The 57,671-nt window shown below is 53.0% G+C and carries 58 protein-coding genes and 2 other annotated features (1 of these 60 running past the window's edge); of the genes, 55 read left to right on the top strand and 3 right to left on the bottom strand.

Going from position 1 to position 57,671, the window contains the following annotated elements:
• The 18 genes from DEP07_RS07080 to DEP07_RS06995 all read left to right on the top strand — a co-directional run.
• Nucleotides 1-239, top strand: the 3' end of a protein-coding gene (locus DEP07_RS07080) for a cytochrome C assembly family protein (protein WP_063230139.1). It extends 580 nt beyond the left edge of the window; 239 of the gene's 819 nt are visible here — the last part of the coding sequence; its start codon lies off the left edge, out of view; its stop codon occupies nt 237-239.
• Between the two features lie 24 nt (nt 240-263).
• Complete coding sequence (gene hemC, locus DEP07_RS07075) at nt 264-1,193, top strand: hydroxymethylbilane synthase (protein WP_122964259.1); 930 nt, start codon at nt 264-266, stop codon at nt 1,191-1,193.
• Complete coding sequence (locus DEP07_RS07070; RefSeq protein WP_122964258.1) at nt 1,190-1,984, top strand: uroporphyrinogen-III synthase; 795 nt, start codon at nt 1,190-1,192, stop codon at nt 1,982-1,984. Before hemC ends, DEP07_RS07070 begins: the two co-directional genes overlap by 4 nt.
• Nucleotide 1,985: 1 nt before the next feature.
• The gene (hemB, locus tag DEP07_RS07065) at nt 1,986-2,960 is read left to right on the top strand and encodes a porphobilinogen synthase (protein ID WP_063230142.1); all 975 of its coding nucleotides are present in this window, start codon (nt 1,986-1,988) and stop codon (nt 2,958-2,960) included.
• A gap of 7 nt (nt 2,961-2,967) precedes the next feature.
• Nucleotides 2,968-4,263 (top strand): glutamate-1-semialdehyde 2,1-aminomutase, encoded by a 1,296-nt coding sequence (gene hemL, locus DEP07_RS07060; protein ID WP_217022412.1) that lies wholly within the window; start codon nt 2,968-2,970, stop codon nt 4,261-4,263.
• 134 nt (nt 4,264-4,397) lie between these two features.
• Nucleotides 4,398-4,874: a GyrI-like domain-containing protein gene (locus DEP07_RS07055; protein ID WP_122964256.1), complete on the top strand. Its 477-nt coding sequence runs from the start codon at nt 4,398-4,400 to the stop codon at nt 4,872-4,874.
• A 116-nt stretch (nt 4,875-4,990) separates the two neighbouring features.
• Complete coding sequence (locus DEP07_RS07050) at nt 4,991-5,800, top strand: HipA family kinase (RefSeq protein ID WP_229049887.1); 810 nt, start codon at nt 4,991-4,993, stop codon at nt 5,798-5,800.
• 134 nt (nt 5,801-5,934) lie between these two features.
• Nucleotides 5,935-6,747 carry an alpha/beta fold hydrolase gene (locus DEP07_RS07045; RefSeq protein ID WP_287102305.1) on the top strand — a complete coding sequence of 271 codons (813 nt, stop codon included), beginning with the start codon at nt 5,935-5,937 and terminating at the stop codon, nt 6,745-6,747.
• A 66-nt stretch (nt 6,748-6,813) separates the two neighbouring features.
• Nucleotides 6,814-8,688: a bifunctional metallophosphatase/5'-nucleotidase gene (locus DEP07_RS07040; protein WP_287102304.1), complete on the top strand. Its 1,875-nt coding sequence runs from the start codon at nt 6,814-6,816 to the stop codon at nt 8,686-8,688.
• A 111-nt stretch (nt 8,689-8,799) separates the two neighbouring features.
• On the top strand, nt 8,800-9,129 hold the full coding sequence (locus tag DEP07_RS07035; RefSeq protein WP_122964252.1) for a PadR family transcriptional regulator: 330 nt from the start codon (nt 8,800-8,802) through the stop codon (nt 9,127-9,129).
• Nucleotides 9,116-9,667 (top strand): HAAS signaling domain-containing protein, encoded by a 552-nt coding sequence (locus DEP07_RS07030; RefSeq protein WP_122964251.1) that lies wholly within the window; start codon nt 9,116-9,118, stop codon nt 9,665-9,667. Before DEP07_RS07035 ends, DEP07_RS07030 begins: the two co-directional genes overlap by 14 nt.
• 1 nt (nt 9,668) lies before the next feature.
• A complete protein-coding gene (locus tag DEP07_RS07025; RefSeq protein WP_122964250.1) occupies nt 9,669-10,517 on the top strand; it encodes a DUF4097 family beta strand repeat-containing protein in 849 nt (282 codons plus the stop codon).
• Between the two features lie 138 nt (nt 10,518-10,655).
• The gene (gene hemE / locus DEP07_RS07020) at nt 10,656-11,693 is read left to right on the top strand and encodes a uroporphyrinogen decarboxylase (RefSeq protein ID WP_122964249.1); all 1,038 of its coding nucleotides are present in this window, start codon (nt 10,656-10,658) and stop codon (nt 11,691-11,693) included.
• Nucleotides 11,694-11,709: 16 nt separating this feature from the next.
• Nucleotides 11,710-12,642: a ferrochelatase gene (hemH, locus tag DEP07_RS07015; RefSeq protein ID WP_287102303.1), complete on the top strand. Its 933-nt coding sequence runs from the start codon at nt 11,710-11,712 to the stop codon at nt 12,640-12,642.
• A 12-nt stretch (nt 12,643-12,654) separates the two neighbouring features.
• Nucleotides 12,655-14,064, top strand: coding sequence for a protoporphyrinogen oxidase (gene hemY / locus DEP07_RS07010; protein ID WP_287102302.1), 1,410 nt, complete (start codon nt 12,655-12,657; stop codon nt 14,062-14,064).
• Nucleotides 14,065-14,239: 175 nt separating this feature from the next.
• Nucleotides 14,240-15,706, top strand: coding sequence for a LysM peptidoglycan-binding domain-containing protein (locus DEP07_RS07005; protein WP_173597478.1), 1,467 nt, complete (start codon nt 14,240-14,242; stop codon nt 15,704-15,706).
• Between the two features lie 14 nt (nt 15,707-15,720).
• The gene (locus DEP07_RS07000; protein WP_122964245.1) at nt 15,721-16,719 is read left to right on the top strand and encodes a phosphotransferase; all 999 of its coding nucleotides are present in this window, start codon (nt 15,721-15,723) and stop codon (nt 16,717-16,719) included.
• Nucleotides 16,706-17,701: a hypothetical protein gene (locus DEP07_RS06995; RefSeq protein ID WP_122964244.1), complete on the top strand. Its 996-nt coding sequence runs from the start codon at nt 16,706-16,708 to the stop codon at nt 17,699-17,701. The genes DEP07_RS07000 and DEP07_RS06995 overlap by 14 nt, the downstream gene beginning before the upstream one ends.
• A 40-nt stretch (nt 17,702-17,741) precedes the next feature.
• Here DEP07_RS06995 and DEP07_RS06990 read toward each other — a convergent pair whose 3' ends face one another.
• Nucleotides 17,742-17,927 (bottom strand): hypothetical protein, encoded by a 186-nt coding sequence (locus DEP07_RS06990; RefSeq protein WP_063230156.1) that lies wholly within the window; start codon nt 17,925-17,927, stop codon nt 17,742-17,744.
• 176 nt (nt 17,928-18,103) lie between these two features.
• Between DEP07_RS06990 and DEP07_RS06985 the strand changes: the two genes are divergently transcribed.
• The 21 genes from DEP07_RS06985 (at nt 18,104) to DEP07_RS06885 (ending at nt 41,901) form a co-directional block, all read left to right on the top strand.
• The gene (locus tag DEP07_RS06985) at nt 18,104-19,918 is read left to right on the top strand and encodes a PP2C family protein-serine/threonine phosphatase (protein ID WP_242772029.1); all 1,815 of its coding nucleotides are present in this window, start codon (nt 18,104-18,106) and stop codon (nt 19,916-19,918) included.
• Nucleotides 19,919-19,933: 15 nt separating this feature from the next.
• On the top strand, nt 19,934-21,178 hold the full coding sequence (locus tag DEP07_RS06980) for an ATP-binding protein (RefSeq protein WP_122964243.1): 1,245 nt from the start codon (nt 19,934-19,936) through the stop codon (nt 21,176-21,178).
• Between the two features lie 105 nt (nt 21,179-21,283).
• Nucleotides 21,284-21,634 (top strand): STAS domain-containing protein, encoded by a 351-nt coding sequence (locus DEP07_RS06975; protein ID WP_063230159.1) that lies wholly within the window; start codon nt 21,284-21,286, stop codon nt 21,632-21,634.
• 33 nt (nt 21,635-21,667) lie between these two features.
• Nucleotides 21,668-21,914, top strand: a binding site (T-box leader).
• Between the two features lie 40 nt (nt 21,915-21,954).
• Nucleotides 21,955-24,627 (top strand): valine--tRNA ligase, encoded by a 2,673-nt coding sequence (locus tag DEP07_RS06970; protein ID WP_287102301.1) that lies wholly within the window; start codon nt 21,955-21,957, stop codon nt 24,625-24,627.
• 43 nt (nt 24,628-24,670) lie between these two features.
• A complete protein-coding gene (locus tag DEP07_RS06965; RefSeq protein ID WP_122964241.1) occupies nt 24,671-26,044 on the top strand; it encodes a bifunctional folylpolyglutamate synthase/dihydrofolate synthase in 1,374 nt (457 codons plus the stop codon).
• A gap of 1 nt (nt 26,045) precedes the next feature.
• Entirely contained in the window at nt 26,046-27,428 is a 1,383-nt protein-coding gene (gene murC, locus DEP07_RS06960; RefSeq protein WP_122964240.1) for a UDP-N-acetylmuramate--L-alanine ligase, read from the top strand.
• 136 nt (nt 27,429-27,564) lie between these two features.
• Entirely contained in the window at nt 27,565-28,566 is a 1,002-nt protein-coding gene (locus DEP07_RS06955) for a ketoacyl-ACP synthase III (RefSeq protein ID WP_173597475.1), read from the top strand.
• Between the two features lie 144 nt (nt 28,567-28,710).
• Nucleotides 28,711-29,994 (top strand): hypothetical protein, encoded by a 1,284-nt coding sequence (locus tag DEP07_RS06950; RefSeq protein ID WP_122964238.1) that lies wholly within the window; start codon nt 28,711-28,713, stop codon nt 29,992-29,994.
• Between the two features lie 170 nt (nt 29,995-30,164).
• Nucleotides 30,165-30,404 carry a DUF4321 domain-containing protein gene (locus DEP07_RS27745; RefSeq protein WP_122964237.1) on the top strand — a complete coding sequence of 80 codons (240 nt, stop codon included), beginning with the start codon at nt 30,165-30,167 and terminating at the stop codon, nt 30,402-30,404.
• Between the two features lie 8 nt (nt 30,405-30,412).
• The gene (locus DEP07_RS06940; RefSeq protein WP_287102300.1) at nt 30,413-31,003 is read left to right on the top strand and encodes a Maf family protein; all 591 of its coding nucleotides are present in this window, start codon (nt 30,413-30,415) and stop codon (nt 31,001-31,003) included.
• A gap of 101 nt (nt 31,004-31,104) precedes the next feature.
• Nucleotides 31,105-31,803, top strand: coding sequence for a RadC family protein (gene radC / locus DEP07_RS06935; protein WP_122964235.1), 699 nt, complete (start codon nt 31,105-31,107; stop codon nt 31,801-31,803).
• A gap of 47 nt (nt 31,804-31,850) precedes the next feature.
• Complete coding sequence (locus tag DEP07_RS06930) at nt 31,851-32,894, top strand: rod shape-determining protein (protein ID WP_063230168.1); 1,044 nt, start codon at nt 31,851-31,853, stop codon at nt 32,892-32,894.
• Between the two features lie 15 nt (nt 32,895-32,909).
• A complete protein-coding gene (mreC, locus tag DEP07_RS06925; RefSeq protein WP_217022415.1) occupies nt 32,910-33,896 on the top strand; it encodes a rod shape-determining protein MreC in 987 nt (328 codons plus the stop codon).
• Nucleotides 33,897-34,421 (top strand): rod shape-determining protein MreD, encoded by a 525-nt coding sequence (gene mreD, locus DEP07_RS06920; RefSeq protein WP_122964233.1) that lies wholly within the window; start codon nt 33,897-33,899, stop codon nt 34,419-34,421.
• Nucleotides 34,422-34,461: 40 nt separating this feature from the next.
• Entirely contained in the window at nt 34,462-36,903 is a 2,442-nt protein-coding gene (locus tag DEP07_RS06915; protein WP_287102299.1) for a peptidoglycan D,D-transpeptidase FtsI family protein, read from the top strand.
• Nucleotides 36,904-37,016: 113 nt separating this feature from the next.
• Nucleotides 37,017-37,694, top strand: a complete 678-nt coding sequence (gene minC / locus DEP07_RS06910; RefSeq protein WP_122964231.1) for a septum site-determining protein MinC — start codon at nt 37,017-37,019, stop codon at nt 37,692-37,694.
• A gap of 20 nt (nt 37,695-37,714) precedes the next feature.
• Nucleotides 37,715-38,509, top strand: a complete 795-nt coding sequence (gene minD / locus DEP07_RS06905; protein WP_122964230.1) for a septum site-determining protein MinD — start codon at nt 37,715-37,717, stop codon at nt 38,507-38,509.
• 58 nt (nt 38,510-38,567) lie between these two features.
• Nucleotides 38,568-39,698 (top strand): FtsW/RodA/SpoVE family cell cycle protein, encoded by a 1,131-nt coding sequence (locus DEP07_RS06900; protein WP_122964229.1) that lies wholly within the window; start codon nt 38,568-38,570, stop codon nt 39,696-39,698.
• A gap of 234 nt (nt 39,699-39,932) precedes the next feature.
• Complete coding sequence (locus tag DEP07_RS06895) at nt 39,933-40,133, top strand: cold-shock protein (RefSeq protein ID WP_005832370.1); 201 nt, start codon at nt 39,933-39,935, stop codon at nt 40,131-40,133.
• A 159-nt stretch (nt 40,134-40,292) separates the two neighbouring features.
• On the top strand, nt 40,293-41,072 hold the full coding sequence (locus tag DEP07_RS06890) for a M23 family metallopeptidase (RefSeq protein WP_122964228.1): 780 nt from the start codon (nt 40,293-40,295) through the stop codon (nt 41,070-41,072).
• On the top strand, nt 41,065-41,901 hold the full coding sequence (locus tag DEP07_RS06885) for a M50 family metallopeptidase (protein WP_287102298.1): 837 nt from the start codon (nt 41,065-41,067) through the stop codon (nt 41,899-41,901). The genes DEP07_RS06890 and DEP07_RS06885 overlap by 8 nt, the downstream gene beginning before the upstream one ends.
• Before the next feature lie 28 nt (nt 41,902-41,929).
• Here the strand turns inward: DEP07_RS06885 and DEP07_RS06880 are convergent, their stop codons facing one another.
• Nucleotides 41,930-42,388: a GNAT family N-acetyltransferase gene (locus tag DEP07_RS06880; protein ID WP_353772871.1), complete on the bottom strand. Its 459-nt coding sequence runs from the start codon at nt 42,386-42,388 to the stop codon at nt 41,930-41,932.
• Nucleotides 42,389-42,539: 151 nt separating this feature from the next.
• Here DEP07_RS06880 and DEP07_RS06875 point away from each other — a divergent pair, with 151 nt between their 5' ends.
• The 9 genes from DEP07_RS06875 (at nt 42,540) to DEP07_RS06835 (ending at nt 49,839) form a co-directional block, all read left to right on the top strand.
• Entirely contained in the window at nt 42,540-44,030 is a 1,491-nt protein-coding gene (locus tag DEP07_RS06875) for an Rne/Rng family ribonuclease (RefSeq protein WP_287102297.1), read from the top strand.
• 52 nt (nt 44,031-44,082) lie between these two features.
• Nucleotides 44,083-44,161 (top strand) — a sequence feature (ribosomal protein L21 leader region).
• A 10-nt stretch (nt 44,162-44,171) separates the two neighbouring features.
• Entirely contained in the window at nt 44,172-44,483 is a 312-nt protein-coding gene (gene rplU / locus DEP07_RS06870; RefSeq protein ID WP_173597471.1) for a 50S ribosomal protein L21, read from the top strand.
• A gap of 15 nt (nt 44,484-44,498) precedes the next feature.
• Nucleotides 44,499-44,849, top strand: coding sequence for a ribosomal-processing cysteine protease Prp (locus DEP07_RS06865; protein ID WP_122964225.1), 351 nt, complete (start codon nt 44,499-44,501; stop codon nt 44,847-44,849).
• Between the two features lie 7 nt (nt 44,850-44,856).
• Complete coding sequence (gene rpmA, locus DEP07_RS06860) at nt 44,857-45,150, top strand: 50S ribosomal protein L27 (RefSeq protein ID WP_063230242.1); 294 nt, start codon at nt 44,857-44,859, stop codon at nt 45,148-45,150.
• Between the two features lie 181 nt (nt 45,151-45,331).
• Nucleotides 45,332-45,913: a Spo0B C-terminal domain-containing protein gene (locus DEP07_RS06855; protein WP_287102296.1), complete on the top strand. Its 582-nt coding sequence runs from the start codon at nt 45,332-45,334 to the stop codon at nt 45,911-45,913.
• A 16-nt stretch (nt 45,914-45,929) separates the two neighbouring features.
• On the top strand, nt 45,930-47,207 hold the full coding sequence (gene obgE / locus DEP07_RS06850) for a GTPase ObgE (protein WP_122964223.1): 1,278 nt from the start codon (nt 45,930-45,932) through the stop codon (nt 47,205-47,207).
• Between the two features lie 8 nt (nt 47,208-47,215).
• Entirely contained in the window at nt 47,216-47,881 is a 666-nt protein-coding gene (locus DEP07_RS06845; RefSeq protein WP_122964222.1) for a PilZ domain-containing protein, read from the top strand.
• Between the two features lie 290 nt (nt 47,882-48,171).
• Nucleotides 48,172-48,621 (top strand): DUF1641 domain-containing protein, encoded by a 450-nt coding sequence (locus DEP07_RS06840; RefSeq protein ID WP_122964221.1) that lies wholly within the window; start codon nt 48,172-48,174, stop codon nt 48,619-48,621.
• A gap of 39 nt (nt 48,622-48,660) precedes the next feature.
• On the top strand, nt 48,661-49,839 hold the full coding sequence (locus tag DEP07_RS06835) for an NAD(P)/FAD-dependent oxidoreductase (protein ID WP_280648223.1): 1,179 nt from the start codon (nt 48,661-48,663) through the stop codon (nt 49,837-49,839).
• A gap of 163 nt (nt 49,840-50,002) precedes the next feature.
• Here DEP07_RS06835 and DEP07_RS06830 read toward each other — a convergent pair whose 3' ends face one another.
• The gene (locus tag DEP07_RS06830) at nt 50,003-50,155 is read right to left on the bottom strand and encodes a hypothetical protein (protein WP_167470286.1); all 153 of its coding nucleotides are present in this window, start codon (nt 50,153-50,155) and stop codon (nt 50,003-50,005) included.
• A 187-nt stretch (nt 50,156-50,342) separates the two neighbouring features.
• On the opposite strand from DEP07_RS06830, the gene DEP07_RS06825 reads away from it, so the two are divergent.
• The 7 genes from DEP07_RS06825 to DEP07_RS06795 all read left to right on the top strand — a co-directional run bounded on the left by DEP07_RS06825 (nt 50,343) and on the right by DEP07_RS06795 (nt 57,600).
• Nucleotides 50,343-50,786, top strand: coding sequence for an ACT domain-containing protein (locus tag DEP07_RS06825; RefSeq protein WP_122964219.1), 444 nt, complete (start codon nt 50,343-50,345; stop codon nt 50,784-50,786).
• Nucleotides 50,787-50,810: 24 nt separating this feature from the next.
• Nucleotides 50,811-52,112, top strand: coding sequence for a homoserine dehydrogenase (locus tag DEP07_RS06820; protein ID WP_122964218.1), 1,302 nt, complete (start codon nt 50,811-50,813; stop codon nt 52,110-52,112).
• The gene (gene thrC / locus DEP07_RS06815; RefSeq protein WP_122964217.1) at nt 52,112-53,194 is read left to right on the top strand and encodes a threonine synthase; all 1,083 of its coding nucleotides are present in this window, start codon (nt 52,112-52,114) and stop codon (nt 53,192-53,194) included. Before DEP07_RS06820 ends, thrC begins: the two co-directional genes overlap by 1 nt.
• Entirely contained in the window at nt 53,191-54,120 is a 930-nt protein-coding gene (thrB, locus tag DEP07_RS06810; protein WP_122964216.1) for a homoserine kinase, read from the top strand. The genes thrC and thrB overlap by 4 nt, the downstream gene beginning before the upstream one ends.
• A gap of 23 nt (nt 54,121-54,143) precedes the next feature.
• Nucleotides 54,144-55,019: a prephenate dehydratase gene (gene pheA / locus DEP07_RS06805; RefSeq protein ID WP_122964215.1), complete on the top strand. Its 876-nt coding sequence runs from the start codon at nt 54,144-54,146 to the stop codon at nt 55,017-55,019.
• A gap of 116 nt (nt 55,020-55,135) precedes the next feature.
• The gene (gene safA / locus DEP07_RS06800; protein WP_287102295.1) at nt 55,136-56,560 is read left to right on the top strand and encodes a SafA/ExsA family spore coat assembly protein; all 1,425 of its coding nucleotides are present in this window, start codon (nt 55,136-55,138) and stop codon (nt 56,558-56,560) included.
• Nucleotides 56,561-56,571: 11 nt separating this feature from the next.
• Complete coding sequence (locus tag DEP07_RS06795; RefSeq protein WP_122964214.1) at nt 56,572-57,600, top strand: phosphotransferase; 1,029 nt, start codon at nt 56,572-56,574, stop codon at nt 57,598-57,600.
• The last annotated feature ends 71 nt before the right edge of the window (nt 57,601-57,671 follow it).

Genomic DNA, 57,671 nt, shown 5'->3' with positions numbered 1-57,671 from the left:
TGCTCTCGATTGTGCTGGGGATCATTTGGGGAAAAATGGTACTGCCGGAGAAATTTTTGCTGGATTCCAAAGTCGTGCTCTCTTTGCTCGTCTTGGCCAGCTATTCGTTCTGGCTGTACAAGCGATTTCGCGATACGATGCAAATGCGCAGGATGGCGCAATGGAACGTCTTGGCGTTTTTGCTTTTGCTCATCAATTTCTTAGGAATCACGACATCTACATTTCACAGCTGGTGGTAGCGGCTGTTCATCAAGGAGGCTGTCATGGGAAAATGGAAAGTGGGTACGCGGCGCAGCAAGCTGGCGCTCACCCAGACGAAGTGGGTTGTAGCGAAACTGCAGGAAATCGCGCCGGAAGCTGATTTTGAACTGCATGAGATTGTGACAAAAGGCGACCGGATTCTCGATGTTACTCTGTCCAAGGTGGGCGGAAAAGGCTTGTTCGTCAAAGAAATCGAACAGTCTTTGTACGACAAGGAAACGGATTTGGCGGTGCACAGCTTGAAGGACATGCCAGCCGAATTGCCGGAAGGACTCGTGATCGGGGCGATTCCGAAGCGCGTTGACCCGCGGGACGTCCTGCTTTCCCTGGATGGAAAAACGCTTGATGAGCTGCGGGAGGGGGCGCTGGTCGGAACCAGCAGTCTGCGCCGCAGTGCGCAAATTCTCGCGCATCGCCCGGACATTCAGATCGAGTCGCTGCGTGGAAACATTGATACGCGCATCCGTAAGCTGGAAGAAGGCAACTTCGATGCGATCATTTTGGCGGCAGCGGGTCTGGAACGCGTCCAGTATGCGGGAAACATTTCGCAATATTTGCCCGTGGAAATCAGCCTGCCAGCTGTCGGACAGGGTGCGCTCGCCATCGAATGCCGCGCAGATGATGAAGAGACGCTGGCCCTGTTGAAACAGCTTGATGATGAGCCTACGCGTCTGGCTGTTACAGCCGAGCGCAGCTTCCTGCACAAGCTGCAAGGCGGCTGTCAAGTTCCGATCGGGGCGTATGCGACCGTGGATGAGGCGAAGCAGATCACTTTGACAGGCATGGTCGGCTCGCCGGATGGAAAACAGCTGTTCAAAAACACGGCGACAGGCACGGATGCGCTGGCGCTCGGCGTTCAGGTGGCGGAAGCGCTGCTCGCGCAAGGAGCGGGCGAGGTGCTCGCACAAGTTTTGCGGGAGAACCAGGAATGACAGCCGTCGGATCGCGCGGGCCGCTGACAGGCAAGCAGATCATGGTGACGCGCGCCAAAAGCCAGGTTCAGGAACTGGTGGACAAAATCGAACATTTGGGCGGAGAGGCTTATGCCTTTCCGCTTCTGAAAATGATCCCGCCTGCGGACAATGCGAGGCTGGATGAAGCCATCGCCGAGTTGTCCAGCTATGAGTGGGTCATTTTTACGAGTGTCAATGGCGTGCGTTTTTTTCTGGATCGGATGCAGCAGCTGGAAGTCGGTCTTCAAGCATTCGCAGGGAGGATTGCCGCAGTCGGTCCCAAGACGGCTCAGGCTCTGACCAGCCACGGTCTTGAGGTTGCCGTGATCCCTTCCGACTACGTAGCCGAGGGATTGCTCGCCAGTTTGCACGAACAGCTTCGTCCTGGCCAGCGTGTTTTGCTGCCGCGAGCGGACATTGCCCGCAAAGCGCTGCCAGCCGAATTGCAAGAACGAGGGCTTGCGGTGACAGAGGTGGACGTTTATCATACGGTCATCGACGCATCGCTTGCGCCGGAAGCGGCAAAAGAGTTGCAGCAAGGCCGCATTGATGTCATCTTGTTTACCAGCTCGTCTACCGTGACTCACTTCATCCAGGCGATGTCGCCTTATGCGACCCCAGGCTGGCTCGATCAGGTGCGGATCGCCTGCATCGGTCCGATCACAGCTGATACAGCCAGACAGAACGGGCTTGTTGTCGATGTGGTCGCGAGCGAGTACACGGTGGATGGACTGTTAGAAGCTTTACTAGAGAATCTGGGAGGGAATTGACATGGCACTTACATTTGACCGTCATCGCCGTCTGCGCCAAAGCGCGGCTATGCGCAATCTGGTACGAGAAAATCACATTCACCTGGAAGATCTGATTTATCCTTTGTTTGTCGTGGAAGGAACCGGCATCAAAAATGAAATTGCTTCGATGCCAGGCGTGTACCAGTTCTCTCTGGATGTTTTGGCGGAAGAAATGAAAGAGATTGTGGCGCTGGGAATCCAGTCCGTGCTGATGTTCGGGGTGCCGGAGCACAAAGACGCTTGCGGGACAGAGGCGTACAACGACGATGCGGTTACGCAGCAAGCCATCCGTCAGATCAAGGAAGCCCACCCGGAAATGATCGTGATTGCCGATACGTGCCTGTGTGAGTACACGGACCACGGTCATTGCGGCGTCATTCACAATGGCGAAGTCGTCAACGACGAGACGCTTGAGCTTTTGGCAAAAACAGCGGTCTCCCAGGCAAAAGCGGGCGCTGACATCATCGCTCCTTCCAACATGATGGACGGATTTGTCGTTGCGATCCGCGAAGCTTTGGATGAAGCAGGCTTTTCCCATATTCCGATCATGTCCTACGCAGTGAAATACGCTTCCGCCTTCTACGGCCCATTCCGCGATGCCGCTGGTTCGACACCGCAATTCGGCGATCGCAAAAGCTACCAGATGGACGCGGCAAACGCACGGGAAGGACTGCGAGAAGCGGCTTCTGATGTAAAAGAAGGGGCAGACTTTTTGATCGTGAAGCCAGGTCTGGCTTTCATGGACATGGTGCTGCGCCTGCGCGAGAACTTCAACCTGCCGATCGTCGCCTACAACGTGAGTGCCGAATACTCCATGGTCAAAGCGGCAGCCCTCAACGGCTGGATTGATGAAGAGCGCATCGTAATGGAGGCGCTGCTTGGCTTCAAACGGGCTGGCGCAGACTTGATTATTACGTATCATGCCAAAGATGTAGCAAAATGGCTGGCGAGGTGAGCAAAAGATGATGAGAGAAAAATCGACTCAGTTGTTTGCAGAAGCACAGCATTACATACCTGGTGGAGTGAACAGCCCGGTGCGGGCGTTCAAGAGTGTGGGCGGCAATCCTGTCTACATTGAAAAAGGGGAAGGCTCCCGCATTTTTGATGTGGACGGCAACAGCTACATCGACTATATCGGCTCGTGGGGACCGCTGATTCTCGGTCATGCGCATCCGCGCGTGCTGGCGGCGATTACGGAAGTCGCTGCGCTCGGAACCAGCTTCGGTGCTCCGACAGAGCGCGAAACCGAGATGGCGAAGCTCGTATGTGAGCTGGTTCCATCCGTGGAAGTTGTGCGCATGGTCAACTCGGGCACAGAAGCGACGATGAGCGCTCTGCGTCTCGCCCGCGGCTACACGAAGCGCAACAAAATCATGAAGTTCGAAGGCTGTTACCACGGCCATGCCGACAGTCTGCTGATCAAAGCCGGTTCTGGCGTAGCGACGCTCGGTTTGCCGGATAGTCCGGGCGTGCCAGAAGGAACCGCTGTGAATACAATCACAGTGCCATACAACGATTTGGACAGCGTCAAGCTCGCTTTCGAGCATTTTGGCGACGATCTGGCTGCGGTCATTGTCGAGCCAATCGGAGGCAACATGGGCGTAGTGCCGCCACAGCCCGGTTTTTTGGAGGGGCTGCGTGAAATCACCAAGCAATACGGCGCGTTGCTCATTTTCGATGAAGTCATGACAGGCTTCCGTGTAGCGCTTGGCGGCGCTCAACAACTGTACGGCATCACGCCTGACCTGACCACGATGGGCAAAGTCATCGGCGGCGGTCTTCCGGTGGGAGCGTACGGCGGCAAACGGGAAATCATGCAGCAGATTGCCCCGGCAGGACCGATCTATCAGGCGGGAACGCTGTCCGGCAACCCGCTGGCGATGGCGGCAGGCTTGACTACCTTGCAAGAGCTGAGCAAGCCAGGTGCTTACGAGTATTTGGAAAAGCTGTCTGCGCGATTGGGTGAGGGACTGGCAGAAAATGCGCGCAAGCTGGGTATCCCGCACACGCTCAACCGGGTTGGCTCCATGGTATGCCTGTTCTTTACCGATACGCCAGTCATCAACTACGAGACGGCGAAAACAGCTGATTTGGACCGCTTCTCGGCTTACTTCAGCTATTTGCTGGAAGAAGGCGTCATGATCCCGCCGTCCCAGTTTGAAGGGATGTTCGTTTCCTTGGCACATACGGAAGAGGACATTGAACGGACGATTGAAGCGAGCTACCGCGCTATGAAAAAGGCGCTGGAAGCTGAATAAACAAGAGAGAGACACCTTCTGCAACTGCGCAGGAGGTGTTTTTTTAGTTTTTTTGTAAAGATCGGCTGGAAGAAGCAGGATATTGCCACAACGGATGAGAATACGAGGGGAGCAAAAAAGAGCGAGGTGGAGTCATGGAAGGAACAATTGTACAGGTGCCAGAAAAACACGTGGTAGGACTCAGCTTTTCCGGCTCGTTTTCCATGTTGATCGAGCACATGCCCAAGCTGTGGGAAACGTTTTTGCAGCGACAAGGGGAGATTCCGCTTATGGTGCAGCCCGACGTGCGCTATGACATCAGTGACGAGAACCAGACGTACCAAATGTATACCGAGTATATCGTGGTAGAGGTAGAAGGCTTTGAAAAAATTCCTCCTGGCATGGTCGGGTTCACGCTGCCAGCCAGAACGTACGCCCGCTTCACCCATGCAGGACCGATGGAGACGGTGCAGGACACGTACCGTCAGTTGTTTGGCTGGCTTGACGCACACGGCCACCAGGTCGATCCGCAAGCTTTGCGCATGGAACGGTACGACCAGCGCTTCATTCCTTCCGTGCATCCCCGGCAAAGAGCGGAGAACACGTACGAAATTTTCATTCCGCTCCGCTAAGCGACAAGGGAACAACACCTCTTTTTGCTTTTTGGCGAGGAGATGTTCCTTTTGATTTCACCATTCTGCACCCAAATTCGTATACTGTTAAAAAACAGGGACGAGGTGTACAGGTGGTGAGATTGAGATGGCGTTATCGGAAGCGCCTGCGTAAACGGTACGGCCGGCTGATCTGGAAGGTCAAAAGCCGCAAAGGACGCAAGGGATACTTCAAATCGACCGTATATCGGCATCATCGCAAAAATTACCGCATTCTCGTAGCAAACGAGTACATCGCCGCGCATTTGGCGAAAAGCCTCGGGGTGCCTGTCGCAAAAGTGATGCAAGCCCATGTGCGCGGGCCAAACGGCCGGATCAAGCGTGGAATTATTTCCATCAAGGGCAAAGGCAGCAAAGTGATCCACTGGAAAAAGGTCAAAAAGAAATGGCTGAAAAAACCGCACAAGCATATCAAAGGCGCCAAAAAGCTGGCGCGGCTCGTCGCTTTTGACGCCTGGATTCTCAACCCGGATCGCTCCAACCGCAACCTGATTCTGCACAAGAAAAAGTCGTGGAAGAAGTACAAATGGTACGGAATCGATCATGGGATTTCCTTGTTTGGTAATCCTACTAAATGGAATCTGCGCCGCGCCAGGAAAAAGTTTTCCTGCAAAAAAGCCTACAAGTTTTGCCTGCATTCCGGCGAAAAGAAAAAACAGCGCATTCCCAAAGGGCTGAAGCGCTTTACCCGCGACAACCGCAAGCAACTGGAAAAAATGGTCAAGAAAATCCAGTCCTTGCCCAAAGGAAAGCTCAAAAAAGCAATTCGCCGAGTACCCAAGGGCTTGTTGACACGGGCAGAAAAACGGTTTATCGAAAAAGTGCTGCTGTGCCGTCGCAAGCATTTGAAAAAGGCATTGAAGCGGATTTCCAAGCATTTCGGGTAGCGTTGGAGTGCTTGACCCATCTAGTAAATGAAGTGGAACAGATGGCCTGGAGGAGGCTGTTTTTTCAAGCGTTGCAGTCAGCGCTGGCAACTGGCAAGCGGGCAGGCTGAACCAATCACCAAGGAGCGATGCACATGCAAAAAGAAATTCAACTGACAAACGGAGTCAAGCTCGCCTATGTAGAGGAGGGCACAGGGGAAGCGGTCGTTCTCTTGCACGGCTTCTGCGGCAGCTCGCGCTACTGGGACAAGCTGATCCCGTTGTTGTCCCGCACTCACCGTGTATTGGCTGTTGATTTGCGGGGACACGGCCACAGCGCTGCTCCGGACGAGCCTTATTCCATGGAACGGTTTGCCGAGGACATCGCGCTTTGGGCGGAAGCAGCAGGGCTTGCGAAATTCCATCTGTTCGGCCATTCGCTCGGCGGCTATGTGACACTCGCTTTTGCTGAAAAGCACGCGGACAAGCTGGCAAGCTTCGGGCTGATTCACTCCACGCCGTTCCCGGATGACGAAGCGGCCAAGGCGAATCGCAACAAAGGAGCCGACAGCATTCGCGAAAACGGGATGGAGCCGTTTATCAAAGCGCTTGTGCCCAAGCTGTTTGCACCTGATCACGTCGCTTCACTCACGCAAGAGGTCCAAACCGCAAAAGACATCGGGTTCGCCACCAGTCCAGTTGGCGCGATTCAAACGCTTTATGCGATGCGAGATCGCCTGGACCGCAATCGCGTTTTGCAAGAGACAGCGCTGCCTGTGCTTTTGGTTGCAGGGGCAAAAGACCAGATCATTCCGGTAGAAAAAACGTTCACTGTGGAACGAAGTCATGTGGTTCATAGGTTGTTGCCTGATGCCGGACACATGGGGATGCTGGAAGCGCCGGAGCAACTGTCAGAAGCCATAGCCGATTTTGTCGGAAAAAACAGCAAATCTGCACCATCAGCCTAGCAAATTTTGCTATAATGGAAGCGTTATCCTATCTTTTTGCATACATAGATGAGAGGGGAATTTCCTATGAAAAAAGCACGTCGCATTACCATGATGGCGTTTGCATCGGTTGTCTTCGCATCGTTGCTGTCGTCCTCCGCACTCGCAGCGCCACTGCATCCTGTCAAACACGTGGACTGGATGGTGAAAAAAGCGATCGTAACAGCAGGCCAAAACGGCGACCTGGCTCTGGATCGTACCGTAACGCTCGCAGAGGCAACCGTTGTATTCTCCAAACTCAAAGGCGCTCAAATCGGTGCGGCAGCAAAAGGCGCGCACTGGGCAACTCCTTACCTGGACTGGGCAAAAGGCCAAGGGGCAGTATCCCAGGACGACTTCAAAAATCCGACGCAAGTGGTCACTTCTGCAAAACTGACGCAAATGGCTGAAAAGCTGGGCTACAAAGTCACTTTCGGAAACAAGGCGAACGTGACGCGCGGAGAGTTTTTCCAGGCGTTGGGTGACGCTGCGACGACACACGTAACCATCGCTCACACAAACGATACGCACGGACACATTCAGGAAGACAAAAGCCAAAAAGAATTTGGCTTCGCTAAAATCGCCACCTTGCTGAAAGAATGGCGTGCGGAAAACAACAACTTCCTTTTGCTGGATGCAGGTGATACGTTCCAAGGAACCGTATTCGTCAACCAGTTCAAGGGCGAATCCGTCGTTCCAATCCTGAACAGCCTCGACTACAATGTGATGGCAGCGGGCAACCACGAGTTTGACTTCGGCTACGAGCACTTGCTGAAACTGCGCGACATGCTGGAACATCCGGTCATTTCCGCGAACGTGTTCAAAGCGGATGGCAAAGAGCTGTTGCTGCCAACCTTCAAGGCTGAAATCGGCGGCAAAAAATTCGCGTTTGTCGGCTTTGTGGCTGAAGACACTCCTGTTTTGACTCACCCTGACAACGTGAAGGGTCTGACCTTCAAGAACCCGGTTGAAGTGGCAAAAGCAGTTGTGCCGCAACTGAAAAAAGAAGTCGATCACGTCATCGTCGTCTCCCATATCGGGGTAGATGTGGACCGCGAAATCGCGAAAAACGTTCCTGGCATCGACCTGATCGTCGGCGGCCACTCCCATACGCCACTGAAAGAGCCTGAGCTGGTCAACGGCACATACATCGTTCAAGACTGGGAATACGGCAAGTCTTTGGGACGCGCTGACCTGTACTACCTGGGCAAAGAGCTGGTTGCATTCAGCGGCGGCTTGAAAGAATACGATGAAACTGTCGTTGCCGATCCGGAAGTTGACAAAATGGTTCAGGAAATTGTGAAGAAAATTGATTCCGTCATGAATGTGGTCATTGCAAAATCCGAGGTTCCGCTGGACGGCGACCGCACGCTTGTACGCGCGAAGGAAACCAACGTAGGTAACCTGATTACCGATATCATGCTGGAGCGCACGAAGTCGATCAAAGGACATGAAGCGGATGTAGCGCTGGCAAACGGCGGCGGTATCCGTACACAGCTTCCGGCTGGAGACATTACAAAGAAAAACCTGTACACGCTGCTCCCATTTGAAAACAACACACTGTCTGTTGTGGAAGTGACGGGAGAAGAGCTGAAGCAGGCGCTGGAAAACGGCGTGAGCCAAGTGGGCACAGGAGCAGGACGCTTCCCGCAAATCAGCGGCATGAGCTTTACTTACAACCCGACAAAACCGGTTGGCGAGCGCGTCCTGGAAGTGAAGGTAGGCGACAAGCCGCTTGACCTGACCAAAACTTACAAAGTAGCGACTATCGACTTCCTGGCAGCTGGCGGCGATGGCTACGAGTCCTTTAAAAAGCCGTTCTTCAACACAGGCTTGTCCATGTACAGCATCGTGGAAGAAGGATTGATGAAGCGCAAAGTGGTCAATCCGAAAGTAGAAGGACGTATTGTCGAAGTAAAATAAAGGTTGTGACGGATCAGACAGGGAAGATGTTCACTTCCCTGTCTTTTCTATCATAAAGTACCTTGCAATATACAGTAGCAATTTGGTAAGCTTTGACATGGGTGATGGACAATGAACGTACAGTTTAAAAAAGGTGTCCTGGAGCTGTGTGTTCTCGTGTTGACCGCCAAACGCGACAGATACGGATATGAACTGGTCGCGAGCATCTCCGAGAAGTTTCATATTGCGGAAGGGACCGTCTACCCTTTGCTGCGCCGATTGACTTTGGAGGGCTTTTTTGAAACCTATCTGACAGAATCGCAAGAAGGGCCGCCACGAAAATATTATCGGCTGACCGAGCAGGGAAGACGCTACATGAATGATCTCGTGCTGGAGTGGCGCATATTCAACCGCGGGGTCAACGAAATGATAGAGGAGGGACTGGGGTATGACAAGACGTGAGTTTATGGATGAGCTGGGCGCGTTGCTTGGCGATTTGCCTGACAAAGAGCGTCTGGACATCCTGGCTGATTATACCGAACATTTTTTGATCGGGATCAAGCAAGGAAAAAGTGAGCATGAAATTGCGGAAAGCCTGGGCAGCCCAAAAACGATTGCCAGAGAGCTTTTGGCCGGCTACCGGATTGATCAGGCGCAGTCCAACGCATCGGTAAGCAATATGTCCAGAGCCATTCTCGCCACGATCAGTCTGGGCTTTTTCAATCTGCTGTTTGTCCTCGGGCCGTTTTTTGGCTTGATCGGCGTGTTGATCGCCTGCTATGCCGTCTCCTTCTCGCTTTTGGTGGCACCGTTTGGCATTTTGATGGAATACGGGTATCCCGAACCGTCGCAGGAACGGCTCTTGCTCTTGTTTGGCAGCCTTGTATCGGTCGGACTGGGAGGAATGCTCACGGTAGGCTTGCTGCGCTTCACCAAGTGGATTTACAGCATGTTCCTAAAGTATCTGCAATTTAACGTGCAGATGATCAGGGGGAAATAAGATGAAAAATTGGGGAAAAAAGCTGTTCGGCATCAGCTTTCTGCTGTTTATCATCGGGGTGTGCGGGCTTGTTTGGCTGTTTTCCAAGCAAGAATATTTCGCCTTCTCGCTAAAAAAAGTCGAGCAGCAGCAAACGATTGAGCAAGATTTCAAGGCAGTGGATGTGAGCACAGGCACCGCAGATTTGGTCATTACGCCGGCAAAAGTAGAGAAAGCGACTGTGCGGCTCGTCGGAGAAGTTGCCGAGATGCAAAAAGATCGCCTGCAATTTACGAGCGAAGTAAGGCCGGACGGGACGCTTGTGGTGTACGTTCAGGAAAAGCTGCGCGTCAGCCTTTTCTATATAGGCAACGACGACTTGAAGCTGGAAGTCACGCTGCCGGAAAAGCAGTATGAGAGCATTCGCTTGAAAACCGACACAGGCAATATCACCAGCGGGGCGTTGACTGCGAGAAAAGCCGACATCGCGTCTCACACGGGTGATTTGGAGTTGAACGGCTTCGCGGGTGAGCGTCTGGACATACAGACCGACACGGGGGATATGCAGCTTGCCGGAATCCGCGCCGCTGTAACGATCGACACGGCCACAGGAGACATCGACAAGCTGATTTTGCCTGAGTTGACGCAAAATACGACAATTCGGACCGATACGGGCGATGTGCGGATGGAAGTGGAAAAGCAGCCGGAAAAGGCGCAACTGGAACTTTCCACAGATACGGGAACGATCGAGGCTGGCTGGCAAGGGATGTCCTACGAGGAAAAAGACAGGTATTACATGAAAGGAACGCTCGGAACAGCGGGGCCGAAGGTGTATGTCAAGACTTCTACGGGAGATATCCGCATTCAATAGAAGAAGTTTGGCAACAATGGTGGATAGGATTGGAAAGCGCGAAACGAAAAGATTTTGACACAAAAGAGTCATTACTTGTCGAATGCCCAGTGGTATCATATTGATGGGACAGATTATTGTGCAAAGAGAGGATTATTCATGACTTCAAAACCATTTAACGATACGTTTTTGAAAGCATGCCGCGGGGAGGCGACAGAGCATGTCCCTGTCTGGTACATGCGCCAGGCGGGACGATACCAGCCCGAATACCGCGCAATTCGCGCGAAGTATACCTTTTTTGAGATGAATTACATACCGGAAGTGTGCGCAGAAGTGACACGCCTGCCTGTAGACCAGTTGGGCGTAGATGCCGCCATTTTGTTCGCGGACATCATGACCCCGCTAAAACCGATTGGTGTCGACGTGAACATCGAGTCGGGAATTGGCCCGGTGATTGCCAATCCGATTGAGTCATTGGCGGATGTGCAGCGCCTGCTCGACCTGGAGCCGGAAACGCACGTGCCGTATATTTTGGAATCGATCAAGCTGTTGCGCGAGCAGTTGTCTGTTCCGCTGATCGGTTTTGCGGGAGCGCCGTTCACCCTTGCCAGCTACATGATCGAGGGCGGCCCTTCCAAGCATTATCACAAGACCAAAGCTTTCATGTACACGGAACCAGCGGCTTGGCAGGCGCTGATGGAGAAGCTCGGCGACTTGACGATCACGTACCTGAAGGCGCAAATCAAGGCCGGGGCGCAAGCGGTTCAAGTGTTTGACTCATGGGTAGGCGCGTTGAACGACGAAGATTATCGCGAGTACATAACGCCTGTCATGACCCGGATTTTTCAAGCGCTGAAAGAAACAGGAGTGCCGACCATCTACTTCGGAATCGGTGCGGGTCATCTTTTGCTGGATTGGAACCGCTTGCCTGTGGATGTCGTCGGTCTGGACTGGCGCACTTCCATCACGACAGCGCGCAATATGGGTGTGACCAAAACGCTCCAGGGCAACCTCGACCCGACGCTGCTGCTTGCTCCTTGGGAGAAGCTCGAAGCAAAAGCGAAAGAGATTCTCGACGAAGGTACAAAACAGCCAGGTTTCATTTTCAATCTGGGGCACGGTGTATTCCCTGACGCCAAGGTAGAAACGCTGCAAAAATTGACCGCGTTCATTCATAGCTACAAACGGGACGTGTGACCAGGAGGGGTTGGAAATGTTGAAGCCAAAAACAGGGCTTTTGCTGATGGCGTATGGAACGCCGCGCAGCCCTGAGCAAATCGAACCATACTACACGCACATTCGCCGCGGCCGCAAACCGCCGCAAGAACTGCTTGACGACTTGAGAGCCCGCTATGAGGCGGTAGATGGGCTGAACCGTTTTGCGGATATTACGGACGAGCAGGTGCGAGCGCTGACTGCGGAACTGAACAAGCGTTATCCCGATCGGGAGTTTGTCGGATACTTGGGGTTGAAGCATATTGCCCCGTTCATCGAGGATGCTGTCGAGCAGATGAAGCGAGACGGTATTGAAGAGGCGGTAAGTCTGGTTCTCGCTCCGCATTACTCCAGCTACAGCGTAAAAGAGTACAACGGCAGAGCGCAGGAGCATTCCGAATCGATCCAAGGCCCGAAAATCGAGAGCATCGAGAGCTGGTATTTGGAACCGGGTTTCATTGAATACTGGGCAAAAGCGATTGCGGGTACGTTTGCCTCGATGCCGGAAGAAGAACGCGGACAAGCCGTCGTCATCTTCTCTGCCCACAGTCTCCCGGAAAAAATCTTGAAGTCTGGCGATCCTTATCCGCAGCAACTGGAGGATACAGCCAAGCTGATTGCCGAGCAGGCCGGAATTTCCCGCTATGCTATCGGCTGGCAGAGTGCGGGCAACACGCCAGAGCCGTGGCTTGGGCCAGACGTTCAAGATTTGACGAGAGATTTGTACAAAGAGCACGGCTACCAGTCGTTCGTCTATTGTCCGGTCGGGTTCGTAGCCGAGCACCTCGAAGTGTTGTTTGACAATGATATGGAATGCAAGGCAGTAACGGAAGAGCTGGGTGTTCACTACCATCGCCCTCCGATGCCTAACGCCAGACCTGCGTTTATTTCCTGTCTGGCTGATGCGATCGGGAAAAAGCTGGCGAACTAGGGGATTGATCACATGAGCGAGAAATCTTATCATGTAACGATTGTTGGCGGCGGCATCACCGGATTGACCGCTGCTTTTTACTTGCAAAAAGAGATCGAAGCAAAAGGGCTGCCGATTTCCTATCAGCTGCTCGAACAGCAGGATCACCTGGGCGGAAAGATCAAGACGTGGCGGCACGAAGGCTTTGTCATCGAGCTGGGACCGGATTCGTTTTTGGAGCGGAAAACGAGCGCAGGCGAGCTGGCAGCCGATTTGGGGCTTGCGCATGAACTGGTGCGCAACAGCACCGGACAGGCTTACATTTGGCACAAAAATCGCTTGCAGCCGATTCCGGAAGGCGCCGTGATGGGGGTGCCGACCAAGCTGATGCCGTTTGTGACGACAGACCTGATCTCGTGGCCAGGCAAAATCCGCGCAGCAGCCGACTTGATTTTGCCTGCCTCCAAAGGCGATGCGGATATTTCCGTAGGCGAATTTTTCCGGCGCAGGCTGGGGGATGAAGTGATCGACAACCTCATTTCTCCGCTTCTGTCAGGCGTCTACTCCGGGGATCTCGACCACCTCAGCTTGCTGGCGAGCTTCCCGCAGTTCGCGCAAATGGAAAAGCAGCACCGCAGCCTGATTCTCGCGATGAAGCATTCGCGCCCGCAGTCGAAAGCACCTGGCAAGCCAAAAGGCATTTTCCTGACGCTTGCGAACGGATTGCAATCGTTGGTGGAAGGCATTGAAAAAAGCTTGCCTAGTGAAGCGTTGCTGAAAGGCACAGGTGTCACCAAGCTGGAAAAACGGCCAGACGGCAAGTATGCGCTCGCTTTGACAAACGGTCAGCTGCTTGAGACAGACGCCGTTTTGTTCACCGTACCCCACGCTGTCTCGGAGCCTTTGCTGCGGCCTTTTGCCAATGTTGCGGCACTGGAGAACGCCAAGCCGCACATGGTAGCGACGATTGCCATGGCTTTTCCGGAGAGCGGGATCGAGCTGGGGATGGAAGGGACAGGCTTCATCGTGCCGCGCCACTCCGGTGCGACGATTACGGCGTGTACGTGGGCGCATCGGAAATGGCCGCACATGGTGCCGAACAACAAGGCGCTCTTGAGAAGCTTCGTCGGGCGAGCGACAGAGCAAGCCTTTATGCAGATGACCGACGAAGAGATTCTGGAAGTTGTGCTGCGCGATTTGCGCAAGATCATGACCATCCGTCAAGAGCCGGAGTTTTACAGTGTCACCCGTCTGCAAAACGCGATTCCATATGTAGTCGGACATCAGGCGTGGGTGCGGGACGTGAAACAAAAGCTGAAAGCCAGCCTGCCGGGGGTCATGGTGGCAGGGGCATCCTACGACGGTGTAGGTGTGCCGGATTGTATTGCCCAAGGAAAAAAAGCCATATTGGAATGGATCGCATCTGTGCAACCGGGGAGCTAACCCCGGTTTTTCCTTTTTTCGGTGCTAAACGGCTCGTCCTGTCCATATAGTATAGGGAAATGTCCTGCACTCGGTCGATCGGATGCCTGTACAACTCGTATCGACCTTGGCGCATCAAAGGCATCGCCCAAAAAAAGCTTGGCGGAGCCCAAGTTTTCGAAAAGGAGGAGCACGAATGGCGTTACAGGATGGGCTGCTTTCGTTTGCCATCAAGGAGACCATTTTCCTCTCATCCGATAGAGCCGGAATCGGCGAATTGCAAGAGCTGGAACTGGTGCCTGATGTCGAGGTTCTGGAAAACGATTCGTATGTCTCGATCACGGGTTGCTTGCAATTGGTAGGAAAATACGAGCCGATCAGGGAGGCCGCAGAAGCGAACAGCGGCGGAACGGAAACTCTGGTTGAGGCAGTAACTTTTCCGCCGTTTCGTCAGGAAGCGTCGGAAGAGGTGCAGTACGGCTGGGAGGAGCAAATCGGCCATCGCATCCCGTTGAACATTACGATTCCGTTGGACCGGATTGCGGAAATTGGCGACATTTACGCGATTGTAGACAGCTTTGATTACAAGCTGGAATCTCCGCATCAAATGCTGATTGATGCAGATTTGAAAATCATGGGGATTCTTTTGGGCGAACAACAGGCTGCCCAGCCAGCGTCAGCCGATCAGGAACCGGCTGCAGAGGAAGCGAGAGCCTGGGAATACGCCCATGCGACGGACGAATCGTATCAGGAGTACGCTTCACCTGCCTCTCTGGACGAAATCGAGGAAAAGCTGAGTGCGCTCGAAGCAGAACTGGAACGGCAGGCATTGCCAGCTTCTTATGACTCGACTGAATCGCCGTCCGTTTTCGACGCTCCCGCGATTGCCTACAGCGATCCTGAGGATATCCCGTCGCAATACGGGGAAGTGCAGGAACATTATGGCGAGGTGCAGGAGGTGGCGCAAAGTGAGCCGCAAAAAGCGTGGATGGCCGATCCTGCCGCTTACGAAACGCACGGTCAGGCTGAGGCTCAGTACGACTCCCCTGCGTACGATGCGCTTGCCTATCAGGATGTTCAGGCCCGCGAGCAGGAGAGAAAACAGCATGACGCGGATGAACCTGTGCTTGCCATCCACGAACAGAACGAGATTGATTACGCTCCGGTAGCGAGTGAGCCTGACGAGTCTGCCTACGATGCGAATGCCGTACAAGAAGTGCATGCCGACCTCGAGGAAGAGGAAGCAGAGCCAGTGATTGCGCAGCCAGAAGTGGTGGAAGAGACAGAGCTGAAAGTAGCCATTTCCGGCAAGGCTTCCCGCGAAGAGAAGGCCAATGTCAACATCACCACCATCTTTTCGCAAGCCAGTCGCGCCAAACAGGAAGCGCAAGCCAGCGAAGCGGAGTCCTCGTCCAGCACCTCCCGCCACGGCTCTTCAGTGGGGGCGAGTCCCGGGACGATGGAGGCGATGCATAATCTCACCTCGTTCGTGCGGCGCAAGGAAGAGAGCACAAGCCAGTTGAAGATGTGCATCATTCAGCGTGACGAGACGCTGGAGCATATTTCCCAGCGCTATTCGTTGCCAGTGTCCAAAATCGTGGAAGTGAACAGGCTCGCTTCCGAACAGGTTGTCGCGGGACAAATTTTGTACATCCCGCAATAAAGGAGTGGGGGACCGTGGATAAGATCGATCTCTCCGAAGTTTGCCAGCATTATCGGGCGCGCGTGATTCGAATCACGCCGCTCGATGACTGCTATTTACTGGAGACTAACCGGGGCCCCAAGGAACTCCACGTCTGGCCGCGTGTGGATGTGATGCGCTGGTCGTTTGCCTGGCGCGAGCGATTGGCTCGTCAGGGGTTTCGCGTAGTGGAAAGGTTCATACGTACGCGAGAGACCAAGCCGTTTCTGGTTGTAGGCAAGCGTGGCGTCACCATGACCGACCACGCCCGGCACATCGAAGCGTGCGAGCCTGGGACGGAATGGGCTTACAGGTGTGGCCGAGTCATTGGCATGATGCACTTGTCTCAACAGGAAAGTCCCATCTTGTCGGGGATCGATTACTTGAAGCAAGAGCAAATCGGTGCAGATGCCAAATGGACGAAGGCCAAGGCGTTCGCAGAAGCGTTTCGGAACAAACACGGACGCGAGCCGGGAGAAAAAAGATGGGTAGCAGAGTTGATGCAGCCGATGCTTCAGCGAATGGAGCGCTCTTCGGCCATGCTCACTCATCCGAGTATTACGCCGGAAACCGTCAGTGTGTCGCATCGGGAGCTGCTGCGGGACAATTGGGGCATGGTGAAAGGCGAGCTGTACCTGAGGGGCTTTTTCCGGCCAGCCTTGTCCGTTCAGCAAAGAGACGTGGCGAGTTTTCTGCGGGATCATTACTTGACGCATAAAGATCTGGGGCAAATTGACGCTTTTCTCGACGGATACGAGGAGGTCAAGCCGCTCACCTACGGAGATTACACCGTCATGCTCGCTTTTATGGCTCGTCCTCGCGAAGTGTACAAAAGCATGGAAGCCTACACCAGACGGATTGCGAACAGGGAAGAAGCATCGGTAAAAGCGATCGAGCAGGCGCTGCGCATTCAAGAGTCGGTAGACCAGTTGCTTCAGCACATTGCGTACCGGGCTGAGCAGACGAGGAGGGAGGGAGTAGATGAGCCGATATGACGATGTTTATCCGTTGTTTCAAGAGTACGATATGTACGCGCAGAGCATCGATCTTCTAAAAGAACCAAACGTATTCAAGGCGACGACTCCCTACGGCTCTTACGTCTGCAAGCGGGCGAACGTGTCTGCCAAGCGGCTCGTTTTCGTAAGCGACATGCTGCGCCAGCTGCAGCAGCGAGGCTGGGATGGAGCGGTTCCTTTTACGTATACGAAATTCGATGACCCGTTTATTGTGCTGGGGGATGCGGTGTACTATGTGACGCCCTGGCAGCCGGGGAGCGAGGAGTGGACAGAGCAGCCGCTGGCGTGGGCAACTCCAGCCATCGAGCGGCTGGCCGAGCTTCATCATCTGACGCAAAACTATCGCTTCGATGATCCGAGACAGGTAGAGCCGCTGATCGACTCGCTGCTGAACCGTTGGCAGTATTGGCAAGGCCAGATGGAAAAGGCGGCGGAAGTGGCGGGAGGGCGGCAGTATCCTTCTCCGTTCGACCTCGTCTTTTTGGCAAACAAAGCGTTTGTGACGGAGATGAGCCAGACAGCCACTGACCTTTTGACCGACTGGAAAGAACGGCATGAGACACACGCGCATTTTCGCCTGTCGCTGATTCACGGCTATCCGCACCCCGCGCATATCGTGCCGGATCGCTCGGGGAAGGGAAAGCTGCTCAATTTTGACCGAGCCAGCTTTGACACGCCTGTGCGCGACCTCACCCTGTTTTACCGGACGTATTTTCAACTGGCGGGGGATGAAGCAGGCGCCTCCCAGCTGTACCATCGCTACGCAGCCATTTTTCCCTTGCGACCGGAAGAAATCGAGCTGTTGGCAGCGTTCCTGTCGTACCCGGAACGAATCATGAGGGACATCGACGTCTATTACCACAATCGCAAAGATTGGAGTGAGCTGTACGCGGTGAAGCGCCTGGAAAAAGATATGGACCGTCTGATGCGGTTGCACCGTTGGGTCCAGCAAGCTTTTTGACGAGCAACGTCTCACAAAGGTGGGGCGTTGCTTTTTGCATTTACAGCCACTCCAGCACGATCGCCACGTACAAAAGGGCGAGCAGGCCGAGAAGGATCACGTCAAACGAGGTGGGAAACAGGACGGTGCGGATGAACTGAAAAATCATCAAGGGAATCAACACTTGCTTGCATCCATATTTGATTCGCAGGTAGGTAGGGTTGTACTTCCAGCGAAAATTCATCATCGTTATCACCTCATTTCAGCATATGCGAGGTGGGCTGGGTCAGTGCCTAGATTTCCGCAGCGAAAAAACGAGATTTCTTTCTTGTTTACGTATATTTGAACATATGGGTTTGAGAATGGGAGGAAACGGGAACGTATAGGGCAGGAAGGCTAGGACGAACGTGTAAAGGTGAGCGAATGATCTGGAAAATAGCACTCTACTTGTCAGGGATAGGTATAGGTGTGTATTTGATTTTCTTATCGTGCGGCTTGCAGCGGCAACCGCATAGATGGTTTGACATTTCTTTTTTGCAAGGGATCGGACTGATTGCCTGGGGACTTGGCAGTTTGCTCGTTCTTGCTTTCGCCTGGATCGGTCACGGGCTAGGGGTGCCGTTTTGTTCAGGGACTTATCTGGCGGGCATCGTTTCCTTGCTCTTTTTGCTTTTGACGCACAGACCGCTGCGCGCGAAAACGCAAATCAAGGGTGCCCAGCTTTTAATGGACTGGCAAATGAGCACAAGGCAGCACACAGGCATCGTGCAGGTGATTCTTCTGGTCATCACCGCTTCCTTGCTTGCGCTGCCGGAAATGCCGTTTTATGCTAAAGTAGGATTGGCTATAGCTGTTGGCTATACGAGCGTTCGGACATACTTAAACAATAGGGACAACCAGCATCTCATGTCGGAGACGCTATCGTCGGTCAGCTCTCTGGAATCGAGGCTTACCCAGCAGCTCGCCCATACGGAGTGGATGAACAATCAGCTGTCTCTCGTTGAGGAACTCAAGCAAAATTACGAGGAATTGCTGATTGCGAGCAACAAAATCAGCGTGAGCGACGTCCATTACGATAGCATTCACCGCATAACGACTGAGCTTGTAGATGTCTGGTTTCATCAAATCAAAACACTTGCTTACATTGGCATCAGTTGGGAGTCCGAGCACGGGGATGTTTATTTTCACATGGAGCGGGGCAGACGCGACGACCATGGCGCTGCGCACTTTGTCGAGGAGCGGATTGTCGTCTCGGAGCAGTGGGACACCGCCAAGACACCCCGCTATGTCAGGCTGTTGGCTCAGACTGTATGCAACGAGTACGATATGGAAACAAAAGAGCTGGAGCAATCGTTTTTCCAACTGCTGCTCGTGACCGTGCGGGGATTGATCTTGCGCTGCCTGCATGAGCACCAGTCGTCAGAGCTGAAAGAGCTTGAGCTGGAGATGGGCTTGGCTCGCAGAATCCAGTCCATGCTGATTCCGAAAGAGGAATGGCGGGTGGACGGATTGCGCGCCAGAACCGTTTTTGTTCCGGTCACTTACGTAGGCGGAGATTACATTGATTTTGTCCCGATTGATGAACGCTACACTTGTTTTATTGTAGCGGACGTATCCGGGCACGGTCTGCCTGCGAGCATTTGGGCGACAGGCATTCGCATTGCCGTAAGGGCGGTGCTGCAAAACAATGCGTCGCCGGACGACATTTTGCAGCGGTTGAATCAGCTGCTGTATACTGATTTGGCCAAAACGCGCTCGTACATTACCATGCTGGTCGCCGTCTACGACTCTGTCCAGCACAAAATTTTGCTTGCCAGGGCAGGCCATCCGCAGCCGCTCTATTTGTCGGCGACGAAAAAAGCGGTTCTGCGCTGCAACGGGGGCGTAGGACTAGGGCTTTTGGCGGATAGCACCTATCAGCTTGAGGAAGTACCCTTGAAAGAAGAGGGTATACTACTACTATACACAGATGGATTATTGGATACGGGAAGAAAAGATGTGCTGCGAAGCTCTCACGGTTTGCTCGAAGAACTTGCTGTTCTTTTGGACGAGCACGAGCCGGGCAGTGAAGAGACGATTGAGCGTGTGGAATCGTACCTGTGGGCGATGATGCGCCAAGGCCAGCAAACCGATGACATATCCGTTTTGATTTTGCAGTTTCAGTCCGGCTCTTCTGCCGGACATAGAGGAAAGGAAACTCCTGTACTGTTGGGAGTACCCGAGCTGAAGCGCCCGTGAATAGGAGGATGAACGGTGATTCTGTGTGAACAGTGTCCGGACAATCCCTCTTGTCGCAACTGTCTTCTGGAGCTCCGTTCTGGCGGGTCCGCTCAAAAAGTGCTGCCGCCGCGCAAGGTAAAAGTGACGGAGCTTGCGACAATGGAAACAAGTCAAGCGCAATTGATAGCAGTCAGCCGGACAGCTATCGGCCTGCTTAGTCCGTCCAAACAATTGCATGGACGCATGGAGGTCGAGCTCGCTTTCGATTTTCGCATTATCGGCAGCGGGCTACAGGGAATCAACGGTGTTCCTTACTATGTCGTTGATATCGAGAAGGTTTTGCGCAAAGAAGAAGTTCTGGAGCGATTGCTTCTGGAAGAATTTCACACCTGGCATTTGCGTGGCGAATTGGACCCTACAGACGTATTAACTAATTGGAAGGATCGCGACGACGAGCGAGGACGGCTGATTAAACAGGAACTGCAAAAGCTGTCAATCCTGCGGCAAATCGAATCGATCTTCCTCTATCTTTTTGATGACGGAAACATCCGCCCGCTTGGATCGAGTCGGGCAGATCCGGATGTCGAGACACAGATGCAGCGTCTGATCAACGAAGCGGCTGTTCGTGGTGCAGGCGAATCGCTGCGGGAGCAGATCGTCAGCGGCGACGGGAAAAAAGTATTCGAGATGTATGTTTCCGATCTCCCGGACCGTACCTGTGGGATTGCCCTGATCGATGTCACGGCAGCTATCGCGGAAGAACGGATGAGAAAGCGGCGCGAATGGGAGATTTACCGCGATATTTTAGGGGTGGTTACCGCCGGAAAGCTGCTGCTGCTAAGCGACGAAGAGCTGTTTTTTTTGCTGCGGGAGGGCCGGAAATCGCTGGCGATGGACATCAAGGAGCCGGGCGATCTGGCTTTGCTCAGGCGAGCGTTCAAGCGTGCTCTTGAGCCGTTGGGGCTTGTTGCCAACCGATTGCTGCAATTTTTGGTGGCGGTTAACGAAGCGGCTTCGAATACACTCAAGCATGGAAGCGGTGGAACGATTACTTTGTACATAGCAAACGATTTGGGGCTTTGCCGGGTTGTCATTCACGACCAGGGGCAGGGGATTTTGCTGGAGGACTTGCCGCGAGCGACGTTGCAGCAAGGATTTTCGACGCGAAATTCCCTCGGTGCGGGCTTTCATGTCATGCTGCAATACTGCGATCGCATTTATTTGAGCAGCACAGCACAAGGGACCAAGCTTATTTTGGAGAGTGCGTTGCCAAGCTGATGAACATTGGGGAAAATACCAAATGTTTGCAAGTGGAGTGAACCGGGTAACATGAGAGAGAGAAAAGAATCAGGTGTACCGATACCTATTGAGAGGAGTTTGAGCATGGACTACCGAGCAACAGAGACGAACGGACAGGCGACGCTGTTTTTCGCTGGAGAGCTGGACATGGCGGTGGGAGATCGAGTGGGTGAACTGCTCCAGCAATACGGAGGGCGAAACCATTCCGTGACTGTCGATTTTCATGGTGTATCCTTTGTAGATTCTTCCGGTATTGGCAGTCTGTATTTCACAACGAAAGAATTGCTTGCCTCTGGCAAACAGGTAGAGATTGTCAATGTCCGGGAAGAAATTTTGGACATTTTAAGTGTACTGGGCTTTACCGAGGCGCTGGGCATTACGGTCGGAAAAGTAGGCGAAACCGGGTTTGACGCCAAACAGCGTGATTGTATATAATAAGCAAAGGCAATGATCCCACAACTACATATCGTATCAATGATGATCGGGAAGAGTAGGTCAGGAGCCCTTTTACAGAGAGGAGAATCAGTTGCTGGAAGATTCTCTAAGGAGACAATGGACTGAAGGTCGCCCGGGAGTTGTTTTTGGTGAACACGATGTGTCTAGCCGAAAGCGGTTCGCAGCCGTTATCTTGTTTGAGGGAACTTGCGATGGGCAGTTTTGCCTGTCGTCTGTTAACAAAGGTGGTACCGCGAAATGAAATCCTTTCGTCCTTTGGATGAAGGGTTTTTTTATTTTTTCTAGAGGAGGACCTAACTATGTCAAATCAGCCAACAACCGACATCGACCAATTGCTGCCGAAGAACTACGATCCGAAGGCAGCAGAGAGCAAATGGTATCCGTACTGGATCGAAAAGCAGTTTTTCAAGGCGGAACGCGACCCGGCGAAGCGTCCGTTCACAATCGTCATCCCGCCTCCGAACGTAACAGGCAAGCTGCATTTGGGCCACGCGCTTGATACGACGCTTCAAGATATCATCACGCGCGCCAAACGGATGCAAGGGTACAGCACGCTGTTCTTGCCAGGGATGGACCACGCAGGGATCGCCACACAAGCCCGTGTAGAAGCGACTTTGCGCGAAGAAGGAATCTCCCGCCACGACCTCGGCCGTGACAAGTTCATCGAAAAAGTATGGGAATGGAAGCATATTTACGCTTCGCACATTCGCGAGCAGTGGGAAAAGCTCGGTCTTGCCCTGGATTACTCCCGCGAGCGTTTCACGATGGATGAAGGCTTGTCCAAAGCGGTGCGCGAAGTATTCGTCCGCCTGTACGAAAAAGGGCTGATCTACCGCGGCAACCGCATCATCAACTGGGACCCGGCTGCCCGTACGGCTCTGTCCGATATCGAAGTTATTTATAAAGAAGTAAAAGGCGCGCTTCACCACATGCGTTATCCGCTGGCTGACGGTACTGGCTACATCGAAGTAGCGACCACTCGTCCGGAAACGATGCTCGGTGATACGGCAGTCGCTGTCCATCCGGAAGACGAGCGCTACAAGCATTTGATCGGAAAAATGGTCATTTTGCCGATTGTCGGCCGGGAAATCCCGATCGTAGCAGACACGTATGTCGATCCCGAGTTCGGTTCCGGCGCGGTAAAAATCACGCCTGCGCACGATCCGAACGACTTTGAACTGGGACTTCGCCATCAGTTGCCGCAAATCGTCGTCATGGACGAAACCGGAACGATGAACGAACAGGCAGGCATTTACAAAGGTCTGGACCGTTTTGCGTGCCGCAAGCAAATCATTAAAGATTTGACAGAGCAAGGCGTAATGTTCAAGGTAGAGGAGCACATTCACCAGGTAGGTCACAGTGAGCGCAGCGATGCTGTCGTGGAACCGTACCTGTCTACCCAGTGGTTTGTAAAAATGCAGCCATTGGCTGACCTGGCGCTTGCCAACTCCAACAGCGAAGAAAGCGTCAAGTTCGTTCCGGAGCGCTTCAAAACGAACTACTTGCGCTGGATCGAAAACATTCGCGACTGGTGCATTTCCCGCCAGCTCTGGTGGGGTCACCGCATTCCTGCCTGGTATTGCGCAGATTGCGGGGAAACCGTCGTATCTCGTGACGATGTAAGCGAATGTCCGAGCTGCCACAGCCACAAGCTGGAGCAAGACAACGACGTTCTCGATACGTGGTTCTCGTCTGGTCTGTGGCCGTTCTCCACGCTCGGCTGGCCGGAAGAATCCGAGGACATGAAGTATTTCTACCCGACCAATGTACTGGTTACCGGATATGACATCATTTTCTTCTGGGTAGCGCGCATGATGTTCTCCGGTCTTGAATTTACCGGAAAAAGTCCGTTTGAATCCGTGCTGATTCACGGCATTATCCGCGACTCCGAAGGCCGCAAAATGTCCAAGTCGCTCGGAAACGGTGTCGATCCGATGGAAGTGATCGAAAAATACGGCGCGGACGCTCTGCGTTTCACACTGGCAACAGGAAACTCGCCAGGGAACGACCAACGCTTTTACTGGGAAAAGGTGGAGGCAAACCGCAACTTCGCGAACAAGATTTGGAACGCCTCGCGTTTTGCCCTGATGAACTTGACCGGATTCACTTACGACGATATTGATCTCAGCGGCGAGCTGTCGACGCCAGACAAGTGGATTCTCTCCCGTCTGCAAGCGACGATCGCTGACGTGACGCGCCTGTCCGACGCATTTGAGTTTGGCGAAGCGGGCCGCGTGCTGTACAACTTCATCTGGGATGACCTGTGCGACAGGTACATCGAGATGGCGAAGCTGCCGCTCTACGGAAACGACGAAGCAGCGAAGAAAACGACCCAATCGGTACTCGTTACCGTGCTGGATCAAACACTCAAACTGCTGCACCCGTTCATGCCATTCATCACTGAGGAAATTTGGCAGGCGTTGCCGCACCAAGGCGAGAGCATTACCGTAGCTCCTTGGCCTGCGGTCAATGAGCAGTGGATTTTCGCTGAGGCAGAGGGCGAAATGAACTTGCTGATGGAAATTATCCGCAGCGTGCGCAACATCCGTGCGGAAGTAAACGTGCCGATGTCCAAGAAAATCGAGCTGATGATCAAGCCGAGCGATGCGATCTCGGCAGAGCGTCTGGCTCGCGGCGAGGAGTATATCGCGCGTTTCTGCAACCCGGAGACATTGACGATCAGTCAGGACCTGGCGACGCCGGAGAAGGCAATGTCTGCGGTTGTGACAGGAGCAGAGCTGTTCTTGCCGCTGGCTGGGCTGATTGACATCGAGCAGGAGCTGAAGCGTCTCGACAAAGAGGTGGCTACCTTGAACGGTGAAGTGGAGCGAATCGAGAAAAAGCTGAACAACGCTGGCTTCATGGCGAAAGCGCCGGAAAAAGTAGTGGAAGAGGAAAAGGCGAAGATGGCCGACTACATGGAGAAGCGCGATAAGGTCATTGCGCGACTTGCCGAACTGAAAGGCGAATGATCCGCCGTACCAACGCATATTTTTGAGAATGGAGCATTGTAGTATGCATGCAGAAGCATCATTTGTTGAATACAAAGAAGCGCTCGACTGGCTGCATGGACTGCTTCGCTTCGGCCAGCGGCCGGGGCTTGAGAGAATGCAGTGGGTACTTGAGCAACTGGGTCATCCGGAACGGAGAATCCCGTTTATTCATGTGGCAGGCACCAACGGAAAAGGCTCGACATGCGCATTCCTGACGCAAATGCTGATGGAGGCGGGTTACAGTGTCGGGACGTTCACTTCGCCGTATTTGCTAGATTTCCGCGAGCGCATTCGCTACAACGGGAGCATGATCAGCGAGGCTGATCTGCTCTCGCTGGTGAATGAAGTGAAAGTCTTGAGCGAGCGCTGCGAGCAGGAGACGGATTTTGGCTCGCCTACCGAATTTGAAGTCATTACGCTGATCGCCATTCTCTATTTTTCGAGAGTGGCGAGACCAGCTGTCGTCGTATGGGAAACAGGGCTTGGGGGTCGGCTCGATTCGACCAATGTCGTCCTGCCGCTCGTTTCTGTCATCACGAATATCGGCATGGATCATACACAAGTTTTGGGCGATACGCTGCAGGACATCGCCCGTGAAAAAGCTGGCATCATCAAGCCGGGCGTGCCTGTTATCACTGGCGAGACACGAGAGGAAATTCTCGCTGTGTTCAAGGAGCGGGCTCGCGAGACGCGAAGCACGCTGTACAGCCTGCACGAGCATTTTTTTGCCGAACAGGTAGAAGAAGAGCTGGGACAGCAGCGTTTCCGCTACGGCAGCATCCATCGGCGCGATGAATCTATCTATCGTTTGACGATGAACGGCATTCACCAGACGACGAATGCAGCGATTGCTCTGATGACCATTGATGTCTTGCGCAACTATTTTTCGTTCTTGCTGGAAGAAGAAGAAATATCGCGTGGCTTGCAACAAACACGCTGGCCTGGTCGTCTAGAAGTCGTCTCGCCAAGACCGCTTGTGATCTTGGACGGGGCGCACAATCAGGAGGGAATGGAAGCGCTGGCCAAAAGTCTGGAGCGGCTTTTGCCGAACGATGCGGGTCTGCACCTGCTCTTTTCCGGCTTGGCTGATAAACCGCTATCCGAGATGGCGAAAGCACTCGCTCCCCTCAAGGAGCGAATCCAATCCTTATACGTAACGGAATTTGACTTTCCGCGTGCAGCAGATGCAAGCACGCTGCGCGAGGCGTTTTTGCAAGGTGGATGGGCAGAGGAAAACCTCGAAGCCGTCCCGGACTGGCAAACGTTTCTCCTTTCTTGGATGCGGGAGAAGCAATCAGCGAAAGCGGATGACTGGCTGGTCGTCTGCGGTTCGCTCTACTTCATCGCCCAAGTGCGCGCATTCTTTCCCACTACAGTAGAAGAGGCAGGTGAATAGGGTGGATCAGGCTAGGCACGTCCACTTTGTGGGCATCGGCGGATATGGCATGAGTGCCATTGCCCGCGTCTTGATCGACCTTGGATACAAGGTAACCGGCTCCGATGTCGCCATGAACGATTTGGCGAAGAAGCTGGAAGCGAGAGGGGCGGTCGTTCATATTGGCCACAATGCTGCCCATGTAGAGGGAGCAGACAGTATTGTTTACTCTACCAGCATATCCCCGGATAATCCGGAGGTAGTCGCTGCGGAAGCGCTGGGGATTCCGGTCATGCACCGCTCCCAAATGCTTGCCCAGATTTTAAATGAACGAACAGGCGTAGCTGTTGCAGGCGCGCACGGGAAAACGACTACGACGTCCATGATTTCGCATGTACTGGAAGAGTGCGGCGTCGATCCGACCTTTATTATCGGCGGCGAGCTGATGAACGCAGGCACGAACGCCAAGGCTGGCACGAGTGATTTTGTCATTGCGGAAGCGGATGAAAGCGACGGTTCTTTTCTGGAATACCGACCGATGTACGAGATTGTGACCAGCATCGAGCCGGATCACCTGGAGCACTTCGGTGGCGATTTCAACAACTTGAAAAAGGCATACGTCCAGTTTTTGAGCCATCTCAAGCCGGGCGGCAAAGCCATTTTGTGCATCGACGACGCGCATGTGCGCGAGGTGCTGCCTTCCGTTGCAGGTACAGTGGTAACGTATGCAATTGATCCGTCGTTTGCAACGCAAGCCGAGTTTCGTGCCGAGGCAATCGAGTGCGGAGATCGCTGCAGCACATGCCAGGTGTACCACCAGGAAAAGCTGCTCGGCACGCTCTCGCTTACCGTACCGGGCAAACACAATATCGCCAATGCGCTCGCTGCCATCATCGTCTGCCTGGACGCCGGGCTTTCGTTTGAGCAGATCGCAGGAGCTTTGACATCTTTTCGCGGGGCGAAGCGGCGGTTCCAGATCATCGGGGAAGCGCGCGACATTTTGGTAGTCGATGACTATGCGCACCATCCGACAGAGATCATCGCGACACTGAATGGGGCGAAAGCATCCGGCCGTCGGGTCATTGCGGTGTTCCAGCCGCAGCGCTACACGAGAACGTATTTCCTCATGGATGAGTTCAGTCGCGCTTTTGCCCAGGCTGATGAAGTAATCGTCACAGACATCTACTCTCCGGCCGGAGAAGCCAAAATCGAAGGGGTAACTTCCGAGGTGCTCGTCCAAAAAATCAGGACCAACAGCCATCCGCGCGCGCAATACATTCCGACCAAGGAACAGATGCAGGAAAAACTGTTCAAGGAATTGCAAGCAGGTGACCTGGTGCTGACCATGGGAGCGGGAGATATTTGGAAGTCTGCCTACTGGTTGGCGGAAAAGCTGGAAAAATAAGAAGCATACGCAGTGAAAGACCTGGTTTCGCAAAGAGCCAGGTCTTTTTTTGGTGGACAAAAACATAAAAATTAGTACCAGATAATAATATCTAGTGTTATGATGTGGTTATAATAAACCGAGGTGATGATTCGATATGATGAACACAAGTGTTGTACCATCCCGTCTCACAGCGATTGGAACTTATGTGCCAAGCCGTGTGCTTCGCAATGCCGATCTGGAAAAAATGGTCGAGACTTCGGACGAGTGGATTTTGCAGCGCACCGGAATACATGAGCGGCGAATGGCGGCAGACGATGAATTTACAAGCGACTTGGCGATTGCCGCTGTGCAAAATATGGCGGACACCTATCAAAAAGAGCTGACGGACGTCGATCTGATTCTGGTTGCGACCAGCACCCCGGACTATCCGTTTCCCAGCGTGGCGAGCCAAATCCAGGCTCATTTTGGCATCGCCCAGGCGGGGGCCATGGATCTTGCCGCTACGTGCGCAGGCTTTACTTATGCACTGCACACAGCGAATGCCATGATCAGCTCCGGACTGCATCGCAAAGTGCTGGTAGTAGCTGCCGAAACATTGACCAAAGTGACGGATTACACTGACCGGACGACTTGCATCCTGTTTGGCGACGGTGCAGGCGCTGTCCTCGTGGAGGCGGACGAGGAGGCTCCCGGTTTCCATGCAGCTTATTTAGGCTCCAAAGGAGATGGCGGAATCCACGTGTACCGCTCCGGGCTGTCGACAAACATGGATGGCAAACAACTGACGGGCGGGGGCTGCATCGTCCAAAACGGCAGGGAAGTGTACAAGTGGGCAGTCACGACAGTGCCAGTCGGCATGCAAGCCGTCGTTGACCGCGCGGGAATCACGCTGGACGAGGTGGACTGGTTCATTCCGCACAGCGCCAATCTGCGCATGATCGAATCGATTTGCGAGCGCAGCGGCTTTCCGATCGAGAAAACGTTGTACAGTCTGTCCTATTACGGCAATACATCGGCGGCTACCATTCCGCTGGCGCTCGGGCTTGGCATTCAGGAGGGCAAGGTAAAGGCGGGAGACAAAATTTTGCTGTACGGATTTGGCGGAGGGCTTGTCCACGCCGGGCTGTTGCTGACCTGGGACCCGAAAAAGGCGTAACTGTCGAGCAGCTTTTCCGCTTTTTGGAAAGATCTGGATTTTAAACTGCTAGAGAATTTGCTAGATTTGCTAGATCATAGTCATAACCCGTCCCGCCCAGACGTAAGCTAGTACAAAGAGCCTGCAAGCTGGGAGGGCATGAGCGTGAACGGAGAAAAGAAAAATCATGTAACCGTCAAGATGAATGGAAGGTTTTGGGACGAAAAACGCGAGACACAAAAGCAGGAAGCAAGCGCAAAACGTACGCCAAAAGACGACACGCCGCGCGTGAAAATTCAGGGTCCAACCGTGATTCCGCCACAGAAAAAGGAAAACGACGCCTGGGAACGAATGATGCAGCTCAGAGGCGCAGCCCAGCGGGAGACGAGCAGGGATGTGACGCCAATTGCAGTCGAGTCATCGGAAGAGATCCCGTGGCAGGAAGAGGTTACAGAAACAACAGAAACATACGGCAGCTACAGTCACACGCCTGCCAAACGGCTCCTGTCGTTCTGGCCCAAGGCACCGATCTGGCGCACGGCTTTGACGACGGGCGGGGCTGTCGCAATCGGACTTCTTTTCGGATTTTTGGTGCTGAACATTTTTTCGCAGGAACAATTTTCGCAATCGTATGGAAGTGTGTTGAGCGATACCGTGCAAACGTTGACGGCCCAAGACACCGAAAGCGATTCGAGCGAGGAGCAGAAGCCGCCTGCTTCGTCTGAGGAGGCAGGTACAGGTGCAAAAACGTCTGGCGAGAATGCGCCTGCTGGCGAACAGCGCGATGTTTCGTTACAGGTGCCGCAAATCAGCATGTTCGTCGCACAGGCAGGTGTCTTCCAACCGGACGCCTCCAAGCAATCCGCAGTGGAGCCGCTGGCCAAGGCGGGGATTCCGCACCTGCTGTACAAAGATACAGACGGAGGCAAACAGTATATGTTCGCTGCTGCTGCCCCCACCAGAGACGCCGTACTGGGCTTTGCCAGCAGTTTGAAAAACAAAGGAATGGATGTATACGTCAAAGAATTTGCGTTTCCCGCTTTTCAGGGAGCAGTCCCGGTAAGCAAATCTGCTGCTGATGCAGAAGGGCAGAAAGTGCAGGCGTTTTTTGACAACGGCGTGAAGCTCGCCAAGACGCTTTCGGCGCAATCGGGAATGATCATTACGTCGGGACAGCTGTCTGCCACTCCGCAGGAAACAGCCGATCTGAAAGAGTGGCATCGCCAATTTTTGGAGGACAGCCGACTGATTCAGGTGCAGACTGCGTGGAAGCCGCTTTTTGAAGGAATGGTAAACGGGATCAATCAGGCACTGGCAGCCCGCGACAAGATGGCGGAAGCGAGTGCGGGAAAAAAAGGAGAAAGCGCCGAATCGTATGCGTGGCAAGTGCAGGCGGGCGTGCTCGGTTATTTGGAAAACTACGCGAGCTGGGTGCAATTGGCGCGTTGAGAGAAACGATGAGGTGGCGATCAGGCTTTCGCAAGATTTCTTGCAGGAGGCCTTTTCTTTTTATACAGTAACTACCAAGAGCAATCAGGGATTGTTTCACCCCTTCCCATTTGCTAAACTTATGGTTGGCAAAAAGAGAATCCCTTCTAAAAAGGGAGTTGGGAAAAGGAATGGGGAAAGAAACGCTTACACTCGTGTTTCTACTGGTAAGTGGTCTACTGTTTGGCAGCATCGTCGGGGAAATTCTCGGTCCCTGGGTGCCTTTTTTGACCAAAAGCAAGATGATCACATGGTCACCTGCGGCAGATTTAGAAATTTTGAAGTACGACCTGAACTTTCAGGTAAAACTAAATCTAGCCAGTATCGGGGGACTTGCCCTCGCGTTTTGGATACATCGACGGATAAAGTAGGTTGAAAAATGACGACGAAAAAACAGGATACTCTCATTCTTGCTTCATCATCGCCTCGCCGCAGAGAGCTGTTGCAGGCGCTGGGGATTCCGTTTACGGTAATGACGAGCGATGTCGACGAGACGACTGCGCCAGGCTTGTCTCCAAAAGAAGTAGTGGAAGAACTGTCTCTGCGCAAGGCAAATGCAGTGGCCGATCGCTTGACAGAAGGCGTCGTTCTCGGGTCCGACACGATTGTCGTTCTGGATGGACAAATACTGGGCAAGCCAGAAGACGAAGCGGACGCGTTTCGCATGCTGTCCATGCTTCAGGGGCGAGAACATACCGTTTACAGCGGAGTGGCCCTGATTGACGCAGCGACTGGACGCTCTGAGGTGGCGCATAGCCATACCCAAGTGAAGATTCGCCCGTTGAGCGAAGCAGAGATCAAGTCGTACATTGCAACGAAGGAGCCGATGGACAAGGCAGGCTCCTATGCGATTCAAGGAATCGGAGCCACGATTGTGGAGGGGATCACCGGAGATTACTTTACGGTAGTCGGATTGCCGCTGTGCTTGACCTCCAATCTGCTTGCGCGTTTCGGGATGTCCATTTTGTAAAGTTGTTTCGCTTTATTAAAAAGTGACAACGGCCAACCGCCCCATGACCTTCATCAGAGCCAGCCGTTGACGAATTTGAAAGAGGCTGGAGGCGGCGAAAAATGGCAGCAAATACCTGTAACAAAACAGACGTCAAAAACGTCCCTTACTATGACCGTCCACGTGAACGACTGCTTCGCGAAGGAGCGGTCCATCTGTCTGATACAGAACTTCTTGCCATTTTGCTGAGGACAGGCAGCGAGCGGGAGACAGCCTATCAGTTGGCGCAGCGATTGTTAGCCAAATTTGGTGACTTGCGTGGATTGGCGCAAGCCTCTCACGCTGAGCTGAGAGAACTGAAGGGGATCGGCCAGGTAAAAGCGGTTGAACTGCATGCCGCTTTTGAACTCGGACGCCGCTTGGTGGGCATACCGCGGATAAGCCGTGCCTCCATCCGTTTGCCGCGCGATGTAGCTGACCTGATGTCGCCTGAGCTTGCTCATCTGACACAGGAGCACTTTGTCTGCCTCTTTCTAAATACGAAGAACCACGTGATTGGCAAGCAGACTATTTTTGTAGGCAGTCTGGACGCTTCCATCGTACACCCTAGAGAAGTCTTTAAAGAAGCGATCCGTCGTAGCAGCGCATCGGTGATTTGCCTACATAACCATCCGAGTGGAGATCCGACACCTAGCAGGGAAGATATCGCGATTACGCACACATTGCGTGAAGCGGGCGAACTGGTAGGGATTTCATTGTTGGATCATGTGATTATCGGGGATGGCAGGTACGTCAGCTTAAAAGAGCAAGGGTACTTGTAGGAGTTAATAATGCTTGTCATTTGTATATTATTGGAAGGAGTTTTTTTATGTTTGGTGGATTTACACGTGACTTGGGGATTGACCTCGGCACTGCCAATACACTTGTTTTCGTCAAGGGAAAAGGAATTGTCGTGCGTGAACCTTCTGTAGTAGCGATTCGCACGAACAACAATTCTATTGAAGCGGTGGGAAATGCGGCCAAAAGCATGATCGGCCGTACACCTGGAAACATCGTGGCTGTTCGTCCGATGAAGGACGGAGTGATCGCAGATTTTGACACGACAGCAACGATGATGCGTTATTTCATTAATCAGGCTCAAAAAAACCAGGGCCTGTTCAGTCGTCGCCCGAATGTAATGGTTTGTGTGCCTTCTGGCATTACCGCTGTAGAGAAGCGCGCCGTTGAGGATGCGACGAAGCAGGCTGGTGCGCGCGAGGCTTACACGATTGAAGAACCGTTCGCAGCGGCTATCGGAGCCGATCTGCCTGTTTGGGAGCCTACCGGAAGCATGGTTGTCGACATCGGGGGGGGTACGACAGAAGTAGCGATCATTTCTTTGGGCGGGATTGTTACTTCCCGTTCCATCCGCGTGGCTGGAGATGAGATGGACGAGGCGATCATCCAGTACATCAAGCGTCGCTACAACCTGATGATCGGGGAGCGCACAGCAGAGACCTTGAAGCTGGAGATTGGCTCCGCCATCGCACCGGAAGAACCGGAGAACGTCGATATTCGCGGTCGCGACCTCGTAACAGGCTTGCCTAAGACGCTCTCTGTCAGCAGCACGGAAATTGCCGAAGCCCTGGCAGAGACAGTCGCAGCGATTATCGAAGCCGTGAAGGTGACTTTGGAGAAGAGCCCGCCGGAACTTGCGGCAGATATTATGGATCGCGGGATCGTGTTGACAGGTGGTGGCGCGCTTCTGCGCAACATGGATCGTCTGCTCAGCAAGGAAACAGGTATGCCCGTGCACGTTGCGGAAAATGCGCTGGATTGCGTAGCGATCGGAACAGGTCGGGCATTGGAAAATATCCACCTGTTCAAATCGAAACAAGGCATCACCTCTTCCCGACAAAAACGGGGTAAATAAACGGAGGTTTCGGGCATGTCGTTTTTCGGGAATAAGCGGCTAATTATTGTACTTGTAGGCTTGGTCCTCTTAATCTCCGTCGTTGGCTTCACTTCTCGTGAACGGGATAACCTGACATGGCCAGAAATGTTTTTCAAAGATACGTTCAGCGTGGTGCAGGGCTTGTTTTATCGCCCTGCCCAAGCTGTTTCTGGCTTTTTTCAGGAAATTGAAGAAGCGTACAGTGTATATGAGGAAAATAAGGCATTGAAGGCGGGACTGGATCATTATGCCCGTTTGACAGCAGAGTTGCACGATCTCAAAGCGCAGAATGAACGGCTGCGCAAAGACCTGGAAGCGAAAAATACGCTGAAATCTTCGTATAATCTCCTGTTTGCGGAAGTCGTGGCTCGCAATCCCGATACGTGGAACAACGTGATTACGATCGATCTGGGGCTGAAGAGCGGCATTAAAAAAGATATGGCGGTCATTACGGCAAAAGGGATGATCGGGCGTGTACAAAGTGTTGCCAACTTTTCCGCTACGGTTGAACTGTTGACAAGCTATGAGCGGCGCGATCACATTTCAGCCGATATTCAAGCCACACAAATTGTGGACGGCAAAACGATTTATGAGCCTATCAGCGGCGTCATCGAGGAATACGACCCGCAGGAGCGCTTGCTCGTCATGCGCAAAATTCCTTGGGGCAAAAAAATCGAACCGAAGCAACAAGTCATCACCTCCGGGCGCGGGGGAGTCGTTCCGCGGAATTTGCCGCTTGGCTATATTGTTCGGATCGTCCCGGATGACTACGGGCTGACTCAAACGGCTTACATACAGCCAAGCGCAGATTTTTCGCAATTGAGCGAAGTGATGGTGGTAGAGCGTGACTTTACCATTTCCCCGAACGGAGAGCTGATTCCGAAGCAGCCAACTGGAGAGGCGCCTGCGACAGGAGGAAAAACGGCAACGCCCAATTCGACAGGAACACCTTCCACTGGAACTGGCGGAGGTGGACAGTAGATGGCGAGGTTTTTATTGACACTGGGTGTCGTGGTCTTGTTTGTTCTGGAAGGGACAGTCATGCAGGTCCTCTCACCTGATCTATGGGGACTGTCATGGATGACAGTCCCTCGCTTCGCGCTCGTATGCTGTATTTTCATTTCCATGTATCTCGGCAGACGGGAAGGGCTGTACTACGGGTTGGCATTCGGATTTTTGCAGGATGTTTTGTTTGGACAAGTCATCGGCATTTATACGATGTCGATGATGGTTGCCAGCTATTTTGCCGGCTTGATTGTCTTGCTGTTCCAAAGGGGCATCGGAATGGTGTTCGTGACAAGCTTTTTGATTTTGTTTGGACACGAGTGGCTCTTGTACTCTCTGTACCGTCTGTTCTCGGTCGCTCCTTACGATGTGCAGTGGATTCTCACTCATCAAATTTTGCCAAGTGTATTGTTGAATCTCGTTTTTGGCCTGATTGTGTACGTGCCGATCAAGAACGGATGCAACAAGGTACTCGCCAAAAAGGAAATGCACATGGACTGAAATGGAGACGGGGAATTTCCCGGAAAGGAGAGGATCACTCGTGGAAGAAACCAAAGAACCCAAATCGCACATACCCGTGCGTCTTAATATTTTGTTTCTGATCGTCTTCCTGTTTTTTGCTGCGATCATTTTGCGGCTCGCTTTCGTCCAACTGGTTGAAGGGGAGCAGTATCGGCATGAACTGGAAAAATTCAGTATCCGCGAGTTGCCAATCCCTGCTCCGCGCGGACGAATCATGGACAAAAACGGCGAGGTGCTCGTATCCAACAAGCCTGTTTACACTGTTCAATACGTCGAAGAGCAAGGACAAGACATCGATGAAGAAAAAGTCGCTGACCGACTCGCGAAAATCCTGATTCCTGATATCGGAAAAACGGGAACGGACAAAGAGTTGCTCAAAAAGACGATCGACTTGGGCTCCACTTTGCCGATTGCTTTTAACAATGAGGAAACAAACGCGTTGAAAAGCAGAGTAGCTGCCAAGCTGCAAGCTGTTCCCAAGCAGGAAGCGGTGGACAGCATGTCCGATTTCGAGCTGGTGAAGACGGCTCTGTATGTAGGGTTGCGCGTACGTTCGCCATTTGATGACAAGCAGCGAAAAGACGTGATCAAAAAGCTCAATGCCAACAACAAGAGCGCAGAGAAAGCCTTGACGGAAGACAACGTTTCCGATTTTGAGCTGCTGAAGATGGCGATCGGCGCCAACATGCAGCTGACGCTCACGTTGGACAAGGAAGATCGCGATGCCCTCAGCAAGGAAGTGAAGGCGCAAATTCGCAAACTGCCTGCCCCCAACGGACTGTCTGACAAATCCGACATGGAGCTGTTGCGTTACGCCTCGCTGTTTGAACTGGATGTACAACTTCCGCTCAAACCGGAGCAGCGGCAATTTCAATGGCACAAGCTCTCACTTTTGCAGGAGATGCGCTCGCCGCAGATGGCGAGCTATATCCCGCGGCGTGTGAAGGTAAACATCACAGACAATGAGATGTTTCAAATCGAAGAACGCCGTACAGAGCTGCCTGGGATTAGCGTTGTGCTGGAGCCTGTCCGGCAAATTTTCCGGGACCCGGATGGCTCTGCTTTCGGAACGCACTTTCTCGGCTACATCAACGCGATTCGCCCCGAGAGCCTGAAAGAGTATCAGGCGCAAGGCTACAATGCGATTGACCGCGTTGGTGTCACTGGACTGGAAAGCTCCTATGAGAGATATTTGCGCGGCAAGGACGGCGTCATGGATGTCTTCGTAAACAAAAACTCGGAGACGGTGAAAAAGGAAATGCGGCCGGGAAGAGAGCCGGAGCCGGGCAACGACCTCGTGCTCGCGATGGACTGGCGCTACCAGAGCAAGGTGGAAGCGATCCTGAAAGAAGAGGTAGAGGCGTTTAAAAAGCGGCCTACTACACCAAAAGAGTTCAAGGATGCGCACGTTTTGGTAATGAATCCGAATACGGGCGAGATTTTGGCGATGGCCAGCTACCCGGATTACGATTTGAACCTGTACTACGATCGCAAGGCGTTCAACGAAAACTACACCTCGCTCATTTTGCCGAACGAGTCCAACCGGTTCATTTATACACCGTACCCTCCTGCCTCTACTTACAAGCCGTTGTCAGTCATGATCGCGTTGCAGGAAGGGCTGACGACGCCAAGCGAACCGATTAATGACCGTGGGGGCTTGAATGTCGGTACTTCTTACAAGCGCAACTGGAAGGCTGGCGGACACGGTATCGTCAACGCGCGCCGCGCTTTGCAAGTTTCGAACAATACGTACATGTACGAAATGGCGATCCGCTTGGCGAGAAAAGGTAAAGAAGGCTGGGAGAAACAATTTTCCGTGCTGGATTACTACAATGCCCAGTTCGGACTTGGCGTCAAAACAGGCATTGACCTGCCGGGCGAGAAGACAGGCTGGGAAAACCCGAACCTGTACTACGGGAACTTGGCTGACGCGATGATCGGTCAGTACGATTTGTTTACACCGATACAGATCGGGCAATATGTCTCGACGATTGCCAATGGCGGGTACCGGGTTCGTCCGCACCTGGTCAAGGAAATACGCAAAGGCACGACCGATCCGAAGCAAAAAGGACAGACGCTTGCACAAATTGAGCCGCAAGTTTTGAATCGGGTCAACATCGATCCCAAGTACATCCAGGTCGTAAAAGAAGGGATGCGCATGGTTACGCAGCCAGGCGGTACGGTTCAGCGTTTTAACGGGTTGCCGTTTGCCGTGGCGGCGAAATCCGGTACAGCGCAGACCGGAAAAAGTGCGGAAAACGCGCTGGTTGTAGGCTTTGCGCCGTATGAGAAGCCTCAGCTCGTGTTTGTCGTCGTCGCACCAAACAGTTTGCGGGACGGGACATCCAGTTCGGATGCGACTGGTCCGATCGCGCGCCGTTTGCTGGAAGCTTACAACGAATTGAATCCGGGAGTTTTGACAAACGGAGTACCGATTCCAAATCCGCCCTCCTCTAAATAAATAACGGGACGAGACCTTCGCCCAGCAGCATTTGACCCGATTCGGCAAATTTTTCATGCAGAGCAGGAGAAATCTTTCTGTATGGCGAATGGTATCGGTCGAGGTGAAACCGGGTGACGACTGTGAAAAGCAAGGTCACAATCAAAGGGACTAAAGAAGGTCTCGTCTTCTTTATGGATGATGCCTGTTCCTTCGACGAACTGCTGGCCGATGTGCGTGAAAAAATAGAGCATAGCCACCAACAGATATTGTCGGGGCCACTGATACGGGTATCCATAAAATTGGGGAAACGTTACTGCACTCCTGAACAACAGGAGCAGTTGACACAAATTATCCGGCAAAAAGGAAACCTGGTGATTCACACGATCGAAGCCGACGTGATCACACGGGAGGAAGCTTTTGCTGAACGCCTAAAAACCCATTTTTCCATACAGGTAAACACCGTTCGCTCTGGTCAAGTATTGGAGTTTGACGGAGATTTGCTTTTATTGGGGGATGTCAATCCCGGGGGAACGGTTCGCAGTACAGGAAGCATTTATGTGCTAGGTCATCTGCGTGGTTACGCCCATGCAGGTATTTCCGGCGATGCACAGGTGATTATAGCGGCTGCGGTCATGAGTCCTACCCAGTTGCGGATTGCCGATGTGATCAGCAAGCCTGGAGAAGAATGGACGAATCATTCCGGAGGGACAGAGTTTGCCTATCTGGACAATGAGACCATGCTCGTAGCAAAAATGAACTACTTGTCGCGAATACGCCCGGATCTTGGCGCGAACAAGCGTGAGGGTTGAGGGAAAGAGGAGGAACGGACGTGGGTATTGGAATAGTCGTAACTTCAGGAAAAGGCGGCGTGGGCAAGACGACCACATCCGCGAATTTGGGAACAGCACTTGCATTGCTGGGCCAAAAGGTGTGCATGGTAGATACTGATATCGGTTTGCGCAATCTCGACGTGGTCATGGGTCTTGAGAACCGGATCATCTACGATCTGGTGGACGTGGCAGAAGGCGCTTGCCGACTTCCGCAAGCGCTGATCAAGGACAAGCGCTTCGAGAACCTTTCCCTGCTGCCTGCTGCCCAGACAAAGGACAAATCGGCAGTCTCGCCTGAGCAGATGGAGGAAATCATCACGCAGCTCAAGCGTGAATTTGATTACGTGATTATCGACTGCCCGGCAGGCATCGAGCAAGGTTTCCGCAACGCAGTAGCGGGAGCCGATCAGGCCATCGTCGTGACGACTCCAGAAAAGGCGGCTGTCCGTGACGCGGACCGCATTATCGGCCTTTTGGAGCGGGAAAAAGTGGGGATGCCAAAGCTCGTCATCAATCGCGTGCGCTCTCACATGGTAAAAAACGGCGACATGCTTGACGTGGAAGATATTTTGGATTTGCTTGCCATTGACTTGATCGGTGTCGTGCCTGATGATGATCATGTCATCAAATCGGCCAATCAGGGCGAGCCTGCTGTCATGAATCATGAATCGCGTGCGTCGATCGCGTATCGCAATGTGGCGCGCCGCTTGCTCGGAGAAGCCGTTCCTCTGCAACCGCTGGAGGAAAAGGCTGGGGTCTTCACGAAAATGCGCAAATTTTTTGGGTTAAAATAGGGTATACTTGGCTCCCCTTCTGTTAAAGAGGGGAGTCACGTTTTCTAGGAGGAAAAACATGGACCTGGAAAAACGACATTTAAAATCGATTGACTGGACCATTATCTTGATTTTGGCCGGGCTTGGCATCTTCAGTTACTTGGGCATTTCCGGATCAGCTGCCGGATTGGACACGGCCCATCGACAGGTGATGTGGTACGTCATCGGATTTATCGTGCTCGGAGGGGTATTGCTTTTTGACTATCGGCTCTTTCACAACTTCTCCTACGTCTTGTACACGTTGGGGCTGATTTTGCTGATCGGAGTCTTTAAGACAACGCCGATCAACAACACGACGAGCTGGTATAACTTGGGGCCTGTGTTGTTCCAGCCTTCAGAACCGATGAAGCTGTTTACGATTTTGACGGTCGCCCGCTTCATGTCCAAACGGGCGGAGGACCCGGATCGTTTTTACTATTTTTACAAGCTGATTCCGGTAGCGGCTCTCGTAGGCGTTCCTTTGCTTTTGATTTTGGTGCAGCCTGACCTGGGAACAGCGATGGTCTTTACAGGGATGCTTGCTACCATGCTGATCGTCGGTGGAATCCGGATGAAGCATGTATTGTACTTGGGCGGCATTATCGGCAGCTTTTTTGCGGCGATGACGCTTTTGTACGAGTACAAGCAAGATGTTTTTTTCAAGATCATCAAGCCGTACCAGTGGGATCGCGTCGTCTTTTGGATGGACCCCGATCTGGACCCGATGGGAAAAGGCTTTCAGTTGAAGCAGGCACTGATCTCGATTGGTTCGGGCCAACTGTTCGGAAAAGGCATTAACACGCCGACACAGGCGAGCTTTGGCTGGGTGCCTGTCGGGGAAAGCGATTTTATTTTCACGGTCATTGCCGAAAAGCTCGGCTTCATGGGCGCAGGGCTGTTGATGATTTTGTTCTTCGCCTTGATTTACCGCATGATTCGCATCGCGATGGAAGCGAAAGATCCGTTCGGCTCCTACGTGGTGGCGGGCGTGGTGGGGATGCTCACCTTCCAGATTTTTGAGAATATCGGCATGACGATCCAGTTGATGCCGATTACAGGGATTCCGTTGCCCTTTATCAGTTACGGGGGGAGCTCGTTGATCACCAACTTTTTGATCATCGGGGTTGTCCTCAATATTGGCATGCGCAAGGATAAGTTGCGATTTGACTAAATGCGTGACAAATCGGAAAGTATATGATAAAATCATCCTAAGTTAACCATTTTTACAAGTTATAGTGGTTTGGATGATTGGTTATGGAGTCGTACGGTTGTGAGAGACGTCACCATTGGTCAATCGCAATTTGTCCGACTTTTTTCCTTGACGCAAAAGGCTTATCTGTAAAAAAGGGGTTAACGCTACACTCTTTCGCCTCATGGGGCGTAATGTTCAGGGAGGTTTTGTTTCATGCAACAAGGTATCGTAAAATGGTTTAACGCAGAAAAAGGATACGGTTTCATCCAAGTTGAAGGTGGAGACGACGTATTCGTTCACTACAGCGCGATCCAGTCTGAAGGTTTCAAATCTCTGGACGAAGGTCAAAAAGTTGAGTTCGAAATCGTTCAAGGTAGCCGTGGACCACAAGCTGCTAGTGTAACTAAACTGTAAACTTCGACAGATTCAGAGACAGTCTCTCAACAGGGAGACTGTCTTTTTTGCATTTTCGCCATACGCGAGAGCAACGAAGAACGCACGAGGAGACGACGGCATAAAGCGGGTAGACAAGTCATAAGATGGAACAAAGGCTTGGCCTGCGGAGGGATGGACATGTTTGGTGGAGCAAATCGTGTAAAAGAAAGACGGCGGGAGCGACTGGAGCGAATCCGTACACAATCACGAGACAGTTTCTCTCCTTACGTGGATGATTGGAAAGATCCCATTGATGTGCAGTCTGATCCATACGATTTTCCCCTCAGGGAAAATGATGAGGAAAACAAGCCGCCTTCTCACGAAAAATGGGGGCTGCAAGTGTTTGCTTCCATTCTTTTGCTGGGAACGGCCTATTTATTGTTCCAGACGTCCTTGATTCCTGCCAACTGGAAAGACTCTGCGCGCGAGGTCATGACCCGGGATTTCAATTTCACTGGCGTAGCGGATTGGTACGAGGCGCGTTTTGGACCGATCCCCACCTTGTTGCCTGCGATGCAGGGACCGAGTGCGGTTCCTGCAACCAGCACAGCCAAAGATGTCGCTGTCTGGCGGCTGCCGGCAAGCTGGAAAATCGTGAAGCCGTTTGAACTGCAAAACGCCAAGGTCGTATTGGATACGGGCTTAGGGGAGCAAGTGAAGATCGGGGAGGCCGGGTGGGTTACGTACGTCGGAGAGCAGTCTGGCTTTGGCACGACTGTGATCGTCCGGCTGACAAAAGGCCGGGAAGTGTGGCTCGGCAATCTGGACAGCGTCGGGGTGACAAAAGACGAGGTGCTATCACCCGGTCAAGTGATCGGCACAGCGCGGGTGGTGAACGGAAAAGAGCGTCACCTGTACTTTGCGGCCAGGGCAGAGGAAGAGTTCGTCGATCCGCTGGAAGTGATCCCGTTTGAATAGAGGGGGATGGCTGGACATACGCTTTCGCATTCACCTGCTCTTCTGGGCGGTAATCGGTGTGTCTGTGCTGACAGGCCACTTTTTGGAAGTAATTACGCTGTTCGTGATCGTGCTCATACACGAATTGGGACATGTGGCAATGGCTCGGGAGTTGGGGTGGAGAGTGCATGAAGTCCAGCTGCTCCCTTTTGGCGGAGTGGCGACAGTAGAAAACAGCTATGCGACAGACCCGATGGATGAGATTGTCGTAGCGTTGGCCGGGCCGTTCATGAATGTAGTGATGATGGCGGCATCGTACCTGTTTTGGTATACAGGTGTCTGGACGGAGGACTGGTCCCGGTTTTTTCTCGTCAGCAACGCCACGATTGCTTTGTTCAATCTGCTGCCGATTTGGCCGCTGGATGGCGGGAGGATCGTGCTTGGGGTGCTGTGCTGTTTTTTGTCTTATCGGCAGGCAGCGATCGTCTCCATGACGGGCAGCACCCTTTTGGCTGGCATCCTGGTCGGGGTGTCCGGCTTTGATCTGAAGCTCAACCTGATCATCATCGGGCTGTATTTGCTGGCGATGAACATTCAGGCATTCGTCTGCTTTCCTTACCAGTTTTTTCGCTTTCTGGTGGAAAAGTACGGGCGCAGGCAAGAGGAAACAAACGTACAGGCTATTCGCGTCCGTCCAGAGGAGACGGTGTTGGCTGTATCCCACAAGCTGCGGCGTGGCCGCTCTCACCTTTTTTACGTACAGGGGGCGGGGCTGTTGGCAGAGGAGCAGCTGCTGCACGCCTTGTTATTCGAACAGAAACACGATGCTGCGGTCGGCAAGCTCCTCTAGTTTTCAGCGGGAGATGGGCGCCACTCCATCAGCAGGCAATCGCGCAAGCTTCCTTCGTGCCACTCGTGCCGGGGAAGCTTTTTCTTTTGGCGAAAACCGCATTTTTCATAGCAGCGGATCGCCCGTTTGTTCCATTCTTGCGGTCCATGACAACGACCGCTGCTCCCAACTGGTGAACATAGCGGATTACAGCCTGTACCAAGTCAGCACCTATCCCGCGATTCCAGTAGGCCGGCTCGCCGATAAACTGATCCATGCCGTAGACGATCGTGTCTTTGGCGTAACCGTACTCTTCCTTGGTCGCAGGATCGAGCGGATAAAACTGGAGGTAGCCGACAGGGACCGCTTCATGGCAGACGAGACAGCGCGTCACGCCTTCATCATCGTCTGTGGAATAAAAATGCTCCTGGACAAGTGCGGCGTCATGGGGGCGGTCACGGCCTTCGTAAAAAGCGAGAACCTGCTCGTCCGAGAGCCATTTGAGCAAATGGATGGCATCGTCGGGCACAAGGTGTCTGATGGATTGCTCCGCTGCGATGACTTTTCTTTTACGGCAGGCTATGATAGATTACTTCCTGTATGTCCGGCAATCCTGCCTGGGTGCCGGAAAAAGGACGGAAGTGCGGAGAGTGAGCGTAATGAGACAATTGGCTATCAGCGGCAGAAGCGGCGTGCAGATCGCGTATTTGGCAGACGGACAGCTGATCGAATGGCGGACGCAGGAGACGGGCGGGCTTGTCAGCGCCGGGGAGATTTACTACGGGCGGATCGCGGACGTAAAACCGGGCATCCAGTCTGCCTTTGTCGACATCGGCTGTGGACAAAACGCGTATTTGTACGTAGATGATACGCTGAACAAAGGAACGGCGGGAAAAGGGAAGCCGAACATTTCCGAGCGGGTGCAAGTTGGTCAAGCGGTTATTTGCCAGGTGACAAAAGAAGCCTCTGAATGGAAGGCTCCAAAAATCTCATTGAAAGTCAGTCTCCAGGGACGTTACCTCGTGTATCTGCCACAAGAAGCGGGGATATCTATATCGCGAAAAATCAGCCAGCCGGAAGAACGGGCACGACTGGAAGAAACCATCGCGCCGCTGCTCGTTGAAGGGGAAGGCGTCATTGTGCGGACGGAAGCGGCTGGCGTGGACGGACAGCAGCTGGCAAACGAACTGGCCTATTTGCGCAAGCGCTGGGAAGGCGTCTGCCAGCAAGCGGAGGCGAAAAAGACGCCGGGTCGGGTCGGTCACGATCTCGATGGAATCGAAGCGATATTGCGCGAAGCTTTGGCGGAAGGGCTTGATGAGGTGATCGTGGAGGATGCTGCCACGTATCGGCAAATCAAAGACATGCTGACAGTCTTTTCTGCCGACGCGGAAAGTTTGCTGCGCAAGCATACAGGCAAAGAGCCGCTGTTTGACGCGCTGCGCTTGGAGGCCAAGCTGGAACAGGCGTTCAGGCGTCAGGTGCCGCTGGCAAACGGCGGACATCTGGTGTTTGACAAGACAGAAGCCATGACCGTGATCGATGTCAATACCGGCTCTTTTACCGGAGCGGGCGGCCAGCAAAGGGAGCAGGCAGTCACGGCAACCAACGTGGAGGCGGCCAAAGAAATAGCCAGACAGCTCAGATTGCGCGACATTGGCGGGATCGTCGTCATCGATTTTATCGATATGAAAGAGTCTGCCAACAAAGAACGCGTGCTGTCGACGCTGAAAAGAGAGCTTGCCCGCGATGCGACACCTTCTACAGTCCATGGCATGACAGCGCTTGGACTGGTCGAATTGACGCGCAAGCGGGTGAGAGCGAGTCTCTCTGAGCGGCTGATGGAAACGTGCGCGGTGTGTGATGGGCGCGGGCGAATTTTGCGCGGGGATGAGAGCATCCGGCGGTTGCAAAACGAACTTGCAGGATTGGCCCGTTCGCAGCAAGTGGAGGCAGCTGTGGTGGAGCTTTCCGGCAGATTGTTCCAACTCGTCGAGCAGTTGGAGACGACAGGGGATGAAAAAAGCTGGCCGCTACGCGTCTTCAAGCGTGAGGAGCCGCGGCTCGCTCCGGACGAGTACCGGATTGCATATGCGGGAAATACGGCAGAAGCAAAGCGTCTGTACGAAAAACAATGGAAAATAACTTGACTGGGCAATTGCAGCTATGATAACCTAATGGTTGTCATGCAGCTATGCCCCGTGCATACTGTAACCGCACGAATCGGGTACATAAGTCGCCGCCAGACGGCGCACCTGTAGAGGCGAGTCTGAGTATAGGAGGTGCACACAGTGTACGCAATTATCGAAACCGGTGGAAAGCAATACAAAGTTGAAGAGGGTTCCGTTCTCTTCATCGAGAAATTGGCTGGCAACGAAGGAGAATCTGTTACTTTTGACAAAGTTCTCTTCGTAAGCAAAGACGGCAAAGTTACTGCAGGAGCTCCTACAGTAGCTGGTGCAACGGTAACTGGTAAAGTAGAAAAACACGGTAAAGCTGCAAAAATTATCGTGTACAAATACAAAGCCAAGAAAAACTACCGTCGCAAACAAGGTCACCGTCAACCGTTCACCAAAGTTGTGATCGAAAAGATCAACGCTTAATTTTGGTGACCTGATATGATTGAAGTGATCGTGAGCCGTGCGCAGCACGGTATCCATGAAATTTGTATTTCCGGACATGCCAATGCGGGTGCCTATGGGGCGGACATCGTTTGTTCTGCCGTGTCAGGCATCAGCTTTGGTATATTAAACAGCGTGCAGCCGTTGACAGGACTGACACCGCAAGTATCAGTCGCCCAAGAAGGCGGCGGCTTTCTAAAATGGACGCTGGCTTCGCAAGAAGCGGCGGACATACTAGAAAAGCAGCAGCTTTTGGCTGAGAGCATGGTGATCGCTCTGTTATCGGTAGAAGCGCAGTACGGGAAATACGTAAAAGTGAATGACCATAAATGGCAGGGAGGTGTCTGATATGAACATGCTGTTTAATTTGGACCTTCAGTTTTTCGCATCGAAAAAAGGGGTAGGTTCCACTAAAAACGGACGCGATTCCATTTCCAAACGTCTGGGCGTGAAACGTGGTGACGGTCAATTCGTTACTGCCGGAAACATCCTCGTTCGCCAACGCGGAACGAAGATCTACCCAGGTACGAACGTAATGAAAGGCGGAGACGACACTCTGTTTGCAACTGCAGATGGTGTTGTTCGTTTCAAGCGTCTGGGCCGCGATCGCAAACAAGTTGTGATCGAGCCAGTTGCTTCCGAAGCGTAAATATTTTTCCAAAAGAAAACCCAGCATCGGTGCTGGGTTTTCTTTTTGGTTTCGGGTAGGCGGATTTTGGGAATAAGACTTGTGTCAAAATAGTTGGGCGCAGCCAAGTTTTCTCATTGTCTGGCCCCCTTTTATGGTACAATAGTTAAGAAAGAAATTCTTATCGACTTGGGTGAATGTGATGGGGGACGAGCGGAGACTGCTTACGCATCAGACAGACCAGCTGTTGGCCGTACTGAACCGGCAGCGGCATGACTGGTTGAACCACGTTCAGGTTCTGCTCGGCTATTTGCATATGAACCGTACTGAGCAGGGAGAGGCGCATTTGAAGCGCATCGCGCAGATGGCGATGCAGGAATCGATGGTCGCCCGTTTGAACAACTCCCTGTTGTCCGTCTTCTTCTTGACATTCAATGCGCTGAACAAGGAAATGCTTTTGGAAGTAGACGTGTGCAATGACGTGGATCTCACGCGAATAGCATTAGGCGAGCAGCACTTGTTTCAGTTGGTGTCAGAGATATTATGCACAGTGAACGATCATGTAGACCAAAGCGGCTACGAACCAGCCAGTATGCAAGTAAGCTTGCAGGCGGATCAACGAGGCGTTCATTTTCGTTTTGACCTGGCCGGAGAGCTGAATGCATCCAGAATGGAAAAATTGGAAAAGCTGATACGGAATAGCGAGCAAAGTACGGTGGAGGTCACCGAGTGGATACATACGGAAGACGAATGGGTTCTGGATTTGCTGGTTCCATTCGCGTAATGAAAGAGGTGGCACCATGTTTGTCGATCAGGTAAAAGTTTATGTCAAAGGTGGAGACGGCGGTAACGGAGCCGTTTCTTTCCGCAGAGAGAAGTACGTGCCACTGGGCGGGCCAGCAGGTGGCGATGGTGGAAAAGGCGGAGATGTCATATTCGAGGTGGACGAAGGACTGCGCACGCTCGTAGACTTCCGCTACCAAAGACACTTCAAGGCAACACGCGGCGAGCACGGCCGCAACAAGTCGCAGCACGGAGCCGGTGCGGAGGATATGGTTGTTCGCGTACCGCCGGGAACGACTGTGATCGATGACGATACAAAAGAAGTCATCGCCGATCTGATCGAGCATGGTCAGCGTGCTGTGATCGCCAAAGGCGGACGCGGTGGACGGGGTAATATCCGTTTTGCCAATTCGTCGAATCCGGCGCCGCATATTTCCGAGAACGGCGAGCCTGGCCAAGAGCGCTACATCGTCATGGAGCTGAAGCTGATTGCCGACGTCGGTCTGGTTGGTTATCCGAGCGTAGGGAAGTCTACGCTGCTCTCCAGTGTGACCGCAGCGAAGCCAAAAATTGCTGCCTATCACTTTACTACATTGACTCCGAATCTCGGTGTCGTGGATTTGGGCGAACAGAGCTTCGTCATGGCTGACTTGCCAGGGCTGATTGAGGGAGCGCACGAAGGTGTGGGGCTTGGTCATCAATTCCTGCGCCACGTAGAGCGCACTCGTCTGATTGTCCATGTCATTGACATGGCGGGAGTGGATGGACGCGATCCGTACGAAGACTATTTGCAGATCAACCGCGAGCTGAAGCTGTACAACTTGAAGCTCGAAGATCGTCCGCAAATCGTTGCTGCCAACAAGATGGACGTGCCGGAAGCGGCCGAAAATTTGCAGCGCTTCAAAGAAAAAGTGCCAGGTGTTCAAGTTTTCGAAATCTCGGCAGCGACCCAGCAAGGTGTCAAGGAACTGATGTACGCAGTAGGCGAGACATTGTCCACAATTCCGGACAAGCCGACAGTCGAAGAAGTACAAGAAGTGGAAGAGCGCGTGATGTTCCGTGCGGAGAAAGAGCCGGAGCCGTTTGAAATCACTCGCGACAACGAAGTATTCGTGATCAGCGGGGAAAAAATCGAGAAGCTGGTGCGCATGACGAACCTCAACAGCTATGACGCAGCTCAGCGCTTCGCGAGACAGATGCGCAGCATGGGTGTGGACGAGGCATTGCGCAAACACGGTGCAAGAGACGGGGATACCGTTCGGATTGGCAAATTAGAGTTTGACTTTGTGGAGTGACAAATAGAATGATTGATATCCCATCCCTCACCCCTTTTATGGCGGACAAACGCCTCCAACGCGGTGCTTCATTGCCGATGATGATCTCTAGACAGGTCAAATCGCCCATTCAAGTAATGGTTGAGCATGTCAAAAGTAGTTATCTCGTCGTTTCTCTTGAGATGAAGGCCGATGCAAAGGCCGAACTGCTCGGATCAACGGTGCGTGTTCGGTGGGAATCGGATGCGGCGATTAACACGATTGATCTGGAAGTGATTTCGGAAGAAACGATATGGCCTATCAAGCTGTTGGCGATGGTTCCGGTCAGCGTCGGCGTCGAGATTGCCACAGGCCGCAAGCAGGAACCCATTCCGCCCGGGATCGACATTCGCGTCCCGTACAAGGTGATGGGCGCAAGACCGATCGAGGAAAAAGGGGAGGCTGTGCTGCTGAAATTTTCCCCTACACGACTGATACTCGCAACAGAAGGTTATGTGGCAAAAGGGGAGTTTCTCCACCTTTCTTTCACGGTTCCTTCGACTGGGCAAGAAATCGTCATGATGGCAAAAATCGTGGAAAAGACCTTCGAAGACAAGCAGACAGTAATCGAGTTAATTTTTACGGATATCAATGAAAAACATCACCAAGTCATCAAAGATTACTATAAAAAGCTCTCAACTGCCGCTTCTTCCTAAGGAAGCGGTTTTTTTCCTTTGCTGTTCCCGCGAAGAAGGTATATAGTAGAGTACATAGAGTTCTAAATCGAGCCTGTTCACCTGATGGATTTGTTCTGTGCTTTTTCCTGAATATCACTTTGTGAAATCATGCACTTTTGATTATTCCACGTAGCTGTATCATTCGCTTTGTGAAAAATATTACAAGCACACGTGCTTTTCGGTATTTTGGGAGAATAGCGGCCGTAACTCGTATGAACAGGCATCGAGAATGAAGGCCTCTATTCCAAAGCAAAGGAGGACGTTTTTCCATGTCTCAAACAACCACGCAACAAGCTCAAGCAGAAGTAGCAAGCACAGCTACTCTGGCACCTGAGCAACAAATGGATGTACTCGATCAGTTGATGAAACCAGAAATTCAAGAATCCCTGAATGTATTGGTGGCAAACTTGCCAAAACTGGCCGAGATGACAACTATCCTCACCAAAACGTACGACCTGGTAAACACCGTAGCTAACGATCATGTACTCATCGACGACATCAAGGGCGGTATGGAAGAGTTCGTCAAACCGATTTCCGACAAGGCAAAAGGCATCGCGCAAGCGGCTATTGAAGCAAACGACCGCGCACACACTGAGGAAACGACCGTTGGCTTGTTTGGCATGCTCAAAATGCTGAAAGATCCGCAAGTGCAAAAAACATTGCGTTTTGCACAAGCATTCCTCGAAGTTTTGGCTGAGCGCCAACAACAAAAACGCTAATTACGATAACCTACGAGAGACAAGGACGGAGGATTAGGCATGGCGAAGCATATTCTCATTCTGGGCGGCGGCTACGGCGGTTTGCTGTCCGCTTTGACTGCACGCAAATACATGACGGCGGAAGAGGCGACGATCACGGTTGTGAACCGTTTCCCTACGCACCAAATCATCACGGAGCTGCACCGTTTGGCAGTAGGCAACCTGTCTGAACAAAACGTGGCACTGCCATTGGAAAGACTGCTGCGTGGAAAAGACATCAACCTGGTGATCGACACTGTTGAAAAAATCGGTCTGGAATCGCAACGCGTCACTTTGACGAGCGGCGAGAGCATCAAATACGATGCACTCGTAGTTGCTCTGGGCAGCGAAACCGCATTCTTCGGTATCCCTGGCTTGCAAGAGTACAGCTTTACACTGAAATCCGTAGAGGAAGCGAACCGTCTGCGCGCGCACCTCGAAGAGCGCGTAGTGGAATACAGCAAGAGCAAAAACAAAGCCGATGCGACTTTCGTGGTTGGCGGCGGCGGTCTGACCGGCATCGAGCTGGTTGGCGAATTTGCTGACATGCTGCCTGATCTTTGCCGCAAGTACGGCGTAGATTTTGCAGACCTGTCCATCTATTGCGTAGAGGCAGGACCATCGATCCTCGCGGGCTTTGCTCCTGACCTGGTAGAGCGTGCAAAAACTAGCCTGGAAAAACGTGGCGTTCAGTTCCTGACTGGCGTTCCTGTAACCGAAATGAAAGAAACAACCGTTTGCCTGAAAGACGGCAACACCATCGAAACCAAAACAATGGTTTGGACTGGTGGCGTTCAAGGAAATCGCGTAGTGGCTGAGTGCGGCATCGAAGTAAACCGCGGTCGCGCAACTGTGACTGAGTTCCTGCAATCCACTTCTCATCCGGATGTATTCCTCGCGGGAGACAGTGCAGTGGTTATGGGGCCAGAAGGCCGTCCATACCCGCCAACTGCTCAATTGGCATGGCAAATGGGTGAAGTGGTTGGCTACAACTTGTTCGCTCACTTCAACGGCTCCAAAATGGACACGTTCAAGCCAGTCTTCTCCGGTACTCTCGGAAGCTTGGGCCGCAAAGATGCCATCGGAACCATCGGTGCAAGCCAGTTGAAGCTGAAAGGCTTGCCAGCTACGCTGATGAAGGAAGCGAGCAACGTGCGCTACCTGACTCACATCAACGGCTTGTCTTCGCTCGCGTACTAAACCAAAAACAACCATACGAACAAGCGTCAAACCCCGGGATACACAAATCCCGGGGTTTTTTTCTTTACAAAACAGCTCGCTCGCTTTTAGCAAGGGAAATGTGCCTGCTTGCGCCTGACCATACGCCTGTGGCCGTTTGCTGAAAAAGCTTGGCCGTTGACGGCTATTTATTGCCGCTCGGGTCCTCGATGATGTTAGGCGATTGCGCCATTTTTTTGCCCCGAAGATCAGAACCGAACTGCTCCAGGCTGCTCGGTTTTCCAGCCGGATGATTGTTGCGGCGCTCCGATTTGTCTGACTTTCCGCGTCCTGCCATTCGTGCTTCACCTCCTCTTTTTCTTGCCGCTTTTAGTGTGTACGAAGATCGACATAGCCATGTAACCCAGGTGAACCGAATATGGTTCCATGAAAAAAGTTGGCGATGAAGGATTGTCACAGCGAGTACTATCCGTTATAATGTCCTCTATGAAGAAACAACTGTTTTTCTCAGGAGGACACAACACGTGAAACGGGAAGAGAAGTTCTACTTGATACGATCTGACATCTTACCAGAATCAATCGTCAAGACGATCGAAGCGAAAAAGATGCTGGAATCCGGCGAAGTGGACACCGTGAATGAGGCAGTAGATCGAGTGGGACTGAGCCGGAGTGCATTTTACAAATACAAGGACGGGATCTTTCCCTTCAATGCCATGATGAGCGAAAAGATCATGACGATCACGTTTTCGCTGGAGCACATGTCCGGTTATTTGTCGAAGGTGCTCACGTATGTTGCAGAACAAGGCGGGAACGTCCTGACGATCAATCAGACGATTCCGCTGCAAGGGATTGCCAATATTTCCATGTCTGTCGATATGGCCAATCTGCGCGTATCCAGCACGGAATTTCTGGAAAGCTTGCAAGAAATCCCCGGCGTTCGCAAAGCGATGATCGTCGGTAGAGGGTAAAAGAAGGGTAGGAGGAGAGAAACAATGGAGAAGCAAAGCATCAAGCTGGGGTTAATGGGGTTTGGAACAGTCGGGACTGGGGTTGTCCGCATCATTTCTGCTCATCAGGACGATTTGCAAAAGCAGACCGGACTGGGGATTGAGATCACGAAGATTCTCGTGCAGGATGCCGAGAAGTCGCGCAATATCGCCGCCATGGAAAATTTGCTGACGACAGAGCCTGCCGAGCTTCTGGATGATCCGGACATCGAGGTAATCGTCGAGGTAATTGGCGGCATCCACCCGGCCAAAGAATACATCCTCCAGGCGCTGGAGCGCGGCAAGCACGTAGTCACTGCCAACAAAGATTTGATGGCCTTGCATGGGGCTGAAATCTTGAACAAGGCGCAAGAAAAAGGCTGTGACGTGTTTTATGAAGCGAGCGTAGCGGGCGGGATTCCGATTTTGCGCGCTTTGGTGGAAGGCTTTTCCTCCGATCGCATTACGAAAATGATGGGGATCGTCAACGGGACGACCAACTATATTTTGACCAAAATGAGCCAAGAGGGCGCAGATTACAGCGACGTCCTCAAAGAAGCGCAAGCGCTGGGCTACGCGGAAGCGAATCCTACCTCCGATGTCGAAGGTTTTGACGCAGCCCGCAAGATGGCGATTCTCGCCACACTCGGTTTCCGCGTGCCGATGAAGCTGGAAGATGTGGACGTCAAAGGAATCAGTGCGGTAAGCAAGCAAGACATCGCATACGGCAAGCAGTTGGGCTATGAAATCAAGCTGTTGGGTCTGGCCCGCCGCGACGAGGAAGCGATCGAGGTAAGCGTGCAGCCGACGATGGTGCCGAAATCGCATCCGCTTGCTTCTGTCAACGGCGTGTTCAATGCGGTGTACGTACACGGGGAAGCCGTAGGCGAGACGATGTTTTACGGCCCGGGCGCAGGCGAGCTTCCGACCGCAACCGCAGTCGTGTCCGATCTGGTCACGGTTGTGAAAAACCGAAAGCTGGGCGTAAACGGACGCGGGATGGTTGCGCCGTACAAGGAAAAAGTGCTTAAAGACGACAGCCAAAAGCTGTCCAAATATTTCCTGCGAATCGTGGTGGCGGACAAACGCGGCGTTTTGGCAAAGATTACCCAGTTGCTGGCGGACAAAAACATTTCGCTGGAGCAAGTCATTCAGCAGCCGTACAACAATGGCGGCGAAGCGGAGATCATCATGGTGACGCACCAATCGTCCAAGAGCGATATGGATGGGGTCATCGCCTATATGGAACAAATGGACATCATCTCCAAAGTGGAGAGCTGCTACCGTGTAGAAGGGGGAGACAAGTAATGAGTTTTGATCGTCAATCTGGCATTATTGCGCGCTACCGGGAGTTTCTTCCGGTTACGGACAAGACACCGTTGGTCAGTCTGCACGAAGGAAACACTCCGCTGATCCATGCGGCGAACTTGTCCAAGAAGCTGGGAGTCGAGCTGTATGTAAAATATGAAGGACTGAATCCGACAGGCTCGTTCAAAGACAGAGGCATGGTCATGGCTGTTGCCAAAGCAGTGGAGGAAGGCAGCAAAACGATCATGTGCGCTTCCACCGGAAATACGTCTGCGGCAGCAGCGGCGTATGCAGCGCGTTCCGGTCTGCGCTGCATCGTCCTGATCCCGAGCGGCAACATCGCGCTGGGCAAGCTGGCGCAAGCGATCGCATACGGTGCCGAGGTCATCGCTATCGACGGCAACTTTGACGAAGCGCTGAATATCGTGCGCGACATTACGGCGAAAGAGCCGATTACGCTTGTGAACTCCGTCAACCCTTACCGGATCGAAGGACAAAAGACAGCAGCGTTCGAAGTGTGCGACGCTCTGGCAGATGCACCGGACATTTTGGCGATTCCCGTAGGAAATGCCGGAAACATCACCGCCTACTGGAAAGGCTTCAAGGAGTATAAGGAAGCAGGCAAATCAAGCCGTTTGCCGCACATGTACGGCTTCCAGGCGGCGGGGGCCGCTCCGCTGGTGCTCGGACAGCCTGTACCCAATCCGGAAACAATCGCGACTGCGATCCGCATCGGAAACCCTGCGAGCAAGGACGGCGCTTTACATGCGATTTCTGAATCGAACGGTCTTGTTGACAGCGTGACAGACGATGAAATTTTGCAGGCATACCAGCTGCTGGCCAAAGAAGAGGGCGTTTTCTGCGAACCGGCTTCTGCTGCCTCCCTGGCCGGAATCATCAAGCTGCATCGAGCAAACAAACTGCCGCAAGGTGTCAAGGTTGCGTGCGTTTTGACAGGAAACGGCTTGAAAGATCCAAACATCGCCCTGAAGCTCGTTGGAGAAGAGCCACGCTCAGTGCCTGCGACACATGAAGCCGTCATGGAGCTGGTTCGCCAGAGCGGGAGAGAAGTCGTCTCATGAGCAGTCAGCGTGTAAAAGTAACGATTCCCGCAAGCACAGCCAATCTGGGGCCAGGCTTTGATGCTTTGGGAATGGCATTTCAATTGTATTCCGTAGTAGAAATGGAAATCAGTGACCGGACCACCGTCGAGCTGGTTGGCAAAGAGCTGGAAGGCACACCTGCGGACAAAAGCAACTTGTTGTATCAAGTAGCAGCGAGTCTGTTTCAGGAAGCAGGGCTTGCCGTGCCGGAGCTTGCCATACGCGCATCGAGTGAAGCTCCCCTGACCCGCGGGCTGGGGAGCAGTGCGGCTGCGATTGTCGGAGCATTGGTGGCGGCCAATCAACTCGCTGGCGAGCCATTTAGCCACGAGCAGCTTTTCGCCCGCGCCACAGCACTGGAAGGACATCCAGACAACGTCGGAGCCTCCCTGTTTGGCGGGATCATCGTGGCGACTATGCCAGAGACGATCGAAGAACCTGTTCCTTACGTTCGATTTTCCCCTCCCGCCGGATTGCAGACACTCGTCGTGATCCCGGATTTCATGCTGGAGACGACAAAAGCGCGGAACGTCTTGCCACAGGTGTACAGCAAAGAAGATGTTGTATATAATGTGGGACATAGCAGTTTGCTTGTTGCCGCTTTGGCACAAGGCAGACTAGACCTGATGGGACGGGCCATGTCGGATCGGCTGCATCAGCCGTACCGCGCTAAACTTGTACCTGGCTTGAACGAAATCCTGGACAAAGCGACTGAGCACGGTGCCGTAGGTGCTGCCTTGAGCGGCGCGGGACCAACCATCCTGTGCTTCTTTTCTTCCGCGGAAGAGGAGGGGCAACTGCGCGCATTCGTGGACAGAGTGATGAAAGGACACGGCATTGCCTACCGTGTAATGATTTTGCAGCCGGACGAAAATGGCGTACAAGTAGAAATCCATCAGAGATAGAGCATAGTGGATAGGAGAACGCCATGGAGAAGAAACTTGCTTTTCTCGGACCACGCGGAACATTCACAGAAGAGGCGGCGCGGACTTTGACGCAACGCCAGCCGCTCTCGCTCGTTCCGTATCCGAGCATCATCGATGTGCTTGATGCTGTTTCCAACAAGGAAGTGGCATTCGGGGTCGTGCCGATGGAAAATTCCATCGAGGGTACCGTCAATTCGACTTTGGACTGGCTCATTCACGAGGTCGATTTGCCGATCCTGGCTGAGCTGGCGCTGCCGATTGCGCAAAACTTGCTGGTAGCCAAAAGAGAGCAAGCCTTGCCTTTGTCTGCAATCACAAAAGTGTTGTCACACCCGCAAGCGATTGCCCAGAGCCACAATTTCTTGCGGGAAAACTTGCCGCACGCCAAGATCGAGTACATGAACAGCACGGCACTGGCTGCAAAAACGGTGAGCGAGCATCCCGAGGAGCCGTGGGCTGCTGTTGGCACGAAGCTGAATGTGGAGATTTACCCGCTGGAGTTCGCCCGCGAACAAATTCAAGATTATTCGAATAACTACACGCGTTTTGTGCTGGTCGGCACGGAGCCGTTGGAGTTGCAGGCGTCCTCACGCGAGAAAACGACGATACTTGTCACGCTGCCGGAAGATTTCCCTGGTGCGCTGTATCAAGTGTTGGCCGCGTTTGCCTGGAGAAAGGTCAACCTGTCGCGGATTGAGTCCCGGCCGACGAAAAAAGCGCTGGGAAGCTACTATTTTGTCATCGATATCGAGCAAAAGATGGACGATGTCCTCTTGCCGGGCGCATTTGCCGAGATTGAAGCTATCGGTTGTCAGGTGCGTCAGCTGGGAACGTATCCGTTTTATATGCAAGGAGCCAAGCTGGAAGCCAATTTGTAAAAATTGGCTTCTTTCTTTTTTCTCCCCTGCAAGCGTAAAAGCGAAGGCCGCCAAGGAGCAAAAAGCCCATGGGTGCATACCATGGTAGGGAGTTTTTACGCAAGGGAGGAGAAACATTGAGGATTCACATCGTACAAAAGGGCGACAGCATGTGGAAGATCGCCAAAAGATATGGCGTCGATTACAAGGAACTGCTTCGCTTAAACAGCCAGGTCAAAACTCCCGACACGCTCTATCCAGGAGCAAGAATCAAAATTCCGACGAAGAGCGTTCCTGTCAGGCCCCAGCCACGAACAACGCCTCATCCGATGAGTGAGGCAGCTCCATATGTAAAAGAACGTCCGCGGACAGAAGCAGAGTCGGAGGAAGTGCCGAGACAAATTGAGCGGCGGCCGATTGAGCCTGAGGAAGAAGTGCAAATCGAATCGGAAACGAGAATCACGCAGGAAGCGCCGTCTACACCTCCGGCAAAAGAGCGGCCGCCAGCGTCTCCAGGCCCACTCGTGTCTCCGGAGACGATCCAGCCCACACCAACGCCTGCACCTACACCTACACCTGTGCCGACTTTGCAGCCGCAAAGGGTGCTTCCGCCTGCGCCTTCAGCGCCGAATATCATGTCGGAGCCTACGAGTCCGCCGGCACTGCCGACACCTACACGGCCGTTCGTTCCGCCTGCGCCGCCAACACAGGTCAGTCCGTACATTTACCAGCCGCCTAGTCCGCCAAACATCGGGATGCCGAACATACCGCCGATGCCGCCAACACAGATCAGCCCATTTCAGCCGCAAACACCGCCAGCTATCATGTGCCCGCCATGCCCGCCTGTGCAGGTGCAACCAACCAGACCGCCAGCCCAAGTGAGGCCGTTTACACAAATGCCGCCCGCACAGGTTCGTCCAATGCCACCAATGCCGCCCATGCAGCAGCGTCCTATGCCGCCATTCATGCCGCCTGCGCCGCAGCTTAGGCCATGCCCGCCCGTGCGACCATGCCCACCGTGTGCCGCACCGAGGATGCAACAGCCAATGCCTCCTGGCAGGCAGCAGCAGCTACTAAGCCCTCAACAGATGGGGCCAATGCCATCCCAAAGACCGTTTGGCGGCCCTGGTCAGCCGATGTTTCCTTATCGGCCATTTATGGGTCCGGGGCAAATGATGCCGCCATTTCCGGGGATGGGCATGATGCCATTCGGACCGCCACCACCAATGCCACCAATGATGCCGCCGATGATGCGACCAATGCCGTTCCCTATGCCGCTCTATCCGATGCCCATGCCGTTTCCGCCGCCACCGCCACCGCCAAGACGGCCGCATCCGCAGTTGCCTGTATGCCCAGAACCAGTGGAATCATCGTCTTCATCATGTGAGTGTTCCTCGGACAGCCCGGAATTGAGAAGGCGCAGAAGCGCGAAAAGCAGCCGTGGCCCGCAGCCGTTTCACAACAACATGATGTTCCCTCCTTCCCAATGTGTCGCTTCCATGCCGGAACAAGGCGCATGGCCTAACTGGGGAGACGGACTCGATGAATCCTCTTCGTACTGAGAGGGACGGTTATGAACAAAGGACTCATACCAGCGATCGAAAAAGCTTTTCGTTGTGAGGTGCACGGGGTTAAGCCTAAGAGGAATGTCAATCTGCTCAAAACAGACCGGGGACACTGGATCATCAAAGGGTATAAGCAGTTGGAAAAAGCAGTATGGGTCACGGAGTTAGCCGACGCCTTGAGGCAAAAAGGCTTTGTTCACACAGTTCACTACGTATCAACTACCGAGGGTGCCAAAATATTTCCTTTCGAGGATCGCTATTACACCATCATGAAGCTGATTGATGGCGAGGAAGCGGATAACGCGTCACTCTTTGATGTGAAAAAGACAGCAGAGACGTTGGCGCGGTTTCATGTCGCGGCTCAAGGCTTCCCTGTCGTTCATTCCTATGCCTACGAGGGCAAGCCAGCCTTGCTCGACAAGTGGGAGAGTCGGATGGAATACTTTGAACGACTGACGTGGATGATTGAGCAAAACGGCCCGCAAAACAAACTGGAGCAAGTCATTGCCCACGCTGCCGATGAGGTGCTGCGTGACGGTCAGCAACTGCTGCAATCCGCCCACAAGCTTCCGCTGATTCCGGAAATGTATATGGCGATGGAAAGAGGCACATTGGCGCATCGCGACGTCGCCAGCCACAATTTTTTGCTGACGCAGCGAGGGAATTGCTATTTGATCGATCTGGATACGGTCGGACACGACATCCAGCTTGTCGATCTCGTCCAGCTGATGTCGCGGATGCTGTTGATGCAGGAATATCGGATGGAATCGTTCGTAGAGGCGATGGAGGCATACAGTAAAATCAATTACTTGAGCGACACCCAGATTTGGGCGGTTCATCAATTGCTCCGTTATCCGGACAATTTTTTGCGCGAGGTGACCGGGCTGTACAGCAGGCGTCCCGGTTATCATATGCGCGGCGTTTTGCAACTGGTGATGCTGGAGGGGAGACTTGCCCAAAATCGCCAACAATTTTTGAACGATGGGGAGCGCATCTTCCAGCGTTCGCCCTGGGGTGAATATCATTTTGTCGGATAACCGATTTTGGCAAGAAAAAACATCCCTCGATCATGAGGGATGTTTGTCTTGGTGCGCCACGCATGGCGATT

Origin of the sequence: Brevibacillus sp., from assembly GCF_003521185.1 — a bacterium.
GTDB classification, from domain to species: Bacteria; Bacillota; Bacilli; order Brevibacillales; family Brevibacillaceae; genus Brevibacillus; species Brevibacillus parabrevis.
The sequence above is the reverse complement of the archived record's forward strand: the minus strand, read 5'-3'. Positions and strand labels throughout refer to the sequence as shown.

Excerpts from the sequence above, each read along its gene's own strand:
- DEP07_RS06965 (WP_122964241.1), top strand. The coding sequence starts at position 24,671 with ATGCATGCAGAAGCATCATTTGTTGAATACAAAGAAGCGCTCGACTGG.
- DEP07_RS07040 (WP_287102304.1), top strand. The coding sequence starts at position 6,814 with ATGAAAAAAGCACGTCGCATTACCATGATGGCGTTTGCATCGGTTGTC.
- DEP07_RS06895 (WP_005832370.1), top strand. The coding sequence starts at position 39,933 with ATGCAACAAGGTATCGTAAAATGGTTTAACGCAGAAAAAGGATACGGT.
- mreC (WP_217022415.1), top strand. The coding sequence starts at position 32,910 with ATGTCGTTTTTCGGGAATAAGCGGCTAATTATTGTACTTGTAGGCTTG.
- DEP07_RS07005 (WP_173597478.1), top strand. The coding sequence starts at position 14,240 with ATGGCGTTACAGGATGGGCTGCTTTCGTTTGCCATCAAGGAGACCATT.
- hemE (WP_122964249.1), top strand. The coding sequence starts at position 10,656 with ATGACTTCAAAACCATTTAACGATACGTTTTTGAAAGCATGCCGCGGG.
- DEP07_RS07030 (WP_122964251.1), top strand. The coding sequence starts at position 9,116 with ATGACAAGACGTGAGTTTATGGATGAGCTGGGCGCGTTGCTTGGCGAT.
- DEP07_RS06830 (WP_167470286.1), bottom strand. The coding sequence starts at position 50,155 with ATGGCAGGACGCGGAAAGTCAGACAAATCGGAGCGCCGCAACAATCAT.
- DEP07_RS06940 (WP_287102300.1), top strand. The coding sequence starts at position 30,413 with ATGACGACGAAAAAACAGGATACTCTCATTCTTGCTTCATCATCGCCT.
- DEP07_RS06820 (WP_122964218.1), top strand. The coding sequence starts at position 50,811 with ATGGAGAAGCAAAGCATCAAGCTGGGGTTAATGGGGTTTGGAACAGTC.
- DEP07_RS06995 (WP_122964244.1), top strand. The coding sequence starts at position 16,706 with ATGAGCCGATATGACGATGTTTATCCGTTGTTTCAAGAGTACGATATG.
- DEP07_RS07055 (WP_122964256.1), top strand. The coding sequence starts at position 4,398 with ATGGAAGGAACAATTGTACAGGTGCCAGAAAAACACGTGGTAGGACTC.
- DEP07_RS06985 (WP_242772029.1), top strand. The coding sequence starts at position 18,104 with ATGATCTGGAAAATAGCACTCTACTTGTCAGGGATAGGTATAGGTGTG.
- DEP07_RS07035 (WP_122964252.1), top strand. The coding sequence starts at position 8,800 with ATGAACGTACAGTTTAAAAAAGGTGTCCTGGAGCTGTGTGTTCTCGTG.
- DEP07_RS06900 (WP_122964229.1), top strand. The coding sequence starts at position 38,568 with ATGGACCTGGAAAAACGACATTTAAAATCGATTGACTGGACCATTATC.
- rpmA (WP_063230242.1), top strand. The coding sequence starts at position 44,857 with ATGCTGTTTAATTTGGACCTTCAGTTTTTCGCATCGAAAAAAGGGGTA.
- hemY (WP_287102302.1), top strand. The coding sequence starts at position 12,655 with ATGAGCGAGAAATCTTATCATGTAACGATTGTTGGCGGCGGCATCACC.
- thrC (WP_122964217.1), top strand. The coding sequence starts at position 52,112 with ATGAGTTTTGATCGTCAATCTGGCATTATTGCGCGCTACCGGGAGTTT.
- mreD (WP_122964233.1), top strand. The coding sequence starts at position 33,897 with ATGGCGAGGTTTTTATTGACACTGGGTGTCGTGGTCTTGTTTGTTCTG.
- DEP07_RS06835 (WP_280648223.1), top strand. The coding sequence starts at position 48,661 with ATGGCGAAGCATATTCTCATTCTGGGCGGCGGCTACGGCGGTTTGCTG.
- thrB (WP_122964216.1), top strand. The coding sequence starts at position 53,191 with ATGAGCAGTCAGCGTGTAAAAGTAACGATTCCCGCAAGCACAGCCAAT.
- obgE (WP_122964223.1), top strand. The coding sequence starts at position 45,930 with ATGTTTGTCGATCAGGTAAAAGTTTATGTCAAAGGTGGAGACGGCGGT.
- hemB (WP_063230142.1), top strand. The coding sequence starts at position 1,986 with ATGGCACTTACATTTGACCGTCATCGCCGTCTGCGCCAAAGCGCGGCT.
- DEP07_RS06845 (WP_122964222.1), top strand. The coding sequence starts at position 47,216 with ATGATTGATATCCCATCCCTCACCCCTTTTATGGCGGACAAACGCCTC.
- DEP07_RS07070 (WP_122964258.1), top strand. The coding sequence starts at position 1,190 with ATGACAGCCGTCGGATCGCGCGGGCCGCTGACAGGCAAGCAGATCATG.
- DEP07_RS06840 (WP_122964221.1), top strand. The coding sequence starts at position 48,172 with ATGTCTCAAACAACCACGCAACAAGCTCAAGCAGAAGTAGCAAGCACA.
- DEP07_RS06855 (WP_287102296.1), top strand. The coding sequence starts at position 45,332 with ATGGGGGACGAGCGGAGACTGCTTACGCATCAGACAGACCAGCTGTTG.
- hemL (WP_217022412.1), top strand. The coding sequence starts at position 2,968 with ATGATGAGAGAAAAATCGACTCAGTTGTTTGCAGAAGCACAGCATTAC.
- DEP07_RS06930 (WP_063230168.1), top strand. The coding sequence starts at position 31,851 with ATGTTTGGTGGATTTACACGTGACTTGGGGATTGACCTCGGCACTGCC.
- DEP07_RS06970 (WP_287102301.1), top strand. The coding sequence starts at position 21,955 with ATGTCAAATCAGCCAACAACCGACATCGACCAATTGCTGCCGAAGAAC.
- radC (WP_122964235.1), top strand. The coding sequence starts at position 31,105 with ATGGCAGCAAATACCTGTAACAAAACAGACGTCAAAAACGTCCCTTAC.
- hemC (WP_122964259.1), top strand. The coding sequence starts at position 264 with ATGGGAAAATGGAAAGTGGGTACGCGGCGCAGCAAGCTGGCGCTCACC.
- DEP07_RS07025 (WP_122964250.1), top strand. The coding sequence starts at position 9,669 with ATGAAAAATTGGGGAAAAAAGCTGTTCGGCATCAGCTTTCTGCTGTTT.
- DEP07_RS06795 (WP_122964214.1), top strand. The coding sequence starts at position 56,572 with ATGAACAAAGGACTCATACCAGCGATCGAAAAAGCTTTTCGTTGTGAG.
- DEP07_RS06990 (WP_063230156.1), bottom strand. The coding sequence starts at position 17,927 with ATGATGAATTTTCGCTGGAAGTACAACCCTACCTACCTGCGAATCAAA.
- DEP07_RS06890 (WP_122964228.1), top strand. The coding sequence starts at position 40,293 with ATGTTTGGTGGAGCAAATCGTGTAAAAGAAAGACGGCGGGAGCGACTG.
- hemH (WP_287102303.1), top strand. The coding sequence starts at position 11,710 with ATGTTGAAGCCAAAAACAGGGCTTTTGCTGATGGCGTATGGAACGCCG.
- DEP07_RS06975 (WP_063230159.1), top strand. The coding sequence starts at position 21,284 with ATGGACTACCGAGCAACAGAGACGAACGGACAGGCGACGCTGTTTTTC.
- DEP07_RS07045 (WP_287102305.1), top strand. The coding sequence starts at position 5,935 with ATGCAAAAAGAAATTCAACTGACAAACGGAGTCAAGCTCGCCTATGTA.
- DEP07_RS06955 (WP_173597475.1), top strand. The coding sequence starts at position 27,565 with ATGATGAACACAAGTGTTGTACCATCCCGTCTCACAGCGATTGGAACT.
- DEP07_RS06865 (WP_122964225.1), top strand. The coding sequence starts at position 44,499 with ATGATTGAAGTGATCGTGAGCCGTGCGCAGCACGGTATCCATGAAATT.
- DEP07_RS27745 (WP_122964237.1), top strand. The coding sequence starts at position 30,165 with ATGGGGAAAGAAACGCTTACACTCGTGTTTCTACTGGTAAGTGGTCTA.
- pheA (WP_122964215.1), top strand. The coding sequence starts at position 54,144 with ATGGAGAAGAAACTTGCTTTTCTCGGACCACGCGGAACATTCACAGAA.
- DEP07_RS06875 (WP_287102297.1), top strand. The coding sequence starts at position 42,540 with ATGAGACAATTGGCTATCAGCGGCAGAAGCGGCGTGCAGATCGCGTAT.